Genomic DNA, 57,060 nt, shown 5'->3' on the forward strand with positions numbered 1-57,060 from the left:
TTGTTGTGTCGCGGCACACAACAAGGAATTCAACCAGACTCAAGCGCAAAGCGCTGTAAATGACTCTAGGATATTCAGAATATCTAGGTAAGCTGAACATGATTGAGGTTTTAGCCGTTCTTTCTCTATCCGCTGCTGCCGGGATGAGGATTGCGCTGCCTCTGCTGCTGATTGGCTTGCTGTATAGCGATCGCCTCTGGGCAAACGTGCCGCTACTCTCGGCGCTACCACCGCCTCTGGTGCTGGGTATGTTGGTGGGCTGGTCGCTGGTCGAGCTATTGCTCTCTAAAGAGCGACTAGGGCAGCGCTGGCTGCAAAGTATTGGGCTGTTGTTTAGCCCGTTTGTAGGGGCAATTGTGGGGATAACGATCGCTCGAACGGCTCAGCTTGAGGGCTGGATGAGCATCATATTAGGCATTCTGGGGAGCTTGGTGGCGCTTGTCATTCATTTGGTACAGGTGGGCTGGTTCTATCGCCTCAAGTCTGTTCCTCTCTGGGTCGCCTTTGTTCAGGATTTTCTTTGCGTGGCGCTGGTGCTTTTGGCGTTTGATGCGCCGAGACAGGGCGGACTGATCGTGCTGCTGCTGCTGTGGCTAGCCATTCGTAGCTCTACCGCATGGCGGCGCTGGTATCGGCAGCAGGCGGGTAAAGGCCAGAAAAATCCACGCCGCCATAAGCAAGATCCGGATTGATAGCTAGTAACAGATTACTAAGGGTAGATCAGGTCGGAAATCTATTTTCTGCCCCTGTGTTTCTTGGTCAAAACCCAGCTCTACAGAGTAATCTACTCCTGTACGAAGGCTGAGCTGACGGGTGTCAAGTACCGCTTGAAGCTCAGGGGAAGGGATTGTATGAGGAGACACAAACTCTACACGAGTAATTTCTCGGAGTCCTAAAGGATGGTTGATGGGCTGTGCTTTCTCAGCCGAGAAGTGATCGGGACGCTGACCAAACGGAGTCTGAAACAGCATGGGTTCAGTTAACAAGGAAAAGGAATTAGTTCCTACAGCGATACTCAGGGTTTTGGGGAGATAAGGCGGACGATAAGCCCAGCTAGAAAAAGCAATGCTGGCGTCGGTGGAACGTAGGCAAAATCCAAAGGGACAAGCTCCCTGCTGTCGATCGCGCCATCGTTCCCAAAGATGAGTTGGGTTAATCAGATCAGACTTAGCTTCTTCAGGACTATGAACCCAGAGTAGCTCTAGCTTGGCGTTGTGGAAGAAAAAGCGGCGATTTGCTGTTCCTTGCCCTGGATGAGTGCTGGATGATCCCTCCCTCAAGCCAAGTGAGACTAGATGATCTGCTGCGTTAGCTCCAACATCAGTGCAGATGAAGAGATGGTCGAATTCAAATGCCATAGTTTTGTTTAGGGTAGTGGTATTGAGGTAATGATTTTTTGTTGTGGGGGCTTTGCCCCCACAACAAAAAATCATTACTTTTTGAGGACTACCTTATCTAGCGCCCATGTCATAATTTTGGGGATCTTGCTCAGTTTTCTGGGCGTTCTGTTGTGACTTTGACCTAGATGACTCATTCTCCCCCTCCCTCTCGATCGGAAGCGATCGCCTCCCGTACCCAGCGAATGCAGCGATTGCGGCGGCTAGGTCGGACGCTAGATAGCGCGATCGGCATTCCAGGCACTAAGTTTCGGATTGGGCTTGACCCGATTATCGGCTTGATTCCGGGGGGTGGCGATACGGTGGGGCTGATTCTCTCGTCGTTTATTGTGCTGGAAGGGGCGAGGATGGGAGCCTCTAAGTCTACGCTCAGCACCATGGCGTTTAACATTTTGCTGGAGACGATCGCCGGAACGGTGCCTGTAGTGGGTGACATTTTTGACGTCACCTGGAAATCGAATATTCGGAACATTGAGCTTCTAGAGGAACATCTGAAGATTGCCAGAGCTGAGCAGAAGTCTAATCGCTGGTTTGCGCTGCTGCTGATTGCAGGATTGGCGATCGTCTTTGTTGCCTGTATTGCGGTGTCTTTTTATCTGCTGCGGTGGCTGTTTCACCTGATTCAGAGCGGAGGTGCTTAGCCGAGAAGTCTGGATTATCTCTCACTGAGCCGTCATTCCCCCATCTGCCGCAATAATTGACCCAGTCAAAAACGAGGCTTCATCTGAAGCCAGGAACAACGCTAGGTGAGCAATTTCGCGGGGTTGCCCCGGACGACCGATCGGCTGGAAAGAATCGATCGTGTCATAGACTTTTTGCAAGCCCCCCAGCATCTCAGCATGGGCATAGTTAATCGGCGTATCGACCCAGCCTGGACAAATGGCATTGCAGCGAATGCCCTGCTTGGCATAGTCTAGCGCTACCCCTTTGGTCAGCATGACGATCGCCCCTTTGGAAGCAGAGTACACTGCCAGAAAAGGTTCTGAGACCAATCCGTTGACGCTGGACATGTTGACGATCGATCCACCGCCCTGCTTCAGCATGTGGGGAATAGCTGCCCGACAGCCGTAGATCACCCCTTTGACATTGACGTTCAAAGTCTGATCAATTACGGCATTAGAAACTTCGTGCAGCACTCCTGGAAGATTGACTCCAGCATTGTTCACCAGCACGTTAATCTGCCCGTACAGCTCGACGCAGCGGGCTACGAACTGGTCAACCTGCTGAGAGTCGCTGACATCTGCCGTAAATGTATCGGCGGTTCCGCCAGATTTGTGAATCCCGTCCGCCGTTTCTGCGGCAGCCTTGCCGTTGCGATCGACACAGAGGACTTTGCCACCCTCTTCCGCTAGACGTTCAGCGATCGCTTTGCCAATCCCGGAACCTGCGCCTGTCACTACACAAGCTTTGCCTTCTACCCTTGCCATATCGTAGTTACTCGTCAGGGGCTACCTACAACCTAGCCGCATTTTGTCGGATCACTGTTCGGATCACTTTACCCATCAAACATTTGTGCTTTAGGGTAAGGACGCAATGTGGTGTGCCCCTACCCTAAAGCGGGTTGTTTGCTAGCCTACTAGCTCCTTGACTTTTGCCATGATGCCCGCTGGATCAATGCCCTGGTAAGGGAACTGCTCCCACAGACCGCCGCAGCCTTCCTTGTGGGTGCCCAAGTAGGCAAACTTAGGAGTGTAGCCGCGCTCCAGCAGCCAGGAACCAAAGCGACTGCCCAAGCCTGTCTTGCGGTTAAAGGATTCTGCCGTCAGCACGAAAGGAGCCTTGCCGATTTTTGCCATCATCTCTTCATCGACAACGTTTAGGGTTGCCTTGTTGATCAGACCGACATCAATGCCTTCCTGCTTCAGGCGCTCGACAGCATCGAGGGCACGATACAGGGTTTCCCCAAAGGTGACAATGTAGCCAGCCGTGCCTTCCCGCACCACTTCGTCTTTGCCGGGGGTAAATTTGTAGCCGCCGCCATAGAGATCGTTGCCGCTGGCATCAAGGATGTTGGGCGTGGTCGATCGGGTAGAGAAGATGAACCGCAGCCCCGGATCATTGAAGACCGCCTGGACACAGGCTGTCATTTGTGCTGCATCTGCCGGGAAGTAAAGGCGGGTGGCGTAGCCATCGTCTAACCCATTGTCGGCAAACATATTGTTGATGCCAAAATGGCAGGTATTGTCTGCCATGTCATCAATGCCAGAGTGGGAAAAGTGGCAGAGCAGATTGGAAAAGTTGAGCCGCGCCATGGTGATTTCGGAAATGCACATTTCCAGGAAAGCGCTAAAGGTGGCAAAGATGCCCTGCTTGCCTTCCGCCATGCCAAAGCCTGCCGCCGCTGAGATATTGCCCCGCTCCATGATGCCGGAGCTGATGAAGATTTCGGGATATGCCGCGTGAATCTTGTTCAGACCGCAGGAGCCTTCTAGATCGCTGTCGATACAGACGACTTTCGCCTTACGATCTTCAGCCGTCATGCCTTCTAGGATGGAAACAACTGCCTGTCCAAACACGTTGCGATTCGAGCCGCGATTGGTGCCCGAACCCAGGTAGGTGTAGTCATGCTTGTTCTTGGGGATTTCTTTCAGCACGGTAACGGCTTCGGTATAGCCCCGCTTTTCGAGATAGGCGATCGCTTTATCCAGCGGAATCACGTCATGCCCGTGGGTGGTGCCTTCCAGACCCTCAATGCCGACGCACATTTTGCGCTTGTTGACCAGGGCGATCGGGCCGGGGGTGGTGACAGCTTCGCACATGCGGCGATAGAGATCGTCAATATCTTCAGCATCACCTTCGTTGACGGTTAAGCCGTGACCTGTGAGGGTTTTGGTGACGGTGTAACCCGGCATATAGTCGGAGGGATGTCCGGCGATCGTCACGTCATTATCATCAATCAGCAGCTTGACGTTGAGGTTGTGCGACACCGCTAGACGGGCGGCTTCGGCATCGTCGCCTTCTTGCTGAGAGCCATCTGAACCGAGGCAGAACACCACTTTGTCAGGGTTCGCCATCGCCACACCGTTGACGTAGGGCCACATATGCCCCAAGCGACCGGAGCTAAACTTGACACCGGGCGTTAGCCCCAGCTCAGGATGTCCGGGCAGACCCGCATGGGCTTCGCGGTAGTGCAGCAGCTTCTCAGCAGGAAGTTCACCATGCAGCACCGCCATCAGGTATTGTGTGCCTACCCGATGTCCAGCTTCGTCAAAAAAGATGGGGACAAACTTGTCGGGCGCTCCTCGAAAGAAGGCATCCATGATCACCACTTCGGGCACGGTGTCATAAGGGCCACCCGTGTGTCCGCCCACGCCTCTAGCGGCTCCGGTGGCGGTAAAAAAGACGATCGCATCTCGACAAAGCTGGATATTGGCTTTGAGTGCGTCTCGTTCGTCGGGCGTAAGGGTGGGCTGAGCGGGATCAAGCGCAAGGGGCTTATAGGCTTCCAGATCGATCGGAAAGCTGGGAGTAGGCATACTTAAAGTCCTGAGTGGGTCAGTGCGAGGAAGGCAGACAATGGGAACTAACGTAACCTAGTCTACGCTGATAGTAGTAACGACCTGACCACAATGCAAGCTTTAATCAATCGCAGGATATCCGTTGCGCAACTCCAATTAGCCCTTAATTAGCTCTTGCTTAATTGGGCAGACTGTTCTGAATCCGAACTTGGGGGAAGACCCCCAAACCCCCTGTCAGGGGACGGCTGCGTCCCCCGACACCCCCTCCAGATCGGGTGCCAGTCGGAGAGAGAGGGCGCTTTGCATTGGATGAGACTCAGGTAGGTTTATTGGGTAGGCTGTCTTGTAGGATGCGTTACGCTGCGCTAAACGCAAAGACTCGTCAGTGGAGTTGCAAAACTTGCCGATGAGCCTTCAAGACTCATGAATGAGATTCAAAGACTTGTGGGAGAGACACAGAAACTCGTCAACGGGATTCAAAGACTTGACTAAGAAGTTTAGAGGCTTGTAAGAGGGGTGCAGAGACTCGCGGGAGAGGTGCAAGAACTCATTGATGAGAGTCTAGAACTCGTGGGAGAAGAGTAAAGACTCGCCAGAGAGATAATATTTCTCGCCGATGGGTTCTCGATGCCGATCGGCGAGAGAATGGCAAGATTAGGATACAGAGACTTCTTTGGCGGCTTTGGAACGGGAGGCTTTGAAGCGATCGCCCAACTGATCGGCAATGGCTTTTAGTCCCGGTGTTTTTTTGGCGGCAGTTTTCACATAGTCGTAGACGGTGAGGCTACTGTTCATGGCTTCGCTGCTAACCGCCATCAGGGTGTCGTCTACTTTTTCGGTGAGCTGTTGCAGCCTGAAATGAACTTCGGTCAAAGTCGTGGCAAGGTGGTAGTCACTCCTGAACTCGTCCAGGTCGAAGCTGGCGGGCAGGATGTCGGGATTGGCTTGGGCAGCGGTGAGGCTATTGCTGACGAAAGCGAGGCTTTTGTTGCCCATCTTAAAAAGCTTGCGGCGTTCTTCGACGGTGAGATGAACCAGAAAGGGAAGTTTTGTTTCGATCGTTTCCAGGGCGGCTTGGATGTCCTGAAGATCGGTTTCCGTGAGCTGGGCGGAGATGTTTTGGTATGACATAGAGTGAAAGTTCTTTTTTGTAGATGCAACTTGTTCGCCTACACCGAAATGCAGACGATTACGTAGTTTGAGAATTCCCAGTTGGGGATGCGATCGCACTTCATCACCCGCGTGATTTGTAGCTAAAAGCTGAGAACGAAACAGTTTGCAGACCTTTGAGCACCATTCGGTAAAATGAAGACGAAGTGCCGCTTTAGGTTCATGCATGACCGCCAGCCCGGATTTTTGGAAAAAGCTGTATACCGCCTTTGATCCGTTTCGACCGCTGCCCGCCAATGATCCGGCATGGGTGGATTGTGCCTCGGTGCGGGGTGAGGAAGATATTTTGGCGGGGCTGGGGCTGGAGATTGCCCGATCGGAGAAAGTCACCTGTCAGCTTTACGCCGGACATCGGGGCGCGGGCAAATCTACCGAGCTATTGCGACTCCAGGATGACTTGCAGCGCCAGGGCTTTCGGGTGGTCTATTTTGCCGCCGATGATGGCGATCTGGAGCCAGAGAATACCGAATACAGTGACATCTTGCTGGCTTGTGCCCGACAGTTGATTAGCAAACTGCGATCGCAGCCCGGTCAAGACACCCAGTTTCGAGAGTGGGTGAATCGCCTGCTGCGAGATCTGCGGGAGCTGGGGGTGACGGAGCTATCGTTGGATGAGTTAAGCTACGAGACTCCAGAAACTCCGCTGGGCAAAGTCTCGACCACGATCAAAACCAATGTCAGCAAGCAGCAGGTGATTCGCCGCCAGGTGGAGCAACAGGCAGAGTCTTTGATTGACATTTTGAATGAATTTATTGGCAAGGCGCTAGGCGATCGCAAGCCGCAAGATCTCGTGCTGATGGTGGATAACCTCGATCGGATCATTGAACGCTATGAGGGTGAGAATCAGCAGAGCAATTATGAGCAAATCTTTGTCAATCACAGCGATCAGCTTCGGGCGCTCAACTGCCATGTGATTTACACCGTGCCAATTTCCCTGGCTTATTCGGTGCATCTGACGGCAATGGAGGAGCGCTATAAGCCTGTAGAGGTGCTGCCGATGATTATGCTGAAAACGCCAGAGGGAGAGATCAGCGAAGCGGGGATGGCAAAGCTAAAGGAATTGATTCGTCAGCGGTTTCGGTTTGCTCAATCGGGGGTAGAACTGGAGGCAGCATTTGAGTCAGGGGAAGCGCTGGATAAGCTGTGTGAAATGAGCGGTGGTCATGTCCGCAACTTAATGAATTTGATGAAGGCGGCATTGCAGAATACGCGAGAGCTGCCGATTTCGACGCGATCGGTGCAGCGGGCAATTTCGGAGCTGCGGGATACCTACCGCAAGGTGATTGATGGTCATGAGTGGGAAGCGTTGGTGCGGGTGTCTCAAGAGAAGCTGATTACTGAGAATGACGATCTATTTCGCAGCCTGCTGTTTCGCCGCTGCATTTTGGAATATCGCTACATTGATGCCGAAGGCGAGGTGCAGGTTTGGCATGATGTGCATCCGCTGGTGCGGGGATTGGATGGGTTTAAGCGGGCGTTAGATCGGTATGAGCGCGGTGCTAGCAGCAGGAGCGAGTGATATGGTGGCACCCGGAGAGATCGATTGGGATACCGATGTGGTGGCTGATCTGGCAGAGTCCTATGAATCTCTGGTGCGATCGCTCCAGCGCACAGAAGGGTTTAGCCTCTTTTTCGTCCGCTGTGTACCGGGCGATCAGGCAGATTTGGTGCAGCTGCTCCAGGCAGATTTGCCAAATCTGCATATGCAAAGGCTGGAGCTAACGGAAGAGTTGGTCGATGGCAACCTCTACCAACGGGTGACGACCTTGCCGGATGTTGCAGAAATTGATGTGCTGTTTATTTCTGGGTTGGAAAAGTCCTTCGATCCCTATGTCAAATCGGGGTATGGCGGGCAGGGCGACTACTACAAGCGCGACACCGTGCCGCGCGTACTAGGGCATCTGAACTTGCAGCGAGAGCGCTTTCGGGATGATTTTCCATTTTGTTTTGTCTTCTTTTTGTCTGCTTTTGGCATCAAATACATTGCGCGTCGTGCCCCCGATTTCTTCGACTGGCGATCGGGCATCTTTGAGTTTATCCCCGATGCTGAAACCGTCCGCAAACTGACGCAAGAGCTCTACGGAGATTATCGGGAGTATTTGACCTGGAGCCACTCGCAACGAATGGATTGCATCCGCGATATCCAAGGCATTCTAGAGGAAGATCAGCAGACTCCAGATCAGCAAGCCAGCTTGTGGTGGGAAAAAGGCAATATCTTGGCTGCCGATCAGAACTATGAAGCGGCGATCGCCAGCTATGACAGAGCGGTGGAAGTCAAACTGGACTATCACGAAGCATGGTACAACCGGGGGATTCTGCTGGATAACTTAGGGCGCTATGAGGAGGCGATCACCAGCTATGACAAAGCGGTGGAAATCAAACCGGACAAACACAAAGCGTGGAACAACCGGGGCATTTCACTGAATAACTTAGGGCGCTATGAGGAGGCGATCGCCAGCTATGACAAAGCGGTGGAAATCAAACCGGACTATCACGAAGCATGGTACAACCGGGGCATTTCACTGGATGACCTAGGGCGCTATGAGGAGGCGATCGCCAGCTATGATAAAGCGGTGGAAGTCAAACCGGACTATCACGAAGCATGGTACAACCGGGGAATTTTACTGAATGACTTAGGACACTATGGGGAGGCGATTGCCAGCTATGACAAAGCGGTGGAAATCAAACCGGACAAACACGAAGCATGGAACAACCGGGGTATTTCACTGAAGAATTTAGGGCGCTATGAAGAAGCGATCGCCAGCTATGACAAAGCGGTGGAAGTCAAACCGGACTATCATGAAGCGTGGAATAACCGGGGCATTTCACTGAAGAATTTAGGGCGCTATGAAGAAGCGATCGCCAGCTATGACAAAGCGGTGGAAGTCAAACCGGACAAACACGAAGCGTGGAACAACCGGGGCAGTTCACTAGCTAACTTAGGGCGCTATGAAGAAGCGATCGCTAGCTATGAAAAAGCCCTGGAATTTAAACCAGACTATTATCGCGCTTGGGATAATCGAGGCGATGTGTTGAAGGATTTGGAGCGCTATGAGGAGGCGATCGCCAGCTATGACAGGGCGATCGAAATCAATCCTGAGTATCAGTTCCCTTGGGAAAGTCGTGGTTTTGCGCTGATGCAGTTGATGCAGTTTGAGGCAGCGCACGAGAGTTTCGATCGGGCAATTTTTCTCAAGCCAGATGATGCCACGGCGCACTACAACAAAGCTTGCTGCTATGGATTGCAGAAGAACATTGATTTAGCGATCGAAACTCTGCAATATGCTATCACTCTGGATTCTGAGAATCGTGAATTGGCAAAAACAGACTCAGATTTTGATGGCATTCGAGAGAGCGATCGATTTCGGGAATTGATTGATGACTAGGGTGTGGGGCGATCTCCTCATAAATCGTGAAGCGCTGAAAACCAACTGCTAAAATATGCATCAGATGGTGTAATGCAACGACCTTTAATGCCTACTGCTGACCAACTAGCGAGTTTGTATCGTATTAGCTATCAACTGACGTTTGCGATGCTTCAACCCATACATTTAATTTGCGTTGATATGCGAACCCAAAATGTGTATGTTCTCGCTGGGTACGACGAAGAGCTTGAGTTCTAAATTCTGCCTGACGGAGCGTTATCTGATGAGCCAAACTGATTACGATGCAATGTCTGATGCTAAATTGAAGCAATACTTTCTCAAGCACCGTGGGGATTACGCTGCTTTTCAAGCACATTTAGACCGAATGAACCAACGTCCCTGTCGGATCATTGCCAGTCCTAATGACTCAGATTTTGACGAGAAAGTGCAAGCTGCAATTCGACAGAAGCTAGAAGCTGCCAGAATCCGAAACAGTCAGCATGGCGACTAGAACCGTAACTTACCCTTTGAGCGAGTTTTTTACCCGTAACCCAGCGATCGCCCAACAGACTCAGATTTTGATGACATTCGAGAGCGCGATCGATCTCAGGCGGTTGACCACAGATCTTCTGGTTTATGCTGAGCAACTGGCTCTCATATCGGTAAAGCCCGAACTCGAAAGGCATTATCGCTCACTGAAATTATTGCTCCCACTGCTAATGCCTCTGCACATTGCAGCAAAATCACCGCCAGCCGTTCATTGATAATCTGCGATCGCTCATCACTCAGACGAAACAAAATCACGCTAGGAAATGGTTCTTAGTTAATTGCCAGCTCAGCCAGAAACCTTATCAGGCAGTGAGCACCGAAAACCCATAAATCCGCTCATTCGCTAGCCAAGCCGCATACTTGAGCGACTGCTGAATATCCTCTGGCTCTAGGTCAGGGTACTCTGCCATCATTTCCGCCGGGGACATACCATTTGCAACCAAATTCAGCAGGAGAGATACTGGAATTCGCATTCCACGAATACAGGCTTGCCCGCCCATGATGTCCTGACTAAACGTGATTCGGTCAAACAGCGTTCTCATGATTTATCCTCCAGTGGCTCTGGTGGGCTAATATCCTGACCGATCCTCTAGCCGTCTTCCTGAAGGATCGGCAAAGCCTAGAAAAGGGTCTACCGCAATTCTTAAAACTGCTTCAAGAAGCGGAGATCGCTAGCATATAGCCGCCGAATGTCGTCAATTTGGTGCAGCACCATGGCAAATCTCTCTACCCCAAACCCGGCAGCGAATCCCGTATAAACTTCAGGGTCGTAGCCAACGGCTTTGAGGACATTAGGATCGACCATGCCGCAGCCCAAGACTTCTAACCAGCGACCGCGCCACATGACATCAACCTCAGCGGAGGGTTCGGTGAAGGGAAAGAAGCTAGGGCGAAAGCGGATTTCGATCTCGCCAAACATAGCTTCCAGGAAAATTTTGATGGTGCCGCGTAGGTCGTTAAAGGTCAACCCTTCATCGATCGCCAGAATTTCGATCTGGTGAAAGACGGCGGCGTGGGTCGCATCGACGGTATCACGGCGGTAGCAGCGTCCGGGTGCGGCGATCCGGATAGGCGGGTCGTTGTTCTCCATATAGCGGATCTGCACAGAGGACGTGTGGGTGCGGAGCAGGTTGCCATCTGGCAGGTAGAAGGTGTCCTGCATATCTCGCGCCGGATGGTCGGGGGGCGTATTCAGCGCCTCAAAGTTGTAGTAGTCTGTCTCCATTTCAGGACCTTGTGCCACGGTATAGCCCAGACCGACAAAAATATCGATCGCCTTCTCAATGGTGCTGGTTAGGGGGTGAGCATGACCTTGAGGGCGAAACACACCCGGCATCGTCACATCGATCGCCTCAGCTTCAAGCTGCGCCTCAATTTGGGCAGATTGCAGAATGGCTTTCTTTTGGTCTAGGTCTGTTTGTAGAGCCTCCTTGACCTCATTGGCGATCGCTCCAATCCGAGGACGTTCGGTAGCATCCAGCTTGCCCATGCCGCCCAACACCTGTGGCAGACTGCCTTTCTTGCCCAAGTATTTGATCCGCAACTGCTCTAGCTGCTCTAGGGTGGTGATAGCGGCGATCGCCTGTTGGGCTTCGTCGCGTAGGGTGGTGAGTTGGGCTTCCAGATCGCTCATCTGTACGGTCATGCTTCGCGGGTGGGGTAAGTAATTTGAGGATAGAAATCTATAAAGCTCTATCAGCTATCTATCAGTTTACGGGGTCAGTTGCGCCTTTCCCATAATCATAAACTCAGAAGATTTTTGTAGTGTGGAGCGCGCCCACCCAAAATGTCCTAAGCAAACGGGTGACCGCTATACAATTCAGGAGTTCAATTAAAATCTTGTCTCCCATGAACATCTGGCAAGCTGATTTTTATCGCCGACCGCTTCAAGATGCGTTGGGGAGTCCGCTGTGGGAGCTAATTATTTGTGATGCCGATCGCCATTTGATCTGGAGTGAGTTTATTTCCCAGAAGCAAGCCAATTCCCCTTGGCTCACCGAGCAGTTGCGCTCCATTCCTTTGCCCCGACCCGATCGCCTCCAGGTCTTTCGCCCTCAGTCTGTAGCTTTGCTCCAGACCGCCTGTCAGCCTTTAGACATTCCTGTAGAATCCACACGACACGCCTCAGCCCTGAAGCAGTTGCTCCAGGAAAGAATCGCCTATTATCGGGGTCTGCCTCACTACACCTCTGAACCTTACGATCCGATCAAATTAGAGGCTCCCCCGCCCGCACCGCTGCCCGAAAATCTGTGGGGCGATCAGTGGCGATTTGGGGCGATCGCCGCTCAAGATTTAATTCCGGCTTTTCAAAATCGCCCGATTCCAGTTCAGGATATCCCCGCAGCCTTTCATCCAGATCAGCTGCAAATTGCCCCTGCTACTCCTATCCCCGGCGTGATTATTGACGCTGGTCGCAAGTCTCGATCGCTCACCCAGTGGTTACAGCAGGCAAAGCCCTTCTCTCTAAACTACATTTCAGGCGATCCAGATGGATTGATTTTGGAAGCTGGTTTGTGCGATCGCTGGATACTCAGCACCTTTAGCGAACCAGATATTGCCAGCTCAGCCAAAATCTTTAGTCAGCGACGGCAGGAGGCTAGAGGACTCCATTTTTTGCTGGTACAGCCCGACAACTCTGGCATGACCTATGCTGGAATTTGGCTGCTTAAAGCCGATCAATAGAGTTGCCCATTTACACAGACTGCTGCCGACGACGCTCCATTTGCCAGAGTCCTGCGACTAGAGTTGCAGCGGCTAACATAATCACGGTTGCCACATGAAAAGCACCCTGAACTCCCGCAACGATCGCCTCTGGTGGTGCATTTGTGATATCTGTTGCGGCAGATTGAACGCCAAGGGCATGGCTCAGCGTCAGCACCGAAAAAATAGCTCCCATCACAGGTAGCCCGATCGTCTGACCGAGGGTACGCGACAGCGACAGCAATCCAGAGGCGATGCCTAGGCGTTCAGGCGGCACTTCTCCCAAAATGGCGCTATTGTTGGGCGACTGAAACATCCCCAGCCCAATACCGATCGGAGCGACTCGCAAGACATACTCCAGCTCCGTCATGCCGACATAGAGCGTACTCATGAGCAGACAGGCGATCGTCATGATCAGCAGACCCGCTAGCGTAATCAGACGAGAGCCGAAGCGATCGCTCAATAGCCCTGCGAAAGGGGCAACAATACCGCTGAGAATCGGGGAAACTGCCATGAGCAGTCCGGCTTGCTGCGTGGAAAGGTTTAGCACCAGCTCCAGAAAAAACGGCACGATCAGCAGCAGTCCGGCAATCACGACAAACACCAGCACTCCGGTCAGCAAGCTCAGGCTGAAATAGAGATTGCGGAATAGCTTCAGATCCAGCATCGGATGCTTTAGGCGCGCTTCGACGGCAATAAATCCGATGAATCCGGCGGCAGCGATCGCCAGCAATATCACTGTTCTGAAGCTGCCAAACCCCTGATATTGTCCGTTGGTCATGCCCAAGGAAAAGCAGATTAGCGTCGCGGTCATCAAGATCGCCCCTAGCCAGTCAAAGGGCTGCTTCTGGGCAGCAGAGCGGCTATCCGTCACGTTCCGTGCCACGACAAACAGCGCAAATATGCCGATCGGCACGTTCACCAAAAAAATGCTGCGCCAGCCGGACAGCCCAATCAACACGCCGCCGACGGAGGGTCCCAGCGCAATGCCTAAAGAAACCGTTGCGCCGATGATACCCAGCGCTCGTCCGCGTTCGGAGCTAGGGAAAACTTCTGTAACGATCGCTGCTCCCAACGCCGAAATCATCACGGCTCCCATGCCCTGCAATGTCCGAAAGGCGATTAGCCATCCCACGCTGGGAGACAGCCCACAGAGTAGCGAACTCAGGGTAAACAGCGCCAAACCGCCCATGTATAGCCGTTTTTTGCCCATGATGTCGCCTAGGCGAGCGGCACCCAGCACCACCGCCGTTAGCACCAGCAAATAGCTCAGCACCACCCATTGAATGGTGGCAAAATCGGTCTGTAAAACCTGTACGAGAGTCGGCAGGGCAATGTTGACAATGCTCGTATCCAGGGTGAACATCAACACCCCCAATCCGACCCCCAACATCGCCCACCATTTGCCGTTCCGAGGGGTGGGCAAAGGCTGCGATCGCGCCCCATCTCTACTCATGATTTGCGCTCTCTAGCTGTCGAAAGGAGTCCAAAACCTGTAGATTTTATGCCGTACGCCAGCTATTAGCAAGCTAATTATCAGGTGGCAAGCTTTTTATATGCTGACATATCTTAATTAAATTGCAAGCGATCGAATCTTCTGGAGCATTGAAAACTCTATAATTCTCTAGACAGATCCTGTCTCAAGCCTGACTGCGGCGCTGCTTGCTCTGTCCGTCTCTGGTTCAAATCGCTTACTTCGCTCAGATTATGACTTCTCCCCTCTCAAGCCCCGACCTCACCGCTCCAAACTTAGCCGATCAAGATTGGTCAGTGTTGCTGCAACAGCTTTTAGACAGGCAATCTCTGGATATGAGTCAGGCGGCGGTTCTAATGCAGGGCTGGCTAACAGAAGCGATCGCCCCCGTGATATCAGGCGCAATTTTGGCGGCCATTCAGGCAAAAGGAGTGTCGTCTAGCGAACTGGCGGGCATGGCGCAGGTTTTGCAGTCTCAGTCTTTAGCCAGTAAAACTGCAGCCAGTAAAACTGCAGCCAGTAAAACTGCGGCGATCGCAACAGAGATGCGTTTCCCTACGCCTTTGATTGACACCTGCGGGACGGGGGGCGATCGCGCTTCCACGTTTAATATTTCTACGACTACGGCATTCGTGGCGGCAGCGGCAGGCGTGGCGGTCGCAAAGCATGGAAACCGCGCTGCCTCTAGCAAGGTAGGCTCGGCAGATGTGCTGGAGGCGCTAGGGATTAATCTCACGGCTGAACCCGATCGCATTCAGGCAGCAGTGTCCGAAGTAGGAATTACCTTTCTATTTGCTCCAGGCTGGCATCCGGCTCTCAAACATGTGGCTCCCCTGCGAAAAGCCCTGAAGGTGCGAACCGTGTTTAATCTGCTGGGGCCTTTGGTCAATCCTCTGCCGTTGACGGGGCAGGTGATGGGAGTGTTTGACTCGTCGCTGGTCGAGACGATCGCTCAAGCGCTCAATCAATTGGGGCGATCGGAGGCGATCGTTCTGCACGGACGTGAGCGGTTAGATGAGGCGGGTCTGTCCGATATTACTGACTTGGCAGTTTTGTCCCACGGGCAGGTTCAATCCGTGGCGCTACGCCCCGAAGAACTGGGTTTAACGGCAGCTCCCACTAGCGCTTTGCGGGGCGGCGAGGTGGCAGAAAATGCAGAAATTTTGCGTGCCGTACTCCAAGGCAAAGGCACTCAGGCACAGCAAGAGGTAGTGGCTTTGAATACGGCACTGGCGCTGAAGGTAGGCGGTATGATTGCAACAGCGCCGGGAGAAGATGCGATCGCCCTCTACCGGAGAGGAATTGCTATTGCCAAAGACATTCTCGCAAGCGGAGCCGCCTGGGAAAAGCTGCAACAGCTCATCGTTTTTTTGAAGTGAAAGCTAGACCACTCTGCATATCCTTGTGGCGATCGCCTTAACGATCGCCACATTGTATAGCGACCACCAAGGCGATTAGGACGGGGACATTTAGGGTGGGGCGCTAAGCGCCCCACCCTAAATGTCCTAAGCAAACTGGCGACAGCTATATCTTGACGTTCTTGTAACATCAATGTAGTATATGTAGTATAAGACATCTACACAAATTGCCATTGGGGGTAAAGCCAATGTTTTTAATATATCTACGGCTTCCGCGTTGGCGAGACGCTGCCTCAAATGACTCGGAAGCCTTTAACTCACGTTCAAACCGTTCAGGCAAAGTGTCTCAAGCCAGTGAAGCAGAGGGGCGATCGCTACAGGTTCAGCGACAGCAAGCTCAACGGCTTCGACAAGTCGAGGCTGCCTATCATCTAGAGCGGCGATTGTTTCAATAGACTTCTTGCGAATTAGGTTTGGTAGGGGCTGTGCCCCTACCAAACCTAATCTCAAAACTCCAATCTGCAAGAGTTCTAGTAAATTCAAGAGGCGTTAATCGCGAGATCCCATTAACGCCTCTTGATGAAATTGATTCTAACGACAGCCTAAGGATTCACGAGTATCCACCCCAGTGACGGGATTAGTACCACTTGCGGTTTCGCAGAGTAACAGAATTTGCGATCGATCGATCGTAGCAAAGGTAAAGTCAGCTCCGGTAACGGTAGCATCCTTAAAGTTGGTTTTGAGCATCATTGCCGACTCAAGAATCGCATTCGTTAAATTAGCTCCTCTCATGTCAGTAATGTAGGCAATGCCGTTGCTAAAATTGGCTCCCTGAAAGTTAGCATTTTTTAGAACTGCGCCATTAAAGACGGCACCTTGTAGATCGGCATCGCTAAAATTCGCGTTCTGAAGCTTAGCATCGCCAAATTCTGCTCTAGATAGATCTTGACCCGAAAAATCCTTTGTTGTAGCGCTAACATCATCGAAGGCTCGAATAGCACCAGAACTGGCGGCGATCGCAGAACTGGAGAAAGCCGTAACCATCACGAGTAGAGCGATTAAAAATCCAAGAAAAGGCTGAAATACGCGCATAGTGAGGGATAAGATGGCTTCGCTGGACTCTACAAAACTAGCATTTTTTAGTGCTAGAACAAGTCGAAGCACTGGCAAAACACTCTTGCTCACCTAAGTTCCTGAAAATATAGCAGCCGCCTTGGCGGCTAGGATGGGGACATTTTAAGGTGGGGCGTGAAGCACTCCACCTTGATACCAATTTGAATTGGAACCACGACAGATCCCGGTACGGGCTTGGCATTGCCAAGCTCCTTCTGAGGTTCAATAAATGTCGTAGGCAAACTGGTAACACCTACAGATCATGCATATTTGCTGGCTCCACAGGCAGCAGCAATTTCTGCACGGTGGATATGGGTTCTCTCTAAAGTCTGAGCTTGAGCAAGCTTCAACCCATTGCGGATGAGTTGGGGTAACTGCTGCCGATTTTGTGCTGCATCTACCAGCGATTGACTCAATGCCTCAATATTTCCGGAAGGGACAAGCACCCCGCTCTTAGAGCGTTCAATTAAATCATCTGTTCCTGAATTTCGGTAAAGGATCAAAGGGAGTCCTAGCGCCATTCCCAGAAAGACGTTTCGGCTAATTTCTGCGGTGAGATTGGTGATAACCATGATATGCGCCTGGCTAAGTAGGTCAAACAACGGCTGACCATAGGGAACGCTTCCCAGAAACCGAACTCTATTTGCAATGCCCAAATCTTGCGCCAACTGTTTACAAGGCGCTAAACTTTCGCCATCGCCAATGATGTCGAGTTCCAGCTCGACCCCTTGCTTCAGGGCGATCGCCATAGCTCGCAATACATGATCGGGTGCTTTAATTGGCGTTTGCCGACCCGCAATCACCAGGCGCAAAGGCTGAGACTTGTCTAGAATTTGTTGTACTCGACCATCGACCTGTTGGTTGCTAAGCAGCATCTGCTGCCGGACAAAACTTCGATTAAAACGGTGGCAACGCTGATTCCACACTGGCTCAAATCGCTCCACAACAGACGCATTATGGGCAAAGACTAGATCGGCTTCAGCAATGGCTTGGGTGCAAAAACTCTCGAATCGCTTCACCATCCTATGCTTGAAAAGGCGCTTCAGTGGGTTGGATTCCTCTGCAACATATCGCTCTAACCGAGGAAAGGGATCAGCCCCATCAAAAACCCAAATTCCCTTCTTGTTATGTTTTTCTGCGATCGACCAACCAATCTGCCCCAATGGAATGGGATGCCCACCGTAATCAGCTTGCACTATAGAAGCCCATTGACAGGCTTGATCGAGCTGAGACTTGACCGCTCGATAGACTTGAACAAATGTCTTCCAAGAGGAATAGTAGGGGAGAGGAAAAATATTAAATTCTTCCTCCTGTAGATTCACCTCAACTAGATGGAAACTGCCGCTTACTTCAACCGGAATGTGGTCTACGCAAGGAGCGGCAACCGCCAAGCAGCCATAAGGAGACCAGGCTCTAGCCTGAGCGCGTAAGTCTTCAAGCCACATATCACCCACGACAAAATGATTGGGTGCATGCCCCTTACCAAAGGGGATGTGATTAATGAGCAAATAGTTCATTGCAAAAATAGTGGTAGATGGGCAGCTTCATCGCATCCAGAGCCTCATCGTCTTCTGGATTGGACTAACTGAAAAATTTCTAAACCCAGCCAAAAATCGCCTCAAATTTCTTTAGATGAGGAGCGCCTTAAGATGAGACAGATTCAGCAAAATTAGTTCAGTCAGCCTAGGCAGTGGTCTAGACAGATGCTAGACATAATTTTGAAACACCCATGCAAAAGCCCTAGTGCGACTAAATCATAAGTAACTGATTGAACAAGTGACTGATGTGTTGTGGAATACAATGTCGGGATTGACTCGGCAGTTAAAGATTTTTTGCTGTGCGTTGCATGAAGTGCAGCCAACCCTAACTTGCTGAGTCCAAGAGGAGAGTTTGAGTGTTGTAAACTTAAACCTTGTCCAAGGGGAGAGATCACGCGCATCTCGCCTCAAGGGCAGACTGGTTATGAATGTCCCTCGGCGAATTTTGATCATGCAGATCTCTCTCTTCAAGACCACGCGATCGCAAACAATTTTCTGGTTCAGCCTGAGCCTACTGCTGGCAACAGTTTGCAATGTGCTAATTCTTCAGCGGGCGTTTGGCGGCGAATATGTGGTGCAGGATGACGTACGACAGCATGTGTTTTGGATGCTGCGATTCATCGATCCTGCCCTATTTCCCAACGATCTGATTGCCGATTACTTTCAGTCCCTTGCACCCTGGGGCTATCGACAGCTTTATCAGGGGTTTGCGGCGATCGGTCTTAATCCTCTAACGCTCAGCAAATTGCTACCTGTGGTCTTGAGTTTGGCGACGGCAGGCTATGCCTTTGGGGTAGCCATGCAGCTTCTGCCTGTGCCGTTTGCAGGATTCGTGGCTTCGGCGCTGACGAGCCAGGTGTTATGGACACATGATGATGTTGTATCTGCGACGCCGAGAGCTTTTCTGCCGCCTTTATTTCTAGCATTTTTGTATTATTTGTTGCGGCAAGATATCAAGCCGTTTTGGAGACGATCGCTTCTCCCTTGCCTCATCATTATTGCTCTAGAAGGACTGTTTTATCCCCAGTATGTGCTGGTGTTTTCAGGCATTGCGGCGCTTCAGGTGATTACCTGGCGGCAAGAATTAAAGGGATTTTATGTGGGCTGGTCACGTAATCGGCAGGATTACTGGTTTTCTGGAGCCTGTCTAGGGGTGGCATTTTTGGTGCTGCTGCCGATCGCCCTCTCGTCTTTACCCTATGGCTCCGTGATCACAGGCACAGAGGCTCGCAAACTGCCGGAGTTTTTGTCTCTAGGGCGCAATCGCTTCTTTTGGGATGATCCTCTCCGCTACTGGCTCGTCGCAGAGCGAAGCGGTTTATTCCCCAACTTTAGACCCTGGTTTCTGGCGATCGGCGCTTTTTTGCCCCTGCTCCTACTGTGGGCACGGCGGCACCCGGCACAGTTTCCGCTGATTCGGCAGGTTAGCTCTAAAACGGTGGTATTAATTCGGGTAGCGATTGTGGCGATTGTCCTGTTTTTTGCGGCCCATGCGCTACTGTTTACCCTCTATCTGCCCAGCCGCTACACGGAATATACGCTGCGGTTTGTTTTGGTGTTCGCCACGGCGATCGCAGTGACGCTGCTGCTGCAAGCCGTTTGGCATGGGCTAGAGCGCCAGCGCCACAAGAAGCAGCTAGTCTGGGCATTAACGGCAGCTGTGGGCGCAGTCTTGCTGCTGTACCCTGTCTACAGCAAAGACCAGGCACGGAACAGCTATTGGATTGGCGAAAATCCGCAGCTCTACCAGTTTCTTGCCCAGCAGCCCAAAGATGTTCTGATTGCCTCTCTAGTGCGTGAGGTGGATAATGTGCCGACGTTTGCGCAGCGATCGCTCCTCGTCGGTCGAGAATATGCGTTACCCTATCATGTGGGCTATGGTAGCCAGTTTCGTCAGCGGGTGGTGGATACAATTCAGGCTCAATATGCCTTAGATCCAGTGGTGTTAGCTAATTTTATCCGTACCTACGGCATTGATTTTTGGATCTTGGATCAATACAGATCCTTTGATGCCAATGCGCCCCTCACGAGCTGGATTCGTCAATATCCAGAGGCGATCGCCCAAGCCCGCAGCCAACTGGCACAAGGCGCGCCCGCTCTCAAAAAATTAGCGAAATCCTGTACTGTGAGCCGGGATAAAAATTTGCGGGTGCTTTCTACGGCCTGCGTTTTGGAAAAAATCAAATCTGGTGAAAGAATTAGATCTAGGTAGTTCTGAATGGGTCTTGAGGTTGAGCCTAGTTTAGCCCTCTGGTGATCTTGAGCTTTATAGACAGTAAAGGGCTTTAAGATAGTAAAAGTGGATTGGATGTTGAATAACAGACATCGATCGCTAGCTCAGATCTCGTTAGCTAAACCTCAGCACATGGATATTACAGAGTTTTTACAGCAAAGTGCGGGCAAATGGGTCTCTCAACGCACCACGCACCAGTTTGCCTTTAAGCAAACGGGGAGCAGCAAGTCCAACATTGTGGTTGAGATGCTGCTCAAAGACGATCCGGCTGTTATAAAACTCTGTCAGCAGCACAAAATCGATCCGACACAAGCCCTCTGCGGTACGCGCGTCACTTGGGATGGCATCGTAGAACGAGGGGAAGAAAAGCGATCTGGCTCAACCCTAATGGTGCCGATCGCCAATCCCGATGATTCTCGTGCAGGAAAACTGCTGTGTGAAGCGGGTCAGAATGCCCCAATTTCGGGGCGATATATGATGGGTGAAGACGATGCTCTGACTCTAATTACAGAGTCTGAAGTTACGACCTCTGAAACGCTATCGTCTGAGGAGCGGCTATGGTTTGCCAGCCCCAATCTGCGGCTACGCACTAGCACTCTCAAGCGATCGGGTGGCTTTAGCATGGCGACCTTTTCTTCCGAGATTCGGATGGGTGGCGTGCAGCCTCCAGATCAGTCCTGAAGCCAGATCAGTCTTGAAGATAGCGCAGCGCGGACGATCGCCCCGGCACATAGTTAAGGGGAATCTCCATAAACTCAGAGACAAGTAGAGCGATCGCCCGTACCTGTTCGGCATCTTCCATCGGTGCAGCGGTTAAGTACAGCGATTTAGACTTTGTTATCAGGCGAATTCTGTAGAAGATACCGCCGCTTTTGTGATGTCCTTCAAGGACTTCGATTGCCGAAATCATCTGGAGCGGGTATTCAGCCAGATTTTTTCCTAGTAGCCCATACTGCCTGATGGTCAGGGTTTCCTGGTGCTTAGAGAGGTCACAAACCGCGATCGGATATAGAACCAGCAGCAGCAGTGCAAACACCAGCAAAGATGCAATCACAAGCCCAGAGCCGGGGGAAGAGAGAAAAATTAGGCTGCAACACCCTGTTACCCACGAGAGGAGAGCTAAAGACCAAATTATCCAAGGACAATGCACTAACTTAAGATGCGTTGGGGTACGTGTGGCGATTTTCATACCAAGGCTCTTGTATAACCTAATGATGGACGGCAGTGATTGAGGCGAAATCTTGCAAGTAACTATGGGGCTATAATGCTATTTTTCCTTGAAAAGACGTCTGATTTCGCACCTCTTTGATGAATTTTTGATGTAAGTAGTAAAAGCTTATTTAAAGATAGTAACTGAGTGATTCTTAGCAGTTCAGCGATCGGGCTTCTCAGTATCGTCAAATTGATATCGCATTAAAATTTACAAACTTTGATAGAGCTAAGTTAAGTATTAATTTTTCTAAAATTTCCCATGGCTTTCCCGCAGGCGCAAAGCGCTCGTGCCTGGACTGAAGCTCAAACTGGACTCGATTGTTTGTTGAAAACCTAAACTTCAGATTCTCGTTTGCTTAGGGCAATTTTCAATTGCATAAACCGTAGGTACTTGTATAGCTGTCGCCAGTTTGTCTAGAGCGTTTATGGTGGGGCGCTTCGCGCCCCACCATAAATGTCCCCGTCCTAACCGCCTTGGCGGTTGTATATTATCTATCGCTAACTACAGGTAATTTATGCAGAATCAGGCAATTTTGTAATGGAATTCGCTTTTCGTAATATCGAAAGCTTTCTGACACTTTCGGCTTAAAGCCTTCACCTACCCAACAAATTTGGAATGCCTTCACAGCCGCCAGGAATAGTGACTCGCGTTGCAGAACCACCCCAAGCGCAGCAGTAATAGCGCTGCTCCTCTGACATGCGACTCACATCGGTAAAATCAGCATCTTCTACCACAGCTCCTGTAAAGGCTCCTGTCGTGAAGTTGGGTAAATCTGCGCGGGTGCGCGGAGTAGCGGTTTCGGCAGAACCTATAAAAAGGCGTGCTCCCATCAGATCGGAGCCAGCCAAACAAGCTTCACAGAGAATGGTGCGGATCAGCTTGGTTTTGACTAAATCGCAGCGGCTGAGGTTGGCATAGATTAGATTAATGTCGCTCAAGTCTGCCCAGCGCAAATCTGTTCCTGTTAAATCTGCTCCCGCCAGCATAATACCCAAGTCAATGACGCGCGTTCCGGTCGCACGGTCTTCAGAATAGCTGCCAGAACCATCGAGAATGGCACGCCCCAAACGACGATCGCGTCTCAAGGGAGTTAACAGCAGCGATCGAGACAAAAAGCGCACCACTTTAGCTTTACCGTTAGCATCAATGCTGCTGAGAATAGCTGCGGTTCGTCCGGCAGCGATCGCTCTCTCTAAAGGCAAATCCTCTAGCAGCCCCTCTTCGTCTAGCACCAAGTCTGAAATACCCTGAAAATAGGAATCGATCGTTTGCTGCTGCGTAATTAAGTTTTGCTGAATGGTTAGATCCTTGCCGATTACATATTGCCGCCACGCGACATAAACAGCTAGGACGGCAATTAGGATTTGCCCAACTGCACCGATCACCTCGCCCGTTGCACCGATCGCATCCCAATTTAGTCCCGAATACCAGGTTCCTAGTCGAGGAGTCACACCAGAGACTTGAAGTAGCCCAACGACAGCGACTGCTAAACCCACAATGCTGATGCTGACGAGACGCTGCTGTGGCGAGAGCAGTTCCATGATCGCCTCGCGAATCGCCATCCAAATCACTTGTAGAGAAATCAGCAGCGCTACGAGTGATCCTGCAAACACCATCCAGAAACTGCCGATCGCCAATCCCACAATCGTCAACACGATCGCAGTCACAATAATCCAGCCGATCGCTCCCGTAGAAGGCTGGATTCCTTTTGCTTTTTGTAGCCTTGCCAGAGCCGGAGCCGCAGAAATTCCTGAAGGATGATAGCCCAGGGAACCAGAAGGCTTGGTCTGAGTACGGCTAATGGCTGATGCAGCCTGGTTCTTGAGGCTACCAGAATCTTCTGCCGATCGATCGATCGCCGATGACCAACCTTCTAAGTCGGAGCTTTGGTCATCAGCGCCGTTGGGCTTGCTGCTACTGCTGTTGGAGGATGCCGATGAAGCTGAGTTGGAGTCCAGTGTCATAGTGGCTAACTGGCTGAGATGAATCCTTGCCTTAACTAGGATAAAGCCACTTGCCCATACTGTCTGCCATGTCTGCCCACTATATCTATGCTAAAGGCTCTACTCAAACAAATTTTGGTAGTCCTCAAAAGGTAGTGATTATTAGTTGTGGGGCGAAACCCCACAACTAATACCATTTGAAGTGATGAGGCGGCAGATGATTTTCGAGAGCCGCGCGTTCCGCGCGGCTCTCGAAAATCATCTGCCCTGTTTGGGTCTTAAATTGGTATCAGAATCACTACCTGAATACCACTACTCAAATTTCTAGACCTTACCTCGGCGATCGACTAAGGCGAAAGGATTGCTGCTGTTAGCCTCACGCTGAATTTGCCCAGATTGAATCGCTGTTTCTAGCTGCTTCAATGCGGCTAAGTCGTAGCCTTGGTAGCCACGCATCGATAAAACCTGCCTCATTAAGGCTTCGGATGCCACGCTCAGACAACCCGTCTGGAAAGCAGACTGAATCAGGCAATTAATCATGGGAGCCATCTGAAACTTGCGGGGTTGCCCTTAGTCTGCACGATCGGCTCTCCCAGGATGCTGACGCAGATCAGTGGGATCGCGTGATCTGCCGAGAATAAAACTGTGACTGAAATCACAAAGTTCTGATGAATTGTGTCTCGATAAATCATTTTTTGATGAACCGTGTTCTGAATAGACCGTTCTGATCAACCCGTTGTCACAGAGGCACAGCTCTAATTCGGAAAACTATAGCTGTCGCCAGTTTGCTTCGGACATTTTTGGCGGGGCGCTTAGCGCCCCGCCAAAAATGTCCCCGCCCTAACCGCCTTGGCGGTTGCCATAACTAGGAAATTTCAAAATCTCTGGCTTTTCTTAGAGCAAATTTAATATCTGGAGCTAGTATTATCTGGAGCTTATGCAGTCCATAGTCTGCAACGCTTAGAACATGTGTGGTTTGGACTTCCGCAAGGAGGACGCGATCGTTGATGGAGTGGGGAGGAGATAGTGAATGACTAATTTAGACAGTTCTTGGGAAGCTTCGGTGGTTAAGTTGGCGCAAGCCGGGAATTTGCGCGCCTTGACCTTTTGGTTAAATCGCTATCTCGTGCCTCAGGGGCTATGCGCTCAGGTCGCTTCAGACTCTGGCAAAGGGCTGATGGTTCACGTGGTTTGCCATCGATTGCCAGATGGCGATCGCCTAGTCCACTTTTTGCGTCAGCGCTTCCTGGAGCTGAATTCTGAAGTGATTGATCATTTGCAGGTTAAGGCTCAGCGGGTTGGCTCTTCTGAATTAATGTGGGAGCGATCGGTTGCTCTGCGCTTTTCGTCACAGCCACAAGTTTCGTCACAGCCCCAGGTTCCGTCACAGCCACAAGGTGTACCGCAGGTGGCGAAGTCTATGGCACCGTCGGCAGCACCGTCAGCGACCGTTACGCCTTTACCGACGACAGCCAGTCAGCAGGTCAAGCATTCTGGCGATCGGACGGCGACACCTATTCAGTTTGTCCCACGCCCCATTCCCAGAAGCCAGCCCGTTTCTCAGCCTCAGACTTCTCAGGGCAAGACTTCTCAGGGTCAGATTTTTCAGGGTCAGCCGATCGCCAAAAAACGCTTGAAAAAAAAGCTTAGCAAACGGCGAATTGTCTCTTCTAACCGAGGGTTGGGCAAAATTCAGGGACAGATACAGACCTGGAAAGAGGGGGCACTTGACCGGGCGGATGACTTCAAAGCAATGACGGCACGCACGGTTGATCGATCGCAGTTTTGGTTTAGCCAGCGATCGCCCGAAGTCAAGAGTCTGCTGATTGGCAGCTCGGTGGCATCCATTGTGGCTGTGGGCTGCGGCCTGCAGGTTATGAGCCAGTATGTAGGTTCGCCGTCAGGTGAACTTTGGCAAGCTGCCATGACTGATACTAAACCAGCCCAGTCGGATAAGGTGCAAACTCCCCTAGAACCAATTTCGATCATTCGGCAGACGGTGCAAAATCCGCAAGACGCGACCATAACGCTGGTGTTTGCAGACAATGCGGCATTAGGGCGAGGCTCCAGTATTGCGGCATATCAGCAAGCCGATCTGCTGATGAGCAACTTGGATAATGCTTTGATAGCGCCTTCTGATACGCCTTCTTCCGCAGGTGCAGCTTCTCCAGAGGCGATCGCCCCATCTTCCGATACGAGCTTGGCAGCTTCCGCAATTGCTCCCAAAGCAACTGCTGCAAAAACCATCGCGCTGACTGAACCCCTGACCTTGGAGACTCCGGTAGACAGCACGGCAGTTCAAGACAATGCAGTAGCGCTAGGCAGTGCAGCAGACTATCTCAGTGTCGGGGCAGAACTGCCCCAAGTCGTAGGTGAAATTCGTACCACGACGCTTGAGGAATTGCAGACGCACGGCGTGGATGTGGTTAACCTGGCAACCGATCGCCTGATGGCTGAAGATCTGCCTCAAACCCTGAATGCCCTGGCTCAGAAGACTATTTACCCTGTCGGAGCGGGGCAAACCCTGCGAGAGGCGCGTCGTCCGCAGGTATTTGAGATTAAGGGACAAAAAGTAGCGGTTTTGGGCTACGCTGACTCTGATTTATATGCCGCAAGCGATCGGACGGCAGGTCTAAATCCGGGTTTGCGTAGCCAGATTGAGGCTGACATCAAAACCGTCCGCGCTCAGGTAGATTGGGTGATTGTCAGTTACCACTGGAATAAAGCCACGCAGGCCGATCCAGATGACTTACAAGTTGCACTGTCTAGAGCCGCGATCGATCAGGGTGCAGATTTAGTCGTGGGCTATGCGCCACAAATTATGCAGGGAGCCGAAATCTACGGAGGACGGGCGATCGTCTACTCCTTGGGAAACACTATTGATGCGTATAGTGGCGACAAAGCTAACTACGACACGGCGGCTCTCAAAGTCACGCTTCAGGATCGAAAAATGCAGGTGGAATATCTGCCCATTCAAGTGCAGCAAGACCAAGCGGCAATTGCTCAAGGAGATGCGGCAGCCAAAATTACACAGTATCTCCAGCAAGCCTCTAGCCTATTTGATCATCCGCTGCGATCGCCTCTGATGCTAGATGCCCGTCTGCGTGTTTCTTTGCCCAGCGCACCTGATGCCGAGATGCCCACCGATCCTTTTTTGGGTGTTTCTGACCCAGCAAGGCAGTAAGTTCACGTTGCAGTAAGTTCACGTTGGTGAAAGGTTTGTTGTGAAAGGTTCTCACAACAAACCTTTCACCAGATATAGCCCTACGCGCTTAGATCCAATGGGTTATTTTTTGAGAGCCGCGCGGAGCGCGGCTCTCAAAAAATAACCCGTCCTAACTCAATTACGTAGGGCTATAAATGGAAATAATCGCCAAGTCTAGAAGACTACCTGAAGAGTGTGCAGTGAAGAGCCATAATAGTCCTGGCTAGCGATCGCTGGTCGCCCTATCCTCTTCATTTCCTATTCTTATGTCTTCAATTACCGCTGACCAAGATCTATACAAAACCTATATCTTGACGGATGGATCGGCTCGTCTGGAAGTTGTGCCAGAGCGAGGCGGCATTGTCACCGCTTGGCAGGTGGGCGGTAAGGATCTGTTTTATCTAGATGCAGAGCGATTCACCCATCCAGATTTATCGGTGCGGGGCGGTATCCCGATTCTGTTTCCAATCTGCGGCAACTTGCCCGACAACACTTACACCCACAATGGACAGACCTACACGCTAAAGCAACATGGCTTTGCTAGAGAATTGCCCTGGGAAGTGATTGATCAGAGTACAGAAGATGGAGCCAGCCTTACAGTAGGGCTGAGCAGCAGCGATCGCACTCTTGCTGACTACCCATTTGAGTTTAAGCTTGCCTTCACCTACAGGCTTCAGGGCAATACTCTAACGATTCACCAACGCTACACCAATCAATCCACAGAGGTGATGCCGTTCTCGGCTGGGTTTCATCCTTACTTTGCGGTGAGCGACAAATCTCAGCTTCAAGTTGAGATCCCTGGAACTCAGTTTTATAACCAGGTCGAGCGCGCTACTCACGATTTTTCTGGCAGCTTTGATTTCACCGCAGATGAGATCGATGCCGCGTTTGGTAATGTCACCGCTCAGTCTGCCAGCGTCACAGATGCGGCTCAAGGGCTGAAAATGGCGATCGACTATGATCCGCTTTTTTCAACTCTGGTGTTTTGGACAGTCAAGGGCAAAGATTTCTACTGTTTGGAACCCTGGACAGCTCCGCGAAATTCACTGAACACGGGCGAAAACCTGACCCATTTGGAACCTGGAGCAAGTTTGGAAGCAACTGTAACTATGACTGTGAGTTTCTAGGCCAGCTCTGTGATAGAGGTTTAAGGCTTGTGATATTTGTTGAAAGCGTGTAGTAACGCGAAGCTTTCAACAAATATCACAAGCCTTAATCATTGGGCTTAGGACATTTGGGAGTCCTTATACCAATTTGAATTGGAACCACGACAGATTCCGGTACAAGCTTGGCATAGCTCCTTCTGAGGTTCGATGTGCCCACAAATTCATTTAAATTGGTATTACAGCCCTACGTAGTTGAGTTAGGACGAGTTATTTTTTGAGAGCTGCGCTCCGCGCGGCTCTCAAAAAATAATTCATTAGATCTAAGCGCGTAGCGCTATACCCAAATACCACTACCGGACATTTTTGAGGACGCGCGTAGCGCCCTCAAAAATGTCCCTGTCCTCAACGCTGTGAATACAGCTACTGGAAATACAGCTAACCTGGCGCACCAAGTTTTTGTGTCCAATAGGAGTTGTAGTTAACGTTGCCCGTATCGTTTGCCAGGAAGAAGTAGCCCACGCCGATTTCTTTGAGCTTGGGATCAAGCAGGTTGGCACGGTGTCCGGGGCTGTTAATCCAGCTCTGCATTACCGCTTCGGGAGTTGCCTGACCTGCGGCAATATTTTCAGCAGCGCGTGACCATTTGTAGCCGCCCCTTGTCATGCGATCCCAGGGCTGAGATCCATCTAGACCTTGGTGTGCCAGGAAATCTTGCTTTGCCATAGTCTGGCTGTAGGCTTGAGCAACGGTGGTCAGTTTGCTATTGGCAGTGAGCGGCGCTAAGTTGTTTTTCAGCCGAAAATCATTAGTTAAATCAACTACTCGCTTGGAAAAGTCGCTACTATCCGATCTCGCTTCGTCAGTAGAAGAGACGGCAGACGAGAGGCTGAGGCGGTAGCTGCTGTTGCCTCGCCGGATTGAAGAAACTTGAATAAAGTAGTTGCCCGCCGCAAGATCTGTGACTTGAGTTTGGTTCATCTTGTTGGCGCGAGAAGCAAGACTTTTTAGAACTTCACCAGGGTCAATTGCCCCATTTTGATTGCGATCTTGAAACAGCCGCGCCGTGGCTCCAGTCCCAGAACTTCTGTGTTTTAGCCTTAAGCTCGTGCGATCGCTCAGGCTAAAGCTAAACAAATCGGATTGACTGCCCCGGACGCGATCGCTTAGCGTTTGATTAGTTGCGATCGGGATAGCTCGACTCAGCCCAGTTTCACTCATGCTTTTCGGTATATTCATCTGTTTGCCTACTGCGGAGTTCAGTATAATTTACTTCCAGTAAGCCGCAAAAAAAGAAGTAAGTCACCCTAACATCTACCGAGTAAAATTCAGCTTTCAGAGTATTTGACAGATTTTTACTCAAGTTAAAGCATACTTATTTATACGGGCAATATTCAGTATTTCAGCATTTTTTATAAGATCTCCTCTGGGAAGCTCACACAAAAATTTGTCCCCCGATTCAGCAATGCCAAAAAATAATGGAGCAAATACAAATCTGCCCCACCGTTCGATCACAAGTAAATTACGAATACATCTTTGAACTCACCTCTTGCTCGGCAAGTTTAACCAAGGCTAGTTGCTCCCTGTGAAAGTAACTTCAGGAAACTTACTTTGCGCCTCGGCCATGGATTGCCGTTTGCCTTCTTCTTGCCAGTAGTTAATTACCTCGGTCGCCTTATTTAATAGATCAATCCGATCGACCTCAGTAATCCAATGCTTTTCTTCTAGCGTTGACTTCAACTGTTCCCAGGCATCATTACGGGGCCAGAAGAAGTAGGATGTCAGGGGGCTTGTACCCTTGCCCACAATCTGATCTACCGCTAGCGCCACGTCTTTTTCGAGCCAAAGAACCTTGAGAATAAACTTAGCCAAACAAACCTCCTGAACTGCCCTGAGGCGTTCCCAAATATCTACATAACCCTCTATATTAATGCATGGTTTCTCGAATGACCATTTGAGAGCATAACGTTCGCAAAGATACCGCTGCTCGGAGGTTTTGGTAATGAGTGCGATCGCGGTATTTGATATTGATGGCGTGGTGAGAGATGTGGGACATTCCTACAGACGCGCCTTAGCAGACACAGTTGAACATTTTACCCAAGCCTATCGCCCTTCGCAGGTGGATATCGATCGCCTCAAGCAAGAAGGGGTTTGGAATAACGATTGGGAGGCTTCGCGTGAGTTAATCTATCGCCATTTTGAGGCAAAGGGCACGGCGCGATCGGCGTTAGGTTTAAGCTATGAGACCCTGGTGGATTTCTTTCAGCGTCGCTATCGAGGCGATGATTTGGAGAACCCAGACCACTGGAACGGCTATATCACTCAGGAACCGCTGCTGATGCAGCCCTCCTATCTAGAGAGTCTGACGAGTGCCGGAATTGCTTGGGGATTTTTTAGCGGCGCGACGCGAGGCTCGGCTTGTTTTGTGCTAGAGAAGAAATTGGGATTGCGATCGCCCGTCCTGGTAGCGATGGAGGATGCGCCCGGAAAGCCTGACCCAACAGGTTTATTTCAGGTGCTTCAGCAGCTAGAAGCGTCTCAGCCCATCCAAACATCCTCAAGTGCAGCCGTAATTTATGTAGGCGATACGGTTGCCGATATGCAGACCGTCGAGAGAGCCAGAAACCAGAAGCCCGATCGCCCGTGGATTGGTGTTGGCATTCTTCCCCCTCACGCTCAGCAGTCTCCTGAATACAAAGAGGCATACATAGCTCAGCTTCAGGTTGCTGGAGCAGCGATTGTGCTAGACCATGTGGAGAAACTGACCCCTGAGCAGATTCAAGCCCTGCTGAAGCCTACTTATGGACACTAGATTTGAACAGTAGCTCAAGCTTCAGCACTAGCTTGTAGAGCCATTCTAGCCCCATGGAGCTAATCCACTGGGGCATGGCGGCAGATCTAGAGTGCAGCTTGTTAGGATTGGAATAGAGGGTTTTCATGGACGATATTTCAGGCGTGTCTCAGCAATGCTACTACTCAAACAGCTTGCGATTATGAGTAGTTCATTACAATAATAAGTAGACACTGAAAAACGCTACATGAATTATTTGTAAAGCCCCGTATAATTACTAATAACTCTGCGATTCAGCTGAATCAGCAGCTTCAAATCTAGCCCAGATTGCGATGATTAGGGCGATCGGACGTGTGATGCTTTGTTTTAAGAAGTTTATGAATCACTTCCACGAAGGAAAGCGGTAGCACCACAAACCAAAAGAACGCACCCAGAATCACAACTGCCCAAGATTTCTTATCCGTTTTGGGCACTGAGCGATCGAGCCAGAAGGCGAGCAGCAGAACACTGAGAACGAGTAACGCAACAATAAAGTAGAGAGTAACGAGGTTGGCTTGCATTCTTTGAGCTGTGGCGATCCTAAGATAGTCATCTTACCAAGCTGCGATCGCCAAATGCGCAACATACCCATGCCGCTCAACAATTATTATCACCTGTTAGGGCTGTCGCCAGTTTGCTTAGGACGTTTATGGTGAAGCGCTTCGCGCTCCACCTAGACGTCACCATACCGCCTTGGCAGTTGCCACACTACTGTAGCTTCAAAAATTTCTCCAAAGCTGTCACCATTGCCGGACTCCAGCGGCGTGTATGGGCAACCCAGTCTAGATCCTTGTAGCGTCTGTCTAACCCCACGGCTGCTACCCAGTTGCTCTCTGCTTCTCCCTGATTGCCAGTGACCCAGAGAGCTGCCGTCAAAGCAGCCCGCATATCTGCAAACTGAGGATACTTGCGAACTAGATTCTTCATGGTGCGGATTGCTTCGGAGATCTGCCCCACTTGGTAGAGGGCAAGCGCATAGTTTGCCCGCGCAAAGGCAAACTCAGGCGCCATATCGGCTGCCTTGCGATAATCGACGATCGCCTCCTCCCACTCACCCATGCCCGCTTCAGCGTTCCCGCGATTGTTGAAGGCCGCTGGGTCTTGGGGATCAAGTTCTAAAACACGATTGTAGTCAGCAATCGCCTCCTCCCACCGACCCAAGCCTTCCAAAGCCGTGCCGCGATTAAGGTACGGATCGGGCGCTTCCGGGGCAAGGGCGATTGCCTGGTCATAGTCGGCGATCGCTTCCTCCAGCTTGTTTTGGCTAACCCTGGCATTGCCCCGATTGCTCCAAATGGCTGGCTCTTCAGGTAGCTGCTCAATCAGCTTTGTCCAATATTGCTCAGCCGTGGAGAAATCGCCTGAATTGGTAGCGGCAAAGGCCTGCGATCGCAGCTCTTCCAGAGAGTTAGGTGGAGAAACTTGCGGAGATCCGGTCAGATCAGACAAATTAAAGGCAGCCTGGGCAGGCAAGATGTTCCCTGTCCAAACCAAGAAAGCTAGGAATAAGGCAAGTAAGAAGCTAATCATGGATTAGATCATGACAGGTTTTCCGTTTCCGAACAACCTGCCTTCAGCTTTTTTACAGCGCTTTGCGCTTGGTTAAGTGTGGGTTATTTTTTAGAAGCCGCGCGGCGCGCGGCTTCTAAAAAATAACTGTGGTTTGTGCAATTGAAAATTGCTGTAAATGGCAAGCGTCTAAACCATCAAAGCCGAGTCATTCTGGACAGCATTTGCGGTTCCAGAATAGACCCAACCCCGCTGCATATCAAGGGTGACAATTGCGCCATCGCGCACAATCTCTGTCGCGTGCTTGACCCCAACAATCACAGGTACGCCCAGCCTTAGCCCAATGACAGCCGCATGGCTGGTGAGGCTATCTTCCTCCGTCACTACGCCAGATGCTTTTTTGATCGCCTCAATGTAATCCACGCTGGTTTTAGAAACAATCAGAATTTCTCCTGGATTGAAATTTCTCAGCTCGCGGCTATTGCGAGTCACGCGGGCACGACCGCTCACCGTTCCCTGCCCAATGCCAACGCCCTTGCCCAAGACCGACGTGACGACATCCACCTTAATTAGATCCGTAGAGCCAGCTACGCCTTGAAGCGTCCCTGCGGTCATCACCACCAAGTCGCCCTGTTGCAGCATCCCTTTCTCTTGAGCCACCGTCATGGCTGCCTGGAAGGTCTGCCCCGTTGAAGGTAAGTCCAGCACCAACAGCGGACGCACGCCCCACACGAGCTGCAGCTGCCGGGCGACATCCACATGGGGAGTGATCGCCAGAATGGGCTTGTTCGGACGAAATTTGGAGACGTTCCGCGCCGTTGCGCCTGTCTTGGTCAGAGTCATGATGGCAGCCGCCTGAAGCTGTTCGGCAATGCGGCTGACCGCCTGACTAATGGAATTGGGGATCGATCGCCCTGATCCCATCTCTGAGTCGCGGGGATATTGCTCTTGCTCAATTCGCATAGCAATCCGCGCCATCGTCTCGACCGCCATGACCGGGAAACTGCCGACCGCCGTTTCGTTCGACAACATGACGGCATCCGTACCATCAATGATGGCATTAGCTACATCCGAGATTTCGGCGCGGGTAGGACGCGGATTGTTGACCATGCTGTCTAGCATCTGCGTTGCCGTAATCACCGGGATACCCAGTCGATTTGCCGTTTTAATCAGCCGCTTTTGTAAAACGGGCACATCTTCGGCGGGTAGCTCCACACCCAAATCTCCCCGTGCCACCATGACACCATCACAAAGGGAAAGGACTGCTTCCATTTGCTCGATCGCCTCATGTTTCTCGATCTTGGCAATTACAGGCACGTTTTTCCCTGCGCTGGCAATCAGCTCTTTAATTTCCAAGACATCTTGAGGATTGCGAACAAAGCTGAGGGCAACCCAATCTACCCCCTGATCTAGCCCAAACATCAGATCTTCGCGGTCTTTGTCCGTTAAGGCACGAATGGAGAGATAGACCCCCGGAAAATTCACGCCTTTGTTGTTGGACAACACGCCGCCCACCGTCACTCGGCAATGAAGTTCGCGGGCTAGCGGATCTACCTTCTCGACCTGCATTTCCACCCGACCATCATCCAACATGATGACTGCGCCTGAAGGCACTTCATCAGCTAGCGGTTCGTAAGTCACAGAACTCTTTTCTTGCGTGCCAGGAATCTTGTGGCTGGTGAGGATGAAGGGATCGCCCTTCTTTAAGGTAATGGGGCCGTTCTCAAATCGCCCTAACCGGATCTTAGGCCCCTGCAAGTCTTGTAAAATGCCGACGGGCTGATTGATTTCAAACGAAATTTGGCGAATCAGCCGAATACTGCGCTGGTGGTCTTCGTGGGTTCCGTGAGAGAAATTAAGACGCAAGGTGGTAGCTCCCGCCTCAATCAGCTCTTTTAGGACTTCTGGGCTGCTGGTGGCAGGTCCGATCGTGGCAACAATCTTGGTTCGATGGAGGGAATGCTGTGGTTGCATGAGGGTTTGTGCGCAGAAGGGGAGCTGTCTACGATCGTCCGATAGTCCTATCTACGATAGTTGCGACTACCATAGCCCTGATTATTGGTAAGGCAAGAGGGATACTACCACGTTTGGAAGTCTCTTTATATAGTTCCGGTCATGTTTGATGAAATGATGAGAAATCAGAGGAATTTTGGGGCTGGATGAGGCAGTAGATTATTTCTGACGGAGGAAATATCTTGTCGCTAAGATCCAAGATGTCGCCAAGATCCAAGATAAGGATCGCAGGCAGCTCTTTGCCATTACTCAAAGCATAGACAATATGACTCAAGCACTACGGGAACTTCAGGCATCGGCAGGCGCTACTTTCACTTCAACCGCCGGAGGCGATACGCCCCTAGGCTTTGGCAATGATCCGATCGCTCTTCAGGCAGTCCAGACCGGAGTGGCAATCTGCGATCGCTCCCACTGGGGACGGATTGAGGTATCGGGGAACGATCGCCTCCGGTTTCTGCACAACCAAACCACCAATGATTTTCAATCTCTGAAGCCAGGTCAAGGCTGCGACACGGTATTTGTGACTTCGACCGCGCGGACGATCGATCTAGCAACAGCCTATGTTCTAGAATCTGCCGTGCTACTGCTCGTATCTCCTGGCTATAGTCAAAAGCTGACACAGTGGATGGATCGATATATCTTTTTTGCCGACCAAGTTGATCTGAAAGATATTACAGGTGATACTGCAACATTTAGCCTTTTAGGAAAAAATAGTGATGATTTAGTGACTCAAATAGGAGCAGGCGCGATCGTCGGTCAACCCTATGGCAGTCATCAAGTTTTTGAGATTACTGGAGTAGAAGTACGCATTGCAGTCGGCAGCGGATTGGCGACTTCAGGCTACACGCTAATCGTGAACGGCGAAGCGGCTGTGCTCTGGAAAACCTTGACTGAAGCCGGAGCTGCACCTCTGGGCGATCGCCTTTGGGAACAGCTCCGCATCACAGAAGGTCGCCCCGTACCGGGACATGAACTTACTGAAGATATAAATCCCTTAGAGGCGGGACTGTGGCAAACGATCTCGCTGAGCAAAGGCTGCTACATTGGGCAAGAGACGATCGCCCGTTTGCACACCTACAAAGGCGTGAAGCAACAGCTCTGGGGAATTCGCTTGAGCCAATCTGCGGCTCCTGAAAGCGTAGTCATGCTAGGCGAGGAGAAAGTGGGAGTTCTCACCAGCATGACTGAAACTGAGCGGGGCTACTTGGGATTAGCTTACATTCGCACCAAAGCCGTCAGCCCCAACTTAAAGGTGCAGGTAGGCGAAACCGAAGGAGAATTGGTCGCCCTACCCTTTGTATCCCACGAGTATCCCTAACCTTCAAATTGTCCCGACAATCTCTTTAGGGCATCTTGCATGGTGGGGGGTAGCTGCCGCATAATTTTGCCCTTCTCTCGATCGACTGCCACCAGCGACACCTGAGCCGTTACATAAGTCTCTTGTCTATCTAGCGACTGAATTTGGTATTCCCAGTTGAGCCGTACGCCTTCCATTGCCGACATTCTGGCTCGGACGATCGCCTCCGTTCCCAGCTTGATCGAGCGATGATAGCGAATGGATAGATCGACCACAGGTAAATCACAGCCGATCGCCACCAGATCAGAAAACTCAATGCCGAGCGATCGCAGACACTCCACACGAGCTTCTTCCAGCCAAGCAATATAAGTGCCATGCCAGACGATACCCGCATAGTCAGTATGGTGGGGCTGGGCGCGAACGGGGTAGTCAAACCAATTGTTGGGGGCTTCACTCGATCGCGGTTGAATGGCTTCAGTGGATTGGAGCTGCATAGACTCACCTTCTATTGAACTGAACTATTGAACTGAATGGTTGAGCTGAATGGTTGAGCTGAATTTTAGAGATGGCAACCGCCAAGGCGGTTAGGACGGGGACATTTAGGTAGGGTGCTTCGCGCCCCACCTAAATGTCCTAAGCAAATTGGCGACAGCCATACTTGAGGATCTGCGACTATGAAGTGCGATCGCTCCATCTAGGCTAGCTTAGACTCGCGAAGATCTCAGCTATTTTTCAATCTGTGAAGGATTTGCAGATTGGCGATTCAACCGTCATAGACTGGGCTTAAAGAGTCCTATTGATCATTAAACTTTAAGCCGATAAGCTTTAAGCCAATCTGGCTCGATCGCTACAGAAAAGCTTGATTCAGGAGTAGCCCATGATAGAAAAAATTTTACTGGCCAATTCAGGCACCGGACGTACTGAAGAAATGTTGAAATCGCTGATGGAAGTGCCGCTGATTCAGCGGGCTACCGTTACCGTACTCCATGTCGTAGCGCCACAGGTAACAGCCGAAGCCATGACAGAAAAATGGCAGGAAGGGGGCAAAACCCTGGCAAACTCCATTCAAAAGCTCAGTCTAGATCCGACGCGCGTGACTGCCATGCTGCGAGAAGGCGACCCCAAGGATATTGTTTGTCGGGTTGCGGATGAAATCGATTCCGACCTGATTATTATGGGTTCGCGGGGGTTGAAGCGCATTCAGTCGATTCTGGAAAACTCGGTGAGCCAGTATGTGTTTCAGCTTGCCTCTCGCCCAATGCTGTTGGTTAAAGACGATATCGTGGTGCGCAAAATCAACCGAATTATGGTGGCAATGGACAAGTCGCCCTCGGCGCAAAAATGCCTGAAGCTGGCGATCGCCTTTCTCCGAGACATCAAAGGCAGTCAGCTTGTTTTAGCCCACACTAACCCTGATCTGAAGCTGAAGCCCGGTGAAATTTCTGCCAATCCCAATGAAGATCCGGTGCTGATTCCAGCAATCAACGAAGCTAAGAAGTACGGCGTTAACTACAAATGTATTGCGCCAGAAGGTAAACCCGGTGAACGGATCTGTCAAATTGCTGAAGACCTAAACGTCGATTTACTGATTTTAGGATCACCCGAAAGCCGCCCCTCGATCGCCAAAGCATTACCCGATCTCGACCGCCTTCTGGGGCAGTCGCTTTCAGACTATGTGCGGGTTTATGCCAACTGTCCGGTGCTGCTAGTGCGATAGCGCCAATGAAGTCGCGCTGCCTTCCCAGGCAGCGCTAACCCGGCTACTGCGTCAGGACTTGAGCTGCCGCAGCGACTCCCGCACCTGCCGTAAAGTTCTCGTAGCCCAACTCGCTCAGAGCCGCTTCCAAAGCGCTGATCGCCGTCAGAATGTCGCGATCGCTGACAAAGCCCAGATGCCCCACTCGGAAGATCTTGCCGCTGAGGTGATCCTGTCCGCCCGCCATGACGATATCAAAGCGCTTGCGCAGAATCGATCGAATTTTCTCAGCATCCACGCCGATGGGAGCCACAGACGTAATCGCTGGGCTGCCCGCAGAGTCGGGGGCAAACAGCGGCAGGTTGAGGGCTTTCATGGCAGCACGAGTGGCATTTTTGAGGCGATCGTGTCGAGCAAAAATATTCTCCAAACCCTCTGCCCTCATTATGCCCAGCGCCACCTGAAGCGCAAAAAACATATTAACCGGAGGCGTAAAGGGATGGCTATTTTTGGCGGCTTCCTTGCGGTACTTGCCCAAATCTAGATAGAAACGCGGCAGCTTTGCGGTGGCATAAGCTTCCCAAGCTTTGGGACTAACTGCCACAAAACCCAATCCTGGCGGCAGCATATAGCCTTTTTGCGAACCTGAAGCGACGACATCTAGACCCCAGGCATCGATCGGCACGCTAGTGGCTCCTAGACTCGTGACCGCATCGACCATCATCAGCGCACCGTGCGCTTTGACATAGCGGCTAATGGTTTCCAGGTCATTAATTACGCCCGTCGAGGTTTCGCTATGGGTAACGATGACTGCCTTAATTTGTTTGTCAGCATCGGCTTCGAGAGAGGCGCGCACCGCTTCAGGGTCAATCACTTTGCCCCACTCAGCCGTCACTTTCTCGACGTTTAGCCCATAGACTTCGCAGATCTCGACCCAGCGATCGCCAAATTTGCCGTTGGTGGTAACGAGGACGCGATCGCCCTGGCTAAGGAAGTTAATGATTCCCGCCTCCATTGCACCCGTACCGCTAGCTGCCAAAATCAGCACGTCATTTTGGGTTTGGTGCAGCCACTTTAGCCCTTCGGTAACTTCGGCAATAATTTTGAAAAAATCGCCGCTGCGATGCCCGATCGGGTGCTTCGCCATGGCTAGCAACACGCTTTCCGGTACGGGAGTCGGCCCCGGAATCATTAACATCAACTTGTCATCCATTGCTCTATCCTGCCTTAGCCCAACTTTCTATCGACACGAATTCTGTTGACACAAATTCTATCGACCCAGACCAGGATGATACAACTTATTGCGATCGTGTTGGCTTTTTAGCGATCTGTAACTTTTGAGCGCAGCAAACTACTTGGTCTGATCTCTCGATTGGGCACGCCGCCGCACCAGGAAATTAGGCAACTCAACAGTGCCCAAGCGCGGCAGAGGAAAGGCGATCGGCTCCAAATGTTCGGGCGGCATGGCGGGCTGAATGGTTTGGATGGCTGTCAGCAGTTCAGCAAGCACGAGATGGGCTTCATGAGATTCGTGAGGGGAGCCTTCAATGTCGATCGCCAGATCTGACAGGGCATGTTCCACTAAATCCCGAATATGAACGATTTGCCGCTGGCTGGTGGCATGGCGATCGCGCCAGTACTGAATCGCCGTTTCATGCTCTGTCACCTGCTGCGCCTGCTGAAGAATTTGTTCCTGCATCTCAGCAACCTGCTGTTCTAGCGCCAATTCACGGGTTTGCCACACTTGGCGATCGTCCTCCATTTCCTGGTGGCTTTGCTGCAATCGGGTATGCTGAATTGCCTGTTGAGCCAACTGCTCTTGCAGGGTCTCTATCTGCCGCAAAGTGTGAGTCGAATCTTGCAGGGCATCTGGCTCGGAGACGGCGCGACGCAGGGCACGAGTGTGGCGTTCTTCTAGCACCACATGAGTTTGTTCAATCTGCGCTTCGAGTTGGGCAAGGCTCGATCGGTACTGGCGGAGGCTGGCGGAAAGCTCACGGATCTGCTGCTGCGAGGCTTCGAGCTGTCCCTGTAGGCTGGCGGTTGCCGTGCGGGAAGCCAGAATTTCTGCCTCCATTTCTAACATACGCTGGTGCCGAACCTCTAATGCCGTCTGCAAGTCTTGCACCTGCTTTCCCATGCGATTGCGGTGGGTTTGAGCCTCCTGCTGATCTTGAGAGATTTTCAACCGCAGATGCTCAACTTCTTGCTGTTGAGTCTGGGTCATAGCTTCGATTGTCGTTAGCAATTCTTGAATTGCCTGGTCGCGCTGCTGAGTCTCTAGAATCTGAGCCTCTAATGCCTGCTGCTGCTCACCCATTTGCAGCTTGAGACGAGCGATCGCCTGTTGCTGCACAGAGGCATAATCTTCTGTGGCAGCAAGCTGTGCTTCCAAAATTGCCTGGTCTTGTAGCTTTAGACGCAGTTCCTCCAGATAAGCCAGGGCTTGATCGAGAGCCTGCTCTAAGTGAAAAATTCTTGAAACTTTCTCTTTGTCAAGCGCCTGAGCTTGGGATAGTTCCTCCAGCAGGGTTTGATAGTCGGCAGGGGTGAGCGCCAGCTCTAGGCAAGGGTCGATCGCAGGGGGGAAAAGTAGGGGATTGGAGTCCACCCAGTTCGATTGAGCCAGGGAAGTCTGAGCCAGCTCTGCTGAAACTAGCTCGATCGCAGTCAAATCTGTCTGGGCGATCTCTATCTGGGCGATCTCCGGGTGGACTATTTCTGCCTGGACTAAATTTGCCTGAGATGAATCCAACTGAGACACTCAGAACCTCCCACAAAACCAACGAGATAATTTAGACCCTATTGCCCCAGGAGCATTCAGCGCCACTGTAGCGCTCTAGACCGCTGCTTCAGAATTGATGCCGCCTCAGAATTGATGCCGCTTCAGAAGAATTGACATAGTTTAGCAGCAATTATTGATATGGCAATGGGCTGACCTAAAACAGAAATTCTTTAAGGAGCCTTTATTGTGCCCTTGAGAACACGATGTCCCTACTTGCCAGGATTAGCCATATCTGGCGCTTGAACAGGTGCAATAGACTCGACGTGATGGGGGGCAGCATGGTTTAGCGACCAGCGATAATCCACCGTAAGGTTGGCACGTTGACAGCTATCCTCTAGCTGCTTTTGCTGGGTTAACGCCTTGCGTAAGGTGCCAATTAGCTCATGAACCTGCTCTCGTTGAGGAGACTTATGCCCCACTGCGAACATTGTTTGCCGTTCTAGCAATTGCAGAAGTAGCTCGTAGTGAATATGGGACGGGAGAGGAATTGGATCCATGTAGCCTACGAGCGAAAGGGGATGATTTGATCTAGCTGACTCACAAGTCTAGATGATTCAATCTAAACATGAGTTTAGAGATACACCAAGCTTTTCGGGAAGTTCAACCGAAGTGTAGCAATTCTAAATTAGGAATTTCCCGCAGTGCGATCGCCTAACGCATACCTCTAGCCAGAAGGCAGGTCTAGCTGGGCAGGTTTACTTAGAGAACAGAGCAACGATCGCTTCTCCTGGATTAGGCTGCTTCACCAGCGACTCCCCAATCAGCACGGCTGTCGCGCCAGCCTGCTGTACCCGATGCAGATCTTCGGGGGTATGCAAGCCCGATTCGCTGACCGCCAGAATGCCGCGTTCTTGAAGCGTCTCGCCTCTAGCCGCTAGGAGATCGCAGGTGGTTTGCAAGTCTACCGAGAAATCTTCGAGATTGCGGTTGTTGATGCCCACGAGCGCCACGCCTTCTAATGCCAAGACGCGATCAAGTTCCTCTAGGGTATGCACTTCAATCAACGCTGCCATGCCTAGCGCTTTAGCAATTTTGAGGAAGTACTGCAAATCTTTATCCGGCAAGATGGCGGCAATCAACAAGACGGCATCTGCACCATGAATCCTGGCTAGATAGATTTGGTAGGGATAAACTAAGAAGTCTTTGCACAGCAGCGGCGTATCGACTGCTGCCCGTACTCGCCGCAGATTCTCAAAGCTGCCTTGAAAGAATTTTACGTCCGTCAGCACAGAGATACAGGCAGCTCCCGCCTGGGCGTAGGACTGGGCGATCGCCACGGCATCAAAGTCGGCTCGAATCACGCCTTTGCTGGGTGAGGCTTTTTTGACCTCGGCAATTAGCGCAGGCTGAGTTTTTCCTTGACGCAGCGCCGCAACAAAATCCCGTGTCGGCGGGGCATCCTGCACCTGTTTTTGCAGATCCGCTAGCGGCTGCCGCTCCCGCATTTGATCCACTTCGACTTCTTTTTGCCAGACAATTTCCTCCAAAATGTGGCGAGGTTTGGCATCGGGCACATTTGCCTGATAGCGCAAGTATTCAACGGCGATGGCACGGTTAGGAGAGCGGCGACGGATTTCCATGGGTTGATGAAGCAGATGGGGAAGGGATGGATGGGGGAGGGGTGGATGGGGGAGGGGTGGATGGGGGAGTTTAAGTGCCATATCAAATTTGATATTCACTCTCACATACCCCTTTACCCATCTACCCATTTCCCCCTCAATGAGTGCCGATCGCCCGTTTGTAAGCCTCATCCAGCACTTCTGAAAGGGTGGGGTGAGTGTGAACAAAGTAGGCAAGTTCCTGAACAGAACGGCGTTCGGCGATCGCATTGGCTGCTTCCTGAATCAAATCGGCGGCATGTAGACCAATGATGTGAACTCCCAAAACTTCGCCCGTGTCCTTGCGGTAAATTACCTTTGCCAGTCCGTCAGTTTCTCCTTCGGCGATCGCTTTAGCATTGCCTTTGAAGTAGGAGCGCACCGTAGCGACCTCAAAGCCTTCAGTTTTGGATAGTTCGACGGCGGCAGGTTCAGTCAAACCGACAAAGCTCACTTCAGGATGGGTGAATGCTGCGGCAGGAATGCTGCGGTAGTCCATTTGGCGCGGGCGACCGCAGATGGTTTCGATCGTCGCCACGCCTTGGGCTGAGGCAGCATGAGCCAGCATCATTTTGCCTGTGGCATCGCCGATCGCCCATAGATGCGGCACAGCTTCACCCTCGATCAGCACCGCCATTTCATCATTGACGGGAATAAAGCCCCGGCGATCGAGTGCTGCCCCAACCGACTCTAAGCCCAAATCCTGAGTTGCCGGAATCCGCCCTGTGGCGATCAGGCAAGCATCGACTTCCAGGACTTCCACAATTTCTTTGGTCTTGGCATCGGCAAGCTCAATGACTACTGGAGAACCAGGCGTAACGGTTTTTGCCAGCAAACCCGATCGCGTTTCGATGTCACGAGGAGCAATCAAAATCCGCTGTGCCAGTTTGGCAATATCGGGGTCAAAACCGGGCATGAGCTGATCTAATGCCTCGATAATCGTGACTTCACAACCCAACGCCGTGTAGACATCGGCAAACTCTAGCCCGATGTAGCCGCTACCGACGATCGCGATCCAGTTAGGCAAGGACTCTAGCTTAATAGCATCGTCGCTGGTAAACACGGTTTTACCGTCGATTTTGGCACCGGGCGGCACAAAGGGAATCGAACCCGGAGCTAGGATAATATCCTGTGCTGTAATGGTTTTTTCGCCCTCTGGAGTGGCAATGCTGAGTTTTTGCGCACCCGCCAGCTTGGCTCTGCCCTGAATAATATCCACGCCGATGCGCTTGAGGCTGCCAATTAAGCCTTCTCGCTGTTTTGTAACAATGCCTGCCGCATGATCGGCGATCGCCTGTCGCTCAAACGCCACGTTCCCCACCTGAATGCCCAACGCCTTAAGGTGGTCGGCATCGCGCAGCTCTCGCACACGCCCCGAAGCCGCCAGCAGCGCCTTAGAGGGAATACAGCCTCGATTGACGCAGGTGCCGCCCATGGTGCCAGCTTCCACGATCGCCGTCTTCAGCCCACAGCTCACGGCATGGAGCGCCGCCCCATGTCCGCCCACGCCAGCACCCACAATCACCAGGTCGTAGTCCATTCCGTGCGTCACTTCAGTCTCCCTCTCGGTAATTGTCTAGTTCAATTCTCAACGGTCAGCGGAGATTAGACAACTCTTGAAGAAATTTTGTCGTCAAGTCTTCACCCTAACCTATCCCAAATCTACAGTCCTCTCTCCTGCCGCTGCCGTTTTGCTTCATAGAGCATCAGCGCTGAGGCGATCGCCACATTCAGCGACTCGACCCCCGCCGCCAGGGGAATCTTGACAGCAACATCGGCGAGTTCTGCCAGCTCTGAAGATAATCCGGCTCCCTCGTTGCCCATCAAAATCAGCGTTGGGCGAGTCAGGTCAACCTCCCAGTAGGTGAGCGTAGCCGTGGGCAAAGTCGCAACCACCTGCACCCCCAGAGCGCGGAACTGCCTCACGTCTGCGCCCAAGTCAGCACTCACGCCCATGGGCAAACGAAACCACTGTCCGGCAGAGGCGCGCAGCACCTTGGGACTCTCTAAATCAACGCTGTCGTCGCTCAGCCACAGACCTTCTGCCCCAACCGCTGCTGCCGTCCGAATCACAGTGCCTAGATTACCGGGATCTTGTATGTTTTCCAGGGCAAGCCCCAGGTGCAGCGTATCGACAATAGGCAGATTGAGCGAGACGTGCTCCGCTGTAGCGACCACCCCGTCAGGCTGCACGGTGGTGGCGATCGCTGCCAACACCTCTGGAGTCACGACTTCTGTACGCTGCGATCGCTGTATTACCTGCTCCCAGAGTGCCGGATGCTGTGCCTGCCAGGTGGGAGTACAGCACACCGTCACGAGAGGATAGCTGACGGCACAGGCTTCTTCCAGGAGATGCGTTCCCTCTAGCAAAAAGATCTGCTGTTCCTGCCGCTCTTTGGCACGGTGCAGCTTTCGCATTTGTTTAATCAGAGGATTCTGAAGGCTAGTCAACATAGGAAAATAGCGGGTATTAATATTTCGTTCATTAATATTTCGTTATGTGTCAAGCATCTACTGATTAAGTATCTTGAAGTATCGGCTGCCGACAGGGGTTTGAGAGTAAAGTCTCGAACCGCGATCGCCTTAAAAAACAGCTCTAGGCAAGATTGACACTGCCTAGAGCTATTTTAGAGTTGACCTCAAGGGGTAGCCTCAAATAATGCGGAACCCGGGACTTGAACCCGGAAGTCTTTGCAAACACTAGAACCTGAATCTAGCGCGTCTACCAATTCCGCCAGTTCCGCAACTGGAAACCTAAATTCGCTTTGGAGCCATTCCTGAAGCAATATGCTCTAAAACAATATTTAGACTGCGACTTACTATCATCCGTTAACTAATGCAGTTCGTCAACCGAATAAAAAATCTTTTTACTCTAGATTCAGTCTGAATTTCCTGATTTCCTGGCAATGTGCGCTGGATTCTTTGACAATGCACAAAGTGATGCCTAAAGATTTTTTAGCCAATTCAAATCTTTTCGGTAGAATCAATACCAAATTATTTATGAAGTAATTTTGTGAGTCTAACGGGCTATCGTATCGGTAGATAGCTAAAGCTTCGGTTTAGCCAAAGCTTAAGTTCAGTCAAATTCAACGTCCGATCATTCTTGGAGGATAGAGCCATTACAGTCTCTCTCAGCATATCAACCCCCCTTTCCTTACCTGAAGACGAAAAAACTGTGCTTCAAGTATGGGGACGAAACTCTCTGTCTGGACAGGTCAAAATCAGCGGTGCCAAAAACTCGGCTTTGGTAATCATGGCTGGGTCGTTGCTCTGCGATGGGGACTGTTTGCTCCATAACGTTCCCTCAATGGTTGACGTGAGCCGTATGGCTGAGCTTTTGTCCGCTTTGGGCATCCAGCTTAAGCGCGAAGGTGAAGTCTTAGAGGTCAATGCCCGACACATTGCCCAATCGAGAGCGCCCTACGAGCTAGTGAGCCAGATGCGCGCCAGCTTTTTTGTGATTGGGCCTTTGCTCGCTCGTTTGGGTGAAGCTCGTGTGCCGTTGCCGGGAGGCTGTGCGATCGGTGCTAGACCCGTTGACCTGCATGTCCGGGGTTTGCAATCTCTAGGCGCAGAAGTGCAGTTTGAGCATGGCACGGTTTATGCCTACGTTCCAGGGAATAAGCGCCGCTTGCAAGGGGCAAAGATCTATTTGGATGTGCCCAGCGTGGGCGCAACGGAAACCCTGATGATGGCGGCAACGCTGGCAGAAGGTGAAACTATCCTGGAAAATGCGGCTCAAGAGCCAGAAGTCGTCGATTTGGCGAATTTCTGTCGGGCAATGGGGGCGCAAATTCAAGGAGCGGGCACCAACCGGATTGTGATTACAGGGGTGGATAGCTTGCACTCGGTAGAGTACAGCATTATCCCCGATCGGATTGAGGCTGGCACGTTTCTGGTGGCAGGAGCCATGACCCACTCAGAAATCAGCCTTTTCCCGGTCGTGCCTGCACACCTGACTCCGGTGATTGCCAAGCTAAAGGCTATTGGCGTGAATGTGGCGATCGACGGGGCAAACACCGTGCGCCTGATTCCATCCCGTACCCTTAGCGCTACCGATCTCAAAACTCTGCCCTATCCCGGTTTCCCAACCGATATGCAGGCACAGTTTATGGCGCTTCTTACACTCTGCGAAGGCAATAGCGTCATCACAGAGACTCTGTTTGAGAACCGTCTGCGCCATGTGGCAGAGCTAAACCGCATGGGAGCCGATATCCGCGTTAACGGCAATATTGCCATTGTGCAGGGAGTTTCCAAGCTTTCGGGTGCGCCTGTATTGGCCACCGATCTGCGGGCTTCGGCAGCTCTGGTGGTGGCGGCTCTGGCGGCAGATGGCATGACTAGCATCCAGGGATTGCATCACCTCGATCGCGGCTATGACAATCTGGATGGCAAGCTGAAAGGATTGGGTGCAAACTTGCAGCGCGTCAGAGAAGATTCAGCTGAGTCTTTGCCTTCCTCTCCAGCAGCTGTACCTCCCGTAGTTGCGTCATAGGCATCAACCTCTGGATAAAATTTGCGCCTTCTCAGTGGAGTCATTGGAGAAGGCGCAAATTTTTTGTCAAGCTGTGGGTCAAGCCTAATTACAGGAACTGAATGGTGACGCGATCGCCCACCTTTAACCCTAATTCTGCTGCCCTACCGCTGCGTAGCTCTATCACCTGATCAATTTCTGTCCAGGGCCCATAGGTAGGGCAAGGTTTTCTGGTGCAAGAGGGTACGTTTGCTGCAATGTCCTTCACCTCGCCCTGATAGAGAAATACCATATCCAGTGGGGAGGGCGTGTTCTCCATCCAGAAGCGCACCTGCCGGGGCGGATTAAAGGCAAACAACATGCCGCGATCGTCTGGCAAAGGGGGACGATACATTAGCCCCATTTGTTGCTGCTCGGCAGTCTGCGCGACCTCAAGTTGAATGGTCTGACCTGCCATTTGCGCCTGAGCTGTGATGGGCAGCATTTGTCCTCCATTGGCGCTTGAGGAAGTGGAGGGTGAGGGAGTAGGAGATTGAGAGATAACGGGAGAAGGAGAACAGCTTAAGAGCAGCACAGCCAGCCCTAGCCCGATCGATTTTTCTAAAAATAAATAGCCCATGGAAAATTTACGCTGATGAGGATGCCGATCAGAACAAAGAATAGGGCGTAATTGACCGACGTTAGGTTCCGCAGGCCTAAGTCTCTCGCATGACATAGCCAACGCCACGCACAGTCTGAATGAGCCGTTTCTCACTTTCATCTTCGATTTTGAGGCGGAGATAGCGGACATAGACCTCAATCACGTTAGATTCCCCGACGAATTCGTAACCCCAGACATTTTCCAAAATCTGTTCACGGGTCAGCACTTCGCGGGGATGCTCCATCAAATATTTCAGCAGCTCAAATTCCTTCATGGTGAGATCGATGACACGATCGCCCCGTAAGGCTCGACGGGTTGCCAAATCTAGCACCAGGTCGCCAAACCGCAGCTGTTCGCTGCTGGGCGCATCAGACTGAAGATACAGCCGCACCAGTCTCAAGAACTCATCGCTGCGATAAGGCTTGAGAAAATAGTCGTCGGCTCCGGCCTGTAAGCACGCCGCCCGATCTTCCACCGCGTCCCGCGACATCAACAGCAGCACAGGCATTTGCGCCCCATTTTGCCGGAGATGATTGCAGAGAGACAGCCCCGACTCTCCAGCCAACATACGATCGATCACCACCAGCGACGGCTGAAACTCTTTGACTTGCCGCAGTCCAGTTGCCGCATCGTGAGCGATCGCCGTTTCGTAACCTGATTCTTGCAGATCAGCCCTGACATGCTGAGCCAAAACTTCGTCCGTTTCAATCAGCAAAACGCGCGGGTTAGGGTCTAGGGGAGGAGCCATAGCAGAAAAGGATGAAGGGCATCTGAGAAAGCTAATCGTAGAGAGAGTCGGAAGAATAGAGCCTAAGGCAGCTCAACGGAGGAGGGCTTTGCGACGTGGGGCAGCCCCCAGCCCAATTTCTCCCGTAAAACATGGAAGAACTCATTGGGACGCAGACGAATGAAGCGAGCAGAGTAGGGCGATCGCAGCATTCGTACCCGATCTTCAGGCAAGACAGAGCATCCGGCATTGCCATCCACCACTAGCACCAAGGGATTAGAATTTGCCGGGTAGATGGTGACAGGCTCAGTATCGGCAAACACGAGCGCTCTGGATGCTAAAGAATGTGGGCAAATCGGCACAAGCTGAAGCGCCGCAACGCCCGGAGCGACCACAGGCCCACCTGCCGAGAGCGAGTAAGCCGTGGAGCCAGTCGGGGTCGAGATGATCACGCCATCTGCCGCAATATCGACCGGAGCGTGGCTGCCTAACTCAATCTCGAAATGGCACATACTGGTCAGCGGCTCCCGATGCAGCACCATTTCATTCAGACAGAGGGCTTCCCAGACCAGCGATTCATCCCGCCAGACCTGCACCGAGAGCATGGCTCGTTCTTCCACGACATACTTGTTGTCTAGGAGCGCGTCGATCGCCTGGGGCAATTGATTCACGTAAGCCTCGGTCAGGAAGCCCATGTGCCCAGTATTGACCGTCAGCAGCGGTATGCCGCAGGGGGCAACCTGGCGGAATGCGGACAGCACGGTGCCATCGCCCCCCAGCACAATGCCAAACTCCATGTCTCGATCGAAACCGGGCGGAGCCAGTCGATCGATCGGCGTATGGCAAATGGGACGACCCACCTTGGAAAAGCCTAAAATTCCGCCGATGCCTGAAGCAAGGCAAACTTCCCAGCCACGGGCAGCTAGCTTGTCCTGCAATTCTTGCGCGATGCGACAAGCGATCGGCTTAACATCGTTGTAAATAATCCCAGCTTTGGGCACGCTTGGTAGTCCAGAAGGGTAGAAAATTAGAAAGCCTTGCAACTCAGCTGGGCTAAGCCAATTAGGTTAGGCAAGCCAAGCCAGTCGGATAAAGCCCAATCTTAGGTCGCGCTTTTTATATAGATTAGCGCGGAGCGCACCCAACGATACTGAATTCTTGCGTTAGACTCTCAGAGAGCCTTTACAAAACTTATTTTGTCTTTGCTAAAAGCAACTCCTATTGTCGGAACCAGTTACATTTTGTTACAAGTAGTAAGCTGGTGATAGAGAGAACGCAGACCTGCCGTAAACGAGTAACTGTATGTTTAGTGGTTTCTTAGGCTCCAAAAGCCAACCCGGTACAGATTTTGGGGAGCGGATGCTGAATGCGGTCGCTACGCAATCTCTCCGCCATTTGTTTACGCAAAGTGAGTTTATTGAAGTTGCGGTACGTTGCTACCCCTCTAGCAAGTTGCTACAGGGCAGCATTGATAGCTTCAAGATGAACGGTCGGGGGCTAACCATCCGCCGTCAGTTTGAGGTTGAGGAAATGTCGTTTGAGACGGATGCTGTGGCGATCGACTATGCCTCGGTCTTGGGGGGCAAGCTGCGGCTGAAGCAGACGACTCAAGCCGTGGCGCGAGTTGTGCTGTCTGAAGCGGCCATCAATCGTGCCTTCACCGCCGATCTGGTGAAACAGCATCTGCAAAAGGTCGATCGCCCTGAGCTGACGAACCTTTCGGGTGGCGAACCGATCTCGTTCCGGGCGGTGAACATTCAGCTTTTGCCCGACAACCAGGTTGCCATTTCTGCCGAGACGGATCTGCCCAATCGCAAAGATGTGCCGATTCGCCTAACTGCCGCTCTGGAGATTGAGAAGCGTCGCCGTGTGGGCTTCAAGAATCCCCAATTTGATGCGGCTTCGGTGCCTGAAGATATGCGCGGTCTTTCGGAAACCCTGTCTGCTGCCTTCGCCCAAATTCTCGACAGTATGGTTGATCTCGATCGCTTCGATCTAGATGGTGTGATGCTGCGGCTCAACCGACTGGAAACCGAGGGCGATCGCCTCATCTTCAGCGGCTATGCCCAAATCGAGCATTTTCCAGGAAACGGCTGAGATTCAACCCAATCTGGCTATGGTTGCCGATCGTCTACTCAGGTATGCTGAGACAGGTATGCTGAGACAGGTATGCTGAGACAGGTATGCTGAGACAGGTATGCTGAGACATAACACGCTGAGACAAGTGCGCTGAGACAAGTGCGCTGAGACAAGTGCGCTAAGAGCAGGGGCATTCTCAGCAGTCGTCAGGGCTTGTAGCTAAAGGAGAGCCATGCCGATCGGTAATATTTTTGTGCTAGGCGGAGTCGTGATGATTCCCCTCCTTGGACTTTCTGTTTTGGCAGTAGCCCTAATTTTGGAGCGGAGTCTGTTTTGGTGGAAGATCGTCCGTCGGCAGGACAAAATTGTGCGCGATGTCCTAGGGCTATACCGTCGCAGCGCCAAGGCGGCAATACAAAAGCTGGAGCAAAATACTAATTTGCCGATCGCCCGGATCTTTTTGGCGGCGCTGGAGCTAGAGCAAGCCAACTCAGAAGAATTTCGGCTGGCACTCGAAAGCGCGGCACAGGCAGAATTACCTCTGCTCAAGCGATTCAATACGGTATTTGATACTGTCATTAGCCTTTCGCCTTTGCTGGGTCTGCTGGGCACCGTCTTAGGGCTGATCAGCTCTTTCGCATCACTCAAGATCGGCGATGTGGGAGGCACTTCCACATCAAACGTGACGGCAGGCATTAGCGAGGCTCTGATTTCCACTGCTTCAGGATTGGTGGTTGCCATTTTCACACTGCTATTTGCCAACGTGTTTCGCGGACTGTACCTGCGGCAAACGGCTTTGATTCAAGAATATGGCGGACAGCTAGAGTTAATCTATCGTCGCCGCTATGAGCGCGGAGTGCCCCATGCGTCTGCCCAGTGAGCCAGAACCGCCTTACCAGATCAATATCGTGCCGATGATCGATGTCATCTTCGCGATTCTGACTTTTTTCATTATGTCTACTCTTTATTTGGCGCAATCGCAGGGTCTACCCGTCAATTTGCCCGGAGCCAATACTGCCGAAAATCAGACTCAGAATCCAGCGGTAGTGACAATTGATGCGATCGGTAATCTTGCCTTTAATCGCCAGCCCATGACGCTTGATGTTTTAGAAGCTCAGGTGCGTGCCTTGGCACTCTCAGGTCAGCAGCCTTTGGTGGTAATTGACGCTGACAAGGCTGTGACGCATGGCAAGGTGGTCGAAGTCATGGATCGGCTGCGATCGATCGATGGCGTGAGATTGGCGATCGGGACTAAACGCCCTTAAAAACAGACGCCCTTAAACCCAGAAGAGCGAGTCTTGTGACCCGCTCTTCTATCCAGAATTTATTCAACTGTTTTCGCTCTAGCCTATTTTGTTTTAGGGTATTTCTCTGATTTAGCACTGAGGCGACAAAGCGCTGAATGCTCACCATAGCTTTACTCTTGATAACTTTACTACTGCTAAAGGGCAGCTTTGAAGAACCTCTACAGGCTTGACTCATCCATTCAGTTTGACTCGCCACAGGTCTACGCTGTAGGCAAAAAGCAAAGATTAAGGTTGAGAGGTTTCTAACCAGTCGAAGATGCGATCGAGCTGTTCCAACGTCACCAAGCCATACTGCCAGAGAATCATGGGCAAGGGACCTGGGTCTTGCTCTCGATGCTTTAGAGCCATCGAAATAGAAGAGGACGACAGCGCCAAATCTTCTTGTAAAAATCGAATGAAACGAGAATAAGTTGTGGGTGTCATATTTACATTTACCTTTCCTGAACAAAGCTTTCCTCAAAAGCCATAAGATTTGAAACCAACGATACTGACTGGAGCCAAGATTCAAACGCTAGATCGACCAGTCTTGTATCTGTCATACTCCATTTGCCTATTAACAAAGGATTAAACAAAGAACCTAGATATTTAGAACCAAGGATAGATTAAATATTGAGAACTGACTTAAATCTTCCGAAGGAACACGCTAGTTTTTTACGGAATCTATGAAAGTGAAAGTCGGAAGATCCGTAGATTCCGAAGCTTGTAGGCTGATCTGAGTCTTATGCTGCATTCGAGGGCGATCGCCCTCAAACTTTTGCCTCCTGATTAAACTGACGCATTTACTGACCTACTTAGGAAAGCAAGGTTAGCAAATTCTCACGCATCTTAACAGGCGTAATGTCAAGAAGTTCATGCGAACTATGGTAATTTTTGTAAAGCGAAGCCAACCCTCAAGCGAGTCAAACGCCCACAGGTCGCTAGGCAGACAAAATTTGCATATTGTCCTGAAATCGAATCATTTGGGCAAACACCGAAATAGCTGATAGGGAAAGCCAATGCGATGGTAGCCCTCTAAGTCAATCGCACATGAAATTTTCGCTCGACGCTGAGGATGTTCCGGATCAAAAATTCGTAATCGCTCAGGATAATCTTTGCTTCGCATTCCGGGAGAGGCAACCACCCAGAGGTTAAGCGGCAAAGGCAAAGGCTGTCGTAATTTAGCCAAGGTTTTCCAGACCTGTTGATATCCTTGAGTTTTGTCAATAAATGCAATCTGCACCCTGTCTTCCGGCTGAGGATAAAGGTGCTGCAACTCCAGTGCAAAGCTTAGCCCTAGCGCTACTTCCTGAAGCGAGCTATAGGCCACCCCGATCGCGATTGGCAAACCTGGCTGGGCAATATTTTTTGCCACGCGATCGGGGGCATAGGACTTGAGAAACGCCCCGCCATTCACCACAAGCAGGCTGCTGAGTAGTCCTGCCAGCAAGACGATCGCTCCAGTACGAGTAAGCCCCGATCGGGCTAGGCTGGATCGGGCTGGGCTGGATCGGGCTGGGCTAGATCTGGCTAGGTTAGATTGAGCTAGGCAAGCGCCCGCCAATGCACAAACGCCGGGGTAGTAAACAAAGTTGTAGCGAGGCACTACCGTAATGTCTTTATTGAGAATATAGGCGATCGCCAAAAACTCAGTGATGACGCAAAGCGTGAAGCCTAGGAGCAGGATGACTGCCGGGTTGCCTGAACTCCAGAGCTGCCGAAAGCCGAGATAGAGCTGCCGCCCCAGCCAAATCACGAATGCCAACGTCAGCACAGTTGAGAGAATGACGATCGGCTGAGGCTGTCGCTCGACTGGAAGGGCAATAAACATCAGCGTCCAGCCCACCAGCGTTTGATACAGCGGAGCCAGTCGATCGAGCCAGTCGGGATTATAGGGAATCAGCCAATCGGTTTCAGGGCGGCGGATGTGGCTGAGCATGGTCGGCAGCCAGGGCAAATATCCTAGAAAGATGCCAGTTAGGGAAAGGGCGATCGCTCCCCATTTGCGACGCGTCATAGGCAATCGCTGCCAGTAGATCCAGCTCAGTAGCGTCACGATTTGAGCGACGATCGCCAGGATAGAAAAGTAGTGAATATAAAGACTGAGAAGATTTAGCCCTGTCCAGCCCAGCCAAATTTCAGGACGCAAGCGAGGGTCTTCAAATCTGAGCAGATCTTGCTGAATTTGCAGGAGTCCCGCTAACGCCAGCGTAATCAGCAGCATAGGCAGCGTATAGTGCCGACCTTCCTGAGAGAGATAGACCGCAAACGGCGAAACTGCCATCAGCGCTGCTCCCATAACCCCTACCGCAGGGGAGAAAGCCAGACGATTGAGGTGATAGAGTGCGGCGATCGCCCCCGCGCCCAATAGAGCAGGCAGCGCCCGCATTGCCCAAATCCAGTGAGCCGCATCGGGCTTTAGCCAACCCAACCACTGGTACATCAAGCAAAAAAACAGCGGCGGATGAACAGATTCTGTCGCGACCGTCTGGGCGATTTGGGCGCAAGTTAAACCGGGCTGATAGGCAAAAAGAGAGTCGATCGCGCTGAGGGGCAAAAATTGGTTGAGGGGCAGATTGGCGGAGGAATGACCTGTCGTAAACAGCGCCGTCAGCACTTCATCTAGCCACAGCGGCTTGGTGTCGAGATGCCAAAATCGTAGCGTTAGCCCCAGTAGAAGGATAACCAGTAGGGCGATCGCCGGGACAAAAGATGGAGGCAGAGATTTCAGGCGCACTGGAGAACCTACGATTTTTTTCGCATCGATTGAGGGAATTGCTTCACTAGGGCTGGCAAAATTGGGCAGGGCAATTTCCCATCCAAATTATCGGGGTTGCTCCAGCTAAAGGGGGCTTTGTGAGCTGCCGACATCCACAGCAGCCGCTTGGCGCGAGTCATGGCGACATAGAGCAAGCGATATTCTTCAGCAATCTTCAGCCATTTTGCCCGTTCCCAGGCGATCGCAATATCGGGAATCGAGGACGGGTGCCCAGAGGATTGATGCCCAGAGGATTGATGGCCAGAGGATTGATGGCCAGAGGATTGGTGAATGCGGGCGCGAATTTGGGCGCGGGCGACCTCCGACAGGGTGAAGTCTCCCAAAAACTGCATTTGAGGCAGCACCCGCAAGTTTCCCGGCAGCATATGCTCGTGGAGAAACGGGATAAACACAAAATCCCAGTCCAGCCCTTTGGCTTTGTGCATGGTAATAATGGTGAGCTGCCGGGGGCGGATGTAGCGCTGCTCCGGATCATCTATCTCGACGGGTTCAAATCGCTCCGATCGCACAATTTCTTCCAGCACCTCTAGCACAGCCGTCATCGCGGGATTGCCTATTGTTTGCTGGATTAGGCGCTCAGCAAGCTTTTCGGCAGTTGCCAGCTCGGACTGGTCGTACTGTAAGGTCATCGCCAAAAAGGGAATGAGCTGATACTGTGGCAGTTCCAATCGGGCGCGGAGCAAACCTGTACAGTATCGTCGGGCTTGCAGCACAGGCTCAGATTGCGGCGGATCGATCGGGCTGGGGTAGAGAAATCGCTCTGGCATCACCACCAGCGTATTCAAATCTTGCGTAGGAATCAGGCGGCGATCGACCAGCGTTTGCAGGGCTGCCTTTAAATAGTCTGGCGAATGGGGGCGATCGAGAAATTGCAGCAGCGCCAGAATTTCTGCCGGAATGTGGGAATGGCGATCGCGCGCTCCCACGTCATAAATGTCGATGCCCAGCTGACCCAAATCTACATCCAGGCCATACAGCGCCGGATTTTGCAGCCGTTCGGCAATGTACCGCCCCTGGCGATTTTCCCGCACCAGTACGGCGGCTCTGGCTTCGGGATAGCGGGCAACCAGTTCGGCAATTCGTAGCCCAATTAAATTCACCGTCTGATGGACATCGGGCGGAAAGCGAATTTCTAGCCCCGCCCCCTCCGGCTCAGGATTGGCATCGGGCTGAGGATCGCCAGACGGTACGGCGTGAATGTACTGTGTCCGAAAAGGCAGCTCGTTTTCTGCCTGATACTTTTGGTTCACCCAATCCAGCAAAAAGTTTGCCGCCTCCGTAATCAGAAGGCTGCTGCGTCCGGCCTGATCCATCTCAGCTAAATTGCCTAGGCGATCGCACGCTTGGCAAAACTCGCGGAAAAACAGCGGATCGGCAGGCGTAAAGGTAGAGTTAATCGCCTGATTGGGGTCGCCGACGCGAATCAGGTTGAGCGACTGATGCGGATTAGTCGGATCTGCCGCCAAAATTTGCAGCAGCTGAGTTTGTAGCGGCGAAGAGTCCTGGGCTTCGTCTTCAAACACAGCACAGACCTGGGTTTGCCAATGCCGCCGGGTGGCTTCATCCTCCAGCACCCGCAGTGCCGCCAAAATCATGTCGTCATAGTCGATGAAGTTGCGCGATCGCAGCAAGACCTGATAGCGCTCATACAGACCAGAGGCGATCGCTAGCACATCATAGTCAGCGCCTTCAGACGCATACCTAACCGTGTCTCTGCCCATGTTCTGCAAGTCTTTTGGCAGCAGACCTGAGCTTTTGGCTTCGTGAATCACGGTGAACGCTAGGTCGGGCAGCACCTCTGTCCGCAAGACCGACTGTCGCCGCAAGCGCTCCGACTCTTCGCCATCAAATTGCTGTCCTTCAATTAGCTGTTGGTAGGTTTTGGGATGTGCCGAAATCCATTGCTCGACGCAGGTACGAATCAGGCGGCTGCTTTGATTGGGGGACACGAGGGTTGCCTGACTGAGATTTAACCCCGATAGCGTCGGGTGACGCGTGGCAATATTGAGCGCCAAGCCATGCAGCGTCGAGACGGCAAACCCTTGAGGAGCAAGCGCTAATTCTTTAAGGTACTGCCGCACCTTGCCCTTAAGGTTGGCGACGGCCGATCGCGTAAAGGTGACGAGAATCAGCTGTCCGGCAGGAAGAGGCTTTGCCTGTAGAAGCGCAGGATCTTGAGCCATGGCATCCTGAGATATCGCATTCTGGGACTCTACCTGAGACAGGTATCGCCTTGCCAGGAACAAAGCTGCCGCGATCGCCATCCCCGTTGATTTTCCTGACCCAGGTACGGCAGACACCGCCAGAGATCCACCTTGCCAGTCTGCCATGCGCTGCTGTCCGGGGCGCAGGCTCTGCCGCAGTCCATCAAAAATTTGTTCGCGGGAGTGAGGAACGGCTGACTCAAGAAATGCTGGCTCAGAAAACATAGGCATTGGCTGAAGTCTGTAGCTAAAGTCTGCGGCTTAAATCTGGGGCTAAAGTCTAAAACACCGTCAGTCCTAAATTCTAAAGGATTAATTCTGCTCCATGGGCTGTTTCAGCTGACCGATTTTGGCTGATAATGTTACAGCTCAGTTAGATCGCGATCGCCATGAGTTCTCAACAGCCCACCCAACCAGAAACGGATGAACCTCAGCCCATTCCCCAATTTGGCTGGAATTCTTACGCGGAGATCATCAACGGTCGCTTCGCCATGATTGGATTTGTGGCGCTACTTCTGTTAGAAGTTCTAACTCGCCAAAGTTTTTTAAGCTGGATAGGAATCCAATAGAAGAAGTACCTAAGAAGAGCGGCAAGAGGGCGATCGAGAAACTTCTGTATCTTGAGGCACAATTCTTCATTTAGTTTCGTATCTTTAACTACGGAATCTCTCATACATGTTATATTGAGAAGTAACGCCAGTAACACACCTATTCTCAAAGAGATGTCCATCATGAACAATAATCGTCAGCAAATTGTGATGAAAGCCGCTGAAGCTCACCGCGAAACCCTACGCAAGAATATCCAACGCCGTTTGGATGTCGCTCGTGTGAGAGGCGATGAAGCTCTGATTCGTCAGTTGGAAGCAGAAGCACAGTATATTGGCTAGAGCTTGGCTGAGGTTAGTTAGGGATATTTCTGCCTCGTTTGTGCGATCGGTGCTTAGAGCTAAGAAGCTGTCATATAGAGAAAAAGAGGCGCGGTTGCATCGCGCCTCTTTTTCTTTGTGCAGGAACCACTAAGGCGGCTAGGACGGGGACATTTAGGGTGGAGCGCGCCCCACCCTGAATATCTTCAGGATCGTGAATTAAATAACCTGTACAGCCGATCTGCTGTAGGGGCTTAGTAGGGGCTTAGCAATGCTAAGCCCCTACCCCAAGAATTACTGGCGACAGCCATACCACTTTAAATTGATGAGGAAATTAATGAGGCGGCAGATGATTTTCGAGAGCCGCGCGGAGCGCGGCTCTCGAAAATCATCTGCCCTGTTCGGGTCTTATAGCGCTACGCACATACGTTAGGACACTCTTTAAAGGCAGCATCAACGCA

General features: G+C 51.6%; 55 protein-coding genes and 1 tRNA gene. 23 read left to right on the forward strand and 33 right to left on the reverse strand.

The features are described from left to right. Positions 1-98: 98 nt before the first annotated feature. Positions 99-692 (forward strand): DUF4126 domain-containing protein, encoded by a 594-nt coding sequence (locus AC5JMP_RS24570; RefSeq protein WP_495854186.1) that lies wholly within the window; start codon positions 99-101, stop codon positions 690-692. A 3-nt stretch (positions 693-695) separates the two neighbouring features. Here AC5JMP_RS24570 and AC5JMP_RS24575 read toward each other — a convergent pair whose 3' ends face one another. Beyond that, positions 696-1,358, reverse strand: a complete 663-nt coding sequence (locus AC5JMP_RS24575; protein ID WP_495854133.1) for a VOC family protein — start codon at positions 1,356-1,358, stop codon at positions 696-698. Positions 1,359-1,525: 167 nt separating this feature from the next. Between AC5JMP_RS24575 and AC5JMP_RS24580 the strand changes: the two genes are divergently transcribed. Beyond that, positions 1,526-2,038, forward strand: a complete 513-nt coding sequence (locus tag AC5JMP_RS24580) for a DUF4112 domain-containing protein (RefSeq protein WP_495854134.1) — start codon at positions 1,526-1,528, stop codon at positions 2,036-2,038. 21 nt (positions 2,039-2,059) lie between these two features. On the opposite strand, the gene AC5JMP_RS24585 is transcribed toward AC5JMP_RS24580, so the two are convergent. The 3 genes from AC5JMP_RS24585 to AC5JMP_RS24595 all read right to left on the reverse strand — a co-directional run bounded on the left by AC5JMP_RS24585 (position 2,060) and on the right by AC5JMP_RS24595 (position 5,986). Further along, entirely contained in the window at positions 2,060-2,824 is a 765-nt protein-coding gene (locus AC5JMP_RS24585; RefSeq protein WP_495854135.1) for an SDR family NAD(P)-dependent oxidoreductase, read from the reverse strand. Positions 2,825-2,965: 141 nt separating this feature from the next. Further along, complete coding sequence (locus AC5JMP_RS24590; RefSeq protein WP_495854136.1) at positions 2,966-4,873, reverse strand: thiamine pyrophosphate-binding protein; 1,908 nt, start codon at positions 4,871-4,873, stop codon at positions 2,966-2,968. Positions 4,874-5,509: 636 nt separating this feature from the next. After that, complete coding sequence (locus tag AC5JMP_RS24595) at positions 5,510-5,986, reverse strand: hypothetical protein (protein WP_495854137.1); 477 nt, start codon at positions 5,984-5,986, stop codon at positions 5,510-5,512. Positions 5,987-6,191: 205 nt separating this feature from the next. Here AC5JMP_RS24595 and AC5JMP_RS24600 point away from each other — a divergent pair, with 205 nt between their 5' ends. The 5 genes from AC5JMP_RS24600 to AC5JMP_RS24620 all read left to right on the forward strand — a co-directional run bounded on the left by AC5JMP_RS24600 (position 6,192) and on the right by AC5JMP_RS24620 (position 10,154). Next, positions 6,192-7,544: an ATP-binding protein gene (locus AC5JMP_RS24600; protein ID WP_495854138.1), complete on the forward strand. Its 1,353-nt coding sequence runs from the start codon at positions 6,192-6,194 to the stop codon at positions 7,542-7,544. Next, the gene (locus tag AC5JMP_RS24605; RefSeq protein WP_495854139.1) at positions 7,513-9,411 is read left to right on the forward strand and encodes a tetratricopeptide repeat protein; all 1,899 of its coding nucleotides are present in this window, start codon (positions 7,513-7,515) and stop codon (positions 9,409-9,411) included. The genes AC5JMP_RS24600 and AC5JMP_RS24605 overlap by 32 nt, the downstream gene beginning before the upstream one ends. A gap of 87 nt (positions 9,412-9,498) precedes the next feature. Further along, the gene (locus AC5JMP_RS24610) at positions 9,499-9,648 is read left to right on the forward strand and encodes a DUF6888 family protein (protein WP_495854187.1); all 150 of its coding nucleotides are present in this window, start codon (positions 9,499-9,501) and stop codon (positions 9,646-9,648) included. A gap of 25 nt (positions 9,649-9,673) precedes the next feature. Further along, entirely contained in the window at positions 9,674-9,901 is a 228-nt protein-coding gene (locus AC5JMP_RS24615; protein ID WP_495854140.1) for a DUF6887 family protein, read from the forward strand. Beyond that, positions 9,891-10,154: a hypothetical protein gene (locus AC5JMP_RS24620; protein WP_495854141.1), complete on the forward strand. Its 264-nt coding sequence runs from the start codon at positions 9,891-9,893 to the stop codon at positions 10,152-10,154. Before AC5JMP_RS24615 ends, AC5JMP_RS24620 begins: the two co-directional genes overlap by 11 nt. A gap of 87 nt (positions 10,155-10,241) precedes the next feature. Here AC5JMP_RS24620 and AC5JMP_RS24625 read toward each other — a convergent pair whose 3' ends face one another. Continuing rightward, on the reverse strand, positions 10,242-10,481 hold the full coding sequence (locus tag AC5JMP_RS24625) for a DUF433 domain-containing protein (RefSeq protein ID WP_495854142.1): 240 nt from the start codon (positions 10,479-10,481) through the stop codon (positions 10,242-10,244). A gap of 101 nt (positions 10,482-10,582) precedes the next feature. Further along, positions 10,583-11,584: a phenylalanine--tRNA ligase subunit alpha gene (gene pheS / locus AC5JMP_RS24630; RefSeq protein WP_495854143.1), complete on the reverse strand. Its 1,002-nt coding sequence runs from the start codon at positions 11,582-11,584 to the stop codon at positions 10,583-10,585. Between the two features lie 203 nt (positions 11,585-11,787). On the opposite strand from pheS, the gene AC5JMP_RS24635 reads away from it, so the two are divergent. Beyond that, a complete protein-coding gene (locus AC5JMP_RS24635) occupies positions 11,788-12,621 on the forward strand; it encodes a Tab2 family RNA-binding protein (RefSeq protein ID WP_495854144.1) in 834 nt (277 codons plus the stop codon). 10 nt (positions 12,622-12,631) lie between these two features. On the opposite strand, the gene AC5JMP_RS24640 is transcribed toward AC5JMP_RS24635, so the two are convergent. Continuing rightward, entirely contained in the window at positions 12,632-14,095 is a 1,464-nt protein-coding gene (locus AC5JMP_RS24640) for an MFS transporter (protein WP_495854145.1), read from the reverse strand. A gap of 251 nt (positions 14,096-14,346) precedes the next feature. Here AC5JMP_RS24640 and trpD point away from each other — a divergent pair, with 251 nt between their 5' ends. After that, entirely contained in the window at positions 14,347-15,492 is a 1,146-nt protein-coding gene (gene trpD, locus AC5JMP_RS24645) for an anthranilate phosphoribosyltransferase (RefSeq protein WP_495854146.1), read from the forward strand. 227 nt (positions 15,493-15,719) lie between these two features. Next, positions 15,720-15,926 (forward strand): hypothetical protein, encoded by a 207-nt coding sequence (locus tag AC5JMP_RS24650; RefSeq protein WP_495854147.1) that lies wholly within the window; start codon positions 15,720-15,722, stop codon positions 15,924-15,926. A gap of 136 nt (positions 15,927-16,062) precedes the next feature. Here the strand turns inward: AC5JMP_RS24650 and AC5JMP_RS24655 are convergent, their stop codons facing one another. The 3 genes from AC5JMP_RS24655 to AC5JMP_RS24665 all read right to left on the reverse strand — a co-directional run bounded on the left by AC5JMP_RS24655 (position 16,063) and on the right by AC5JMP_RS24665 (position 18,101). Further along, positions 16,063-16,563, reverse strand: a complete 501-nt coding sequence (locus tag AC5JMP_RS24655; protein WP_495854148.1) for a pentapeptide repeat-containing protein — start codon at positions 16,561-16,563, stop codon at positions 16,063-16,065. A 128-nt stretch (positions 16,564-16,691) separates the two neighbouring features. Continuing rightward, positions 16,692-16,826: a hypothetical protein gene (locus AC5JMP_RS24660; RefSeq protein WP_495854149.1), complete on the reverse strand. Its 135-nt coding sequence runs from the start codon at positions 16,824-16,826 to the stop codon at positions 16,692-16,694. Positions 16,827-16,844: 18 nt separating this feature from the next. Further along, on the reverse strand, positions 16,845-18,101 hold the full coding sequence (locus tag AC5JMP_RS24665; RefSeq protein WP_495854150.1) for a glycosyltransferase: 1,257 nt from the start codon (positions 18,099-18,101) through the stop codon (positions 16,845-16,847). Positions 18,102-18,573: 472 nt separating this feature from the next. Here AC5JMP_RS24665 and AC5JMP_RS24670 point away from each other — a divergent pair, with 472 nt between their 5' ends. Next, the gene (locus AC5JMP_RS24670; RefSeq protein ID WP_495854151.1) at positions 18,574-20,334 is read left to right on the forward strand and encodes a hypothetical protein; all 1,761 of its coding nucleotides are present in this window, start codon (positions 18,574-18,576) and stop codon (positions 20,332-20,334) included. Positions 20,335-20,487: 153 nt separating this feature from the next. Then, entirely contained in the window at positions 20,488-21,036 is a 549-nt protein-coding gene (locus AC5JMP_RS24675; RefSeq protein WP_495854188.1) for a phycobiliprotein lyase, read from the forward strand. A 7-nt stretch (positions 21,037-21,043) separates the two neighbouring features. On the opposite strand, the gene AC5JMP_RS24680 is transcribed toward AC5JMP_RS24675, so the two are convergent. The 3 genes from AC5JMP_RS24680 to AC5JMP_RS24690 form a co-directional block, all read right to left on the reverse strand. Continuing rightward, positions 21,044-21,409 carry a hypothetical protein gene (locus tag AC5JMP_RS24680; RefSeq protein ID WP_495854152.1) on the reverse strand — a complete coding sequence of 122 codons (366 nt, stop codon included), beginning with the start codon at positions 21,407-21,409 and terminating at the stop codon, positions 21,044-21,046. Positions 21,410-22,161: 752 nt separating this feature from the next. Further along, entirely contained in the window at positions 22,162-23,532 is a 1,371-nt protein-coding gene (locus AC5JMP_RS24685; protein WP_495854153.1) for a pentapeptide repeat-containing protein, read from the reverse strand. 303 nt (positions 23,533-23,835) lie between these two features. Next, entirely contained in the window at positions 23,836-24,060 is a 225-nt protein-coding gene (locus tag AC5JMP_RS24690; RefSeq protein WP_495854154.1) for a PHD finger domain-containing protein, read from the reverse strand. Positions 24,061-24,541: 481 nt separating this feature from the next. Here AC5JMP_RS24690 and AC5JMP_RS24695 point away from each other — a divergent pair, with 481 nt between their 5' ends. Together AC5JMP_RS24695 and AC5JMP_RS24700 are read left to right on the forward strand one after the other, a co-directional pair. Then, on the forward strand, positions 24,542-26,695 hold the full coding sequence (locus AC5JMP_RS24695; RefSeq protein WP_495854155.1) for a CapA family protein: 2,154 nt from the start codon (positions 24,542-24,544) through the stop codon (positions 26,693-26,695). A gap of 287 nt (positions 26,696-26,982) precedes the next feature. Further along, entirely contained in the window at positions 26,983-27,843 is an 861-nt protein-coding gene (locus AC5JMP_RS24700) for an aldose epimerase family protein (protein WP_495854156.1), read from the forward strand. 414 nt (positions 27,844-28,257) lie between these two features. Here AC5JMP_RS24700 and AC5JMP_RS24705 read toward each other — a convergent pair whose 3' ends face one another. Beyond that, on the reverse strand, positions 28,258-29,058 hold the full coding sequence (locus tag AC5JMP_RS24705; protein WP_495854157.1) for a CAP domain-containing protein: 801 nt from the start codon (positions 29,056-29,058) through the stop codon (positions 28,258-28,260). A gap of 333 nt (positions 29,059-29,391) precedes the next feature. Continuing rightward, a complete protein-coding gene (locus AC5JMP_RS24710; RefSeq protein ID WP_495854158.1) occupies positions 29,392-29,691 on the reverse strand; it encodes a 30S ribosomal protein PSRP-3 in 300 nt (99 codons plus the stop codon). 130 nt (positions 29,692-29,821) lie between these two features. Here AC5JMP_RS24710 and AC5JMP_RS24715 point away from each other — a divergent pair, with 130 nt between their 5' ends. Further along, the gene (locus tag AC5JMP_RS24715; protein ID WP_495854159.1) at positions 29,822-30,631 is read left to right on the forward strand and encodes a TIGR01548 family HAD-type hydrolase; all 810 of its coding nucleotides are present in this window, start codon (positions 29,822-29,824) and stop codon (positions 30,629-30,631) included. Here AC5JMP_RS24715 and AC5JMP_RS24720 read toward each other — a convergent pair. From AC5JMP_RS24720 to pyk, 4 genes are all read right to left on the reverse strand, one after another. Beyond that, positions 30,615-30,758 carry a hypothetical protein gene (locus tag AC5JMP_RS24720; protein WP_495854160.1) on the reverse strand — a complete coding sequence of 48 codons (144 nt, stop codon included), beginning with the start codon at positions 30,756-30,758 and terminating at the stop codon, positions 30,615-30,617. The two genes, AC5JMP_RS24715 and AC5JMP_RS24720, sit on opposite strands and share 17 nt — an antisense overlap. Positions 30,759-30,927: 169 nt before the next feature. Then, positions 30,928-31,170: a hypothetical protein gene (locus AC5JMP_RS24725; protein WP_495854161.1), complete on the reverse strand. Its 243-nt coding sequence runs from the start codon at positions 31,168-31,170 to the stop codon at positions 30,928-30,930. Between the two features lie 187 nt (positions 31,171-31,357). Continuing rightward, positions 31,358-32,179, reverse strand: coding sequence for a tetratricopeptide repeat protein (locus AC5JMP_RS24730; RefSeq protein ID WP_495854162.1), 822 nt, complete (start codon positions 32,177-32,179; stop codon positions 31,358-31,360). A 168-nt stretch (positions 32,180-32,347) separates the two neighbouring features. Continuing rightward, entirely contained in the window at positions 32,348-34,132 is a 1,785-nt protein-coding gene (gene pyk / locus AC5JMP_RS24735; protein ID WP_495854163.1) for a pyruvate kinase, read from the reverse strand. 304 nt (positions 34,133-34,436) lie between these two features. On the opposite strand from pyk, the gene ygfZ reads away from it, so the two are divergent. Further along, the gene (ygfZ, locus tag AC5JMP_RS24740) at positions 34,437-35,489 is read left to right on the forward strand and encodes a CAF17-like 4Fe-4S cluster assembly/insertion protein YgfZ (protein WP_495854164.1); all 1,053 of its coding nucleotides are present in this window, start codon (positions 34,437-34,439) and stop codon (positions 35,487-35,489) included. Here ygfZ and AC5JMP_RS24745 read toward each other — a convergent pair. Next, positions 35,486-35,962: an acyl-CoA thioesterase gene (locus AC5JMP_RS24745; RefSeq protein WP_495854165.1), complete on the reverse strand. Its 477-nt coding sequence runs from the start codon at positions 35,960-35,962 to the stop codon at positions 35,486-35,488. The two genes, ygfZ and AC5JMP_RS24745, sit on opposite strands and share 4 nt — an antisense overlap. Before the next feature lie 383 nt (positions 35,963-36,345). Between AC5JMP_RS24745 and AC5JMP_RS24750 the strand changes: the two genes are divergently transcribed. Then, on the forward strand, positions 36,346-37,185 hold the full coding sequence (locus tag AC5JMP_RS24750; RefSeq protein WP_495854166.1) for a universal stress protein: 840 nt from the start codon (positions 36,346-36,348) through the stop codon (positions 37,183-37,185). 43 nt (positions 37,186-37,228) lie between these two features. Here the strand turns inward: AC5JMP_RS24750 and AC5JMP_RS24755 are convergent, their stop codons facing one another. From AC5JMP_RS24755 to AC5JMP_RS24785, 7 genes are all read right to left on the reverse strand, one after another. Continuing rightward, positions 37,229-38,377 (reverse strand): pyridoxal-phosphate-dependent aminotransferase family protein, encoded by a 1,149-nt coding sequence (locus AC5JMP_RS24755; RefSeq protein WP_495854167.1) that lies wholly within the window; start codon positions 38,375-38,377, stop codon positions 37,229-37,231. A gap of 138 nt (positions 38,378-38,515) precedes the next feature. Further along, positions 38,516-39,928 (reverse strand): hypothetical protein, encoded by a 1,413-nt coding sequence (locus tag AC5JMP_RS24760; protein ID WP_495854168.1) that lies wholly within the window; start codon positions 39,926-39,928, stop codon positions 38,516-38,518. A gap of 230 nt (positions 39,929-40,158) precedes the next feature. Continuing rightward, positions 40,159-40,446, reverse strand: coding sequence for a DUF5340 domain-containing protein (locus AC5JMP_RS24765; RefSeq protein WP_495854169.1), 288 nt, complete (start codon positions 40,444-40,446; stop codon positions 40,159-40,161). 198 nt (positions 40,447-40,644) lie between these two features. Beyond that, a complete protein-coding gene (trpC, locus tag AC5JMP_RS24770) occupies positions 40,645-41,529 on the reverse strand; it encodes an indole-3-glycerol phosphate synthase TrpC (protein ID WP_495854189.1) in 885 nt (294 codons plus the stop codon). 136 nt (positions 41,530-41,665) lie between these two features. Next, a complete protein-coding gene (gene lpdA / locus AC5JMP_RS24775) occupies positions 41,666-43,099 on the reverse strand; it encodes a dihydrolipoyl dehydrogenase (RefSeq protein ID WP_495854170.1) in 1,434 nt (477 codons plus the stop codon). A gap of 110 nt (positions 43,100-43,209) precedes the next feature. Continuing rightward, positions 43,210-44,001, reverse strand: a complete 792-nt coding sequence (locus tag AC5JMP_RS24780; protein ID WP_495854171.1) for a TrmH family RNA methyltransferase — start codon at positions 43,999-44,001, stop codon at positions 43,210-43,212. Between the two features lie 206 nt (positions 44,002-44,207). Then, positions 44,208-44,291, reverse strand: a tRNA-Leu gene (locus AC5JMP_RS24785). Between the two features lie 359 nt (positions 44,292-44,650). Between AC5JMP_RS24785 and murA the strand changes: the two genes are divergently transcribed. Further along, positions 44,651-46,042 (forward strand): UDP-N-acetylglucosamine 1-carboxyvinyltransferase, encoded by a 1,392-nt coding sequence (gene murA, locus AC5JMP_RS24790; RefSeq protein WP_495854172.1) that lies wholly within the window; start codon positions 44,651-44,653, stop codon positions 46,040-46,042. An 88-nt stretch (positions 46,043-46,130) separates the two neighbouring features. Here the strand turns inward: murA and AC5JMP_RS24795 are convergent, their stop codons facing one another. The 3 genes from AC5JMP_RS24795 to AC5JMP_RS24805 all read right to left on the reverse strand — a co-directional run bounded on the left by AC5JMP_RS24795 (position 46,131) and on the right by AC5JMP_RS24805 (position 48,389). Next, complete coding sequence (locus tag AC5JMP_RS24795) at positions 46,131-46,640, reverse strand: DUF192 domain-containing protein (RefSeq protein WP_495854173.1); 510 nt, start codon at positions 46,638-46,640, stop codon at positions 46,131-46,133. Positions 46,641-46,716: 76 nt separating this feature from the next. Further along, positions 46,717-47,409: a response regulator transcription factor NblR gene (nblR, locus tag AC5JMP_RS24800; protein WP_495854174.1), complete on the reverse strand. Its 693-nt coding sequence runs from the start codon at positions 47,407-47,409 to the stop codon at positions 46,717-46,719. Positions 47,410-47,471: 62 nt separating this feature from the next. Beyond that, complete coding sequence (locus tag AC5JMP_RS24805; RefSeq protein ID WP_495854175.1) at positions 47,472-48,389, reverse strand: NAD(+) kinase; 918 nt, start codon at positions 48,387-48,389, stop codon at positions 47,472-47,474. Positions 48,390-48,690: 301 nt separating this feature from the next. Here AC5JMP_RS24805 and AC5JMP_RS24810 point away from each other — a divergent pair, with 301 nt between their 5' ends. From AC5JMP_RS24810 to AC5JMP_RS24820, 3 genes are all read left to right on the forward strand, one after another. Further along, entirely contained in the window at positions 48,691-49,485 is a 795-nt protein-coding gene (locus AC5JMP_RS24810; protein WP_495854176.1) for an LmeA family phospholipid-binding protein, read from the forward strand. Between the two features lie 214 nt (positions 49,486-49,699). Continuing rightward, positions 49,700-50,347 (forward strand): MotA/TolQ/ExbB proton channel family protein, encoded by a 648-nt coding sequence (locus AC5JMP_RS24815; protein WP_495854177.1) that lies wholly within the window; start codon positions 49,700-49,702, stop codon positions 50,345-50,347. Further along, positions 50,331-50,732, forward strand: coding sequence for an ExbD/TolR family protein (locus tag AC5JMP_RS24820; protein ID WP_495854178.1), 402 nt, complete (start codon positions 50,331-50,333; stop codon positions 50,730-50,732). The genes AC5JMP_RS24815 and AC5JMP_RS24820 overlap by 17 nt, the downstream gene beginning before the upstream one ends. A gap of 267 nt (positions 50,733-50,999) precedes the next feature. Here AC5JMP_RS24820 and AC5JMP_RS24825 read toward each other — a convergent pair whose 3' ends face one another. The 3 genes from AC5JMP_RS24825 to AC5JMP_RS24835 all read right to left on the reverse strand — a co-directional run bounded on the left by AC5JMP_RS24825 (position 51,000) and on the right by AC5JMP_RS24835 (position 55,964). Next, positions 51,000-51,197, reverse strand: a complete 198-nt coding sequence (locus AC5JMP_RS24825; protein WP_495854179.1) for a DUF2949 domain-containing protein — start codon at positions 51,195-51,197, stop codon at positions 51,000-51,002. A gap of 532 nt (positions 51,198-51,729) precedes the next feature. Continuing rightward, entirely contained in the window at positions 51,730-53,487 is a 1,758-nt protein-coding gene (locus AC5JMP_RS24830) for a glycosyltransferase family 39 protein (RefSeq protein ID WP_495854180.1), read from the reverse strand. A gap of 8 nt (positions 53,488-53,495) precedes the next feature. After that, a complete protein-coding gene (locus tag AC5JMP_RS24835; protein WP_495854181.1) occupies positions 53,496-55,964 on the reverse strand; it encodes an ATP-dependent helicase in 2,469 nt (822 codons plus the stop codon). Between the two features lie 158 nt (positions 55,965-56,122). On the opposite strand from AC5JMP_RS24835, the gene AC5JMP_RS24840 reads away from it, so the two are divergent. Together AC5JMP_RS24840 and pirA are read left to right on the forward strand one after the other, a co-directional pair. Further along, positions 56,123-56,302 (forward strand): hypothetical protein, encoded by a 180-nt coding sequence (locus AC5JMP_RS24840; protein WP_495854182.1) that lies wholly within the window; start codon positions 56,123-56,125, stop codon positions 56,300-56,302. 162 nt (positions 56,303-56,464) lie between these two features. Beyond that, positions 56,465-56,620: an arginine synthesis PII-interacting regulator PirA gene (pirA, locus tag AC5JMP_RS24845; protein WP_495854183.1), complete on the forward strand. Its 156-nt coding sequence runs from the start codon at positions 56,465-56,467 to the stop codon at positions 56,618-56,620. Positions 56,621-57,060 lie beyond the last annotated feature (440 nt).

The organism is Drouetiella sp., from assembly GCF_059504425.1.

Coding starts and splice junctions, on each gene's coding strand:
- AC5JMP_RS24570 (WP_495854186.1), top strand. CDS start 99: ATGATTGAGGTTTTAGCCGTTCTTTCTCTATCCGCTGCTGCCGGGATG.
- AC5JMP_RS24575 (WP_495854133.1), bottom strand. CDS start 1,358: ATGGCATTTGAATTCGACCATCTCTTCATCTGCACTGATGTTGGAGCT.
- AC5JMP_RS24580 (WP_495854134.1), top strand. CDS start 1,526: ATGACTCATTCTCCCCCTCCCTCTCGATCGGAAGCGATCGCCTCCCGT.
- AC5JMP_RS24585 (WP_495854135.1), bottom strand. CDS start 2,824: ATGGCAAGGGTAGAAGGCAAAGCTTGTGTAGTGACAGGCGCAGGTTCC.
- AC5JMP_RS24590 (WP_495854136.1), bottom strand. CDS start 4,873: ATGCCTACTCCCAGCTTTCCGATCGATCTGGAAGCCTATAAGCCCCTT.
- AC5JMP_RS24595 (WP_495854137.1), bottom strand. CDS start 5,986: ATGTCATACCAAAACATCTCCGCCCAGCTCACGGAAACCGATCTTCAG.
- AC5JMP_RS24600 (WP_495854138.1), top strand. CDS start 6,192: ATGACCGCCAGCCCGGATTTTTGGAAAAAGCTGTATACCGCCTTTGAT.
- AC5JMP_RS24605 (WP_495854139.1), top strand. CDS start 7,513: ATGAGCGCGGTGCTAGCAGCAGGAGCGAGTGATATGGTGGCACCCGGA.
- AC5JMP_RS24610 (WP_495854187.1), top strand. CDS start 9,499: ATGCCTACTGCTGACCAACTAGCGAGTTTGTATCGTATTAGCTATCAA.
- AC5JMP_RS24615 (WP_495854140.1), top strand. CDS start 9,674: ATGAGCCAAACTGATTACGATGCAATGTCTGATGCTAAATTGAAGCAA.
- AC5JMP_RS24620 (WP_495854141.1), top strand. CDS start 9,891: ATGGCGACTAGAACCGTAACTTACCCTTTGAGCGAGTTTTTTACCCGT.
- AC5JMP_RS24625 (WP_495854142.1), bottom strand. CDS start 10,481: ATGAGAACGCTGTTTGACCGAATCACGTTTAGTCAGGACATCATGGGC.
- pheS (WP_495854143.1), bottom strand. CDS start 11,584: ATGACCGTACAGATGAGCGATCTGGAAGCCCAACTCACCACCCTACGC.
- AC5JMP_RS24635 (WP_495854144.1), top strand. CDS start 11,788: ATGAACATCTGGCAAGCTGATTTTTATCGCCGACCGCTTCAAGATGCG.
- AC5JMP_RS24640 (WP_495854145.1), bottom strand. CDS start 14,095: ATGAGTAGAGATGGGGCGCGATCGCAGCCTTTGCCCACCCCTCGGAAC.
- trpD (WP_495854146.1), top strand. CDS start 14,347: ATGACTTCTCCCCTCTCAAGCCCCGACCTCACCGCTCCAAACTTAGCC.
- AC5JMP_RS24650 (WP_495854147.1), top strand. CDS start 15,720: ATGTTTTTAATATATCTACGGCTTCCGCGTTGGCGAGACGCTGCCTCA.
- AC5JMP_RS24655 (WP_495854148.1), bottom strand. CDS start 16,563: ATGCGCGTATTTCAGCCTTTTCTTGGATTTTTAATCGCTCTACTCGTG.
- AC5JMP_RS24665 (WP_495854150.1), bottom strand. CDS start 18,101: ATGAACTATTTGCTCATTAATCACATCCCCTTTGGTAAGGGGCATGCA.
- AC5JMP_RS24670 (WP_495854151.1), top strand. CDS start 18,574: ATGCAGATCTCTCTCTTCAAGACCACGCGATCGCAAACAATTTTCTGG.
- AC5JMP_RS24675 (WP_495854188.1), top strand. CDS start 20,488: ATGGATATTACAGAGTTTTTACAGCAAAGTGCGGGCAAATGGGTCTCT.
- AC5JMP_RS24685 (WP_495854153.1), bottom strand. CDS start 23,532: ATGACACTGGACTCCAACTCAGCTTCATCGGCATCCTCCAACAGCAGT.
- AC5JMP_RS24690 (WP_495854154.1), bottom strand. CDS start 24,060: ATGGCTCCCATGATTAATTGCCTGATTCAGTCTGCTTTCCAGACGGGT.
- AC5JMP_RS24695 (WP_495854155.1), top strand. CDS start 24,542: ATGACTAATTTAGACAGTTCTTGGGAAGCTTCGGTGGTTAAGTTGGCG.
- AC5JMP_RS24700 (WP_495854156.1), top strand. CDS start 26,983: ATGTCTTCAATTACCGCTGACCAAGATCTATACAAAACCTATATCTTG.
- AC5JMP_RS24705 (WP_495854157.1), bottom strand. CDS start 29,058: ATGAATATACCGAAAAGCATGAGTGAAACTGGGCTGAGTCGAGCTATC.
- AC5JMP_RS24715 (WP_495854159.1), top strand. CDS start 29,822: ATGAGTGCGATCGCGGTATTTGATATTGATGGCGTGGTGAGAGATGTG.
- AC5JMP_RS24720 (WP_495854160.1), bottom strand. CDS start 30,758: ATGAAAACCCTCTATTCCAATCCTAACAAGCTGCACTCTAGATCTGCC.
- AC5JMP_RS24725 (WP_495854161.1), bottom strand. CDS start 31,170: ATGCAAGCCAACCTCGTTACTCTCTACTTTATTGTTGCGTTACTCGTT.
- AC5JMP_RS24730 (WP_495854162.1), bottom strand. CDS start 32,179: ATGATTAGCTTCTTACTTGCCTTATTCCTAGCTTTCTTGGTTTGGACA.
- pyk (WP_495854163.1), bottom strand. CDS start 34,132: ATGCAACCACAGCATTCCCTCCATCGAACCAAGATTGTTGCCACGATC.
- ygfZ (WP_495854164.1), top strand. CDS start 34,437: ATGACTCAAGCACTACGGGAACTTCAGGCATCGGCAGGCGCTACTTTC.
- AC5JMP_RS24745 (WP_495854165.1), bottom strand. CDS start 35,962: ATGCAGCTCCAATCCACTGAAGCCATTCAACCGCGATCGAGTGAAGCC.
- AC5JMP_RS24750 (WP_495854166.1), top strand. CDS start 36,346: ATGATAGAAAAAATTTTACTGGCCAATTCAGGCACCGGACGTACTGAA.
- AC5JMP_RS24755 (WP_495854167.1), bottom strand. CDS start 38,377: ATGGATGACAAGTTGATGTTAATGATTCCGGGGCCGACTCCCGTACCG.
- AC5JMP_RS24765 (WP_495854169.1), bottom strand. CDS start 40,446: ATGGATCCAATTCCTCTCCCGTCCCATATTCACTACGAGCTACTTCTG.
- trpC (WP_495854189.1), bottom strand. CDS start 41,529: ATGGAAATCCGTCGCCGCTCTCCTAACCGTGCCATCGCCGTTGAATAC.
- AC5JMP_RS24780 (WP_495854171.1), bottom strand. CDS start 44,001: ATGTTGACTAGCCTTCAGAATCCTCTGATTAAACAAATGCGAAAGCTG.
- AC5JMP_RS24795 (WP_495854173.1), bottom strand. CDS start 46,640: ATGGGCTATTTATTTTTAGAAAAATCGATCGGGCTAGGGCTGGCTGTG.
- nblR (WP_495854174.1), bottom strand. CDS start 47,409: ATGGCTCCTCCCCTAGACCCTAACCCGCGCGTTTTGCTGATTGAAACG.
- AC5JMP_RS24810 (WP_495854176.1), top strand. CDS start 48,691: ATGTTTAGTGGTTTCTTAGGCTCCAAAAGCCAACCCGGTACAGATTTT.
- AC5JMP_RS24815 (WP_495854177.1), top strand. CDS start 49,700: ATGCCGATCGGTAATATTTTTGTGCTAGGCGGAGTCGTGATGATTCCC.
- AC5JMP_RS24820 (WP_495854178.1), top strand. CDS start 50,331: ATGCGTCTGCCCAGTGAGCCAGAACCGCCTTACCAGATCAATATCGTG.
- AC5JMP_RS24825 (WP_495854179.1), bottom strand. CDS start 51,197: ATGACACCCACAACTTATTCTCGTTTCATTCGATTTTTACAAGAAGAT.
- AC5JMP_RS24835 (WP_495854181.1), bottom strand. CDS start 55,964: ATGCCTATGTTTTCTGAGCCAGCATTTCTTGAGTCAGCCGTTCCTCAC.
- AC5JMP_RS24840 (WP_495854182.1), top strand. CDS start 56,123: ATGAGTTCTCAACAGCCCACCCAACCAGAAACGGATGAACCTCAGCCC.
- pirA (WP_495854183.1), top strand. CDS start 56,465: ATGAACAATAATCGTCAGCAAATTGTGATGAAAGCCGCTGAAGCTCAC.